The organism is Luteibacter sp. UNCMF331Sha3.1 (assembly GCF_900109915.1).
In the GTDB taxonomy this organism is placed as follows: Bacteria; Pseudomonadota; Gammaproteobacteria; order Xanthomonadales; family Rhodanobacteraceae; genus Luteibacter.
Map to the genome: position 1 here is coordinate 57,538 of NZ_FOBU01000003.1, position 55,323 is coordinate 112,860.

General features: G+C 67.7%; 56 protein-coding genes and 3 tRNA genes (2 of these 59 cut by a window edge). 41 read left to right on the forward strand and 18 right to left on the reverse strand.

Going from position 1 to position 55,323, the window contains the following annotated elements; genetic code table 11:
* The 3 genes in view from BMX32_RS15865 to BMX32_RS18810 are tightly spaced (at most 27 nt apart) and all read left to right on the forward strand, a layout consistent with a single transcriptional unit that may run on beyond the window.
* Positions 1-661: the 3' portion of an Nramp family divalent metal transporter gene (locus BMX32_RS15865; RefSeq protein WP_089980538.1), read on the forward strand. The gene continues 659 nt to the left of window position 1, outside the view; 661 of the gene's 1,320 nt are visible here — the last part of the coding sequence; the start codon falls outside the window, past its left edge; it ends in the stop codon at positions 659-661.
* 24 nt (positions 662-685) lie between these two features.
* Entirely contained in the window at positions 686-937 is a 252-nt protein-coding gene (locus BMX32_RS18805; protein ID WP_139206763.1) for a hypothetical protein, read from the forward strand.
* 27 nt (positions 938-964) lie between these two features.
* Positions 965-1,558, forward strand: a complete 594-nt coding sequence (locus BMX32_RS18810; protein ID WP_089980543.1) for a DNA-binding protein — start codon at positions 965-967, stop codon at positions 1,556-1,558.
* A 51-nt stretch (positions 1,559-1,609) separates the two neighbouring features.
* On the opposite strand, the gene BMX32_RS18735 is transcribed toward BMX32_RS18810, so the two are convergent.
* Complete coding sequence (locus tag BMX32_RS18735) at positions 1,610-1,771, reverse strand: hypothetical protein (protein ID WP_170843706.1); 162 nt, start codon at positions 1,769-1,771, stop codon at positions 1,610-1,612.
* Between the two features lie 517 nt (positions 1,772-2,288).
* Here BMX32_RS18735 and BMX32_RS15880 point away from each other — a divergent pair.
* The 4 genes from BMX32_RS15880 to BMX32_RS15895 all read left to right on the forward strand — a co-directional run bounded on the left by BMX32_RS15880 (position 2,289) and on the right by BMX32_RS15895 (position 5,134).
* Complete coding sequence (locus BMX32_RS15880) at positions 2,289-3,401, forward strand: S-(hydroxymethyl)glutathione dehydrogenase/class III alcohol dehydrogenase (protein ID WP_089980545.1); 1,113 nt, start codon at positions 2,289-2,291, stop codon at positions 3,399-3,401.
* A gap of 8 nt (positions 3,402-3,409) precedes the next feature.
* Positions 3,410-3,826 carry a ketosteroid isomerase-related protein gene (locus tag BMX32_RS15885; RefSeq protein WP_089980548.1) on the forward strand — a complete coding sequence of 139 codons (417 nt, stop codon included), beginning with the start codon at positions 3,410-3,412 and terminating at the stop codon, positions 3,824-3,826.
* Between the two features lie 65 nt (positions 3,827-3,891).
* Positions 3,892-4,878: an MBL fold metallo-hydrolase gene (locus tag BMX32_RS15890; protein WP_089980551.1), complete on the forward strand. Its 987-nt coding sequence runs from the start codon at positions 3,892-3,894 to the stop codon at positions 4,876-4,878.
* Between the two features lie 31 nt (positions 4,879-4,909).
* Positions 4,910-5,134, forward strand: coding sequence for an RNA-binding S4 domain-containing protein (locus BMX32_RS15895; protein ID WP_089980553.1), 225 nt, complete (start codon positions 4,910-4,912; stop codon positions 5,132-5,134).
* Positions 5,135-5,146: 12 nt separating this feature from the next.
* On the opposite strand, the gene BMX32_RS15900 is transcribed toward BMX32_RS15895, so the two are convergent.
* The 6 genes from BMX32_RS15900 to lexA all read right to left on the reverse strand — a co-directional run bounded on the left by BMX32_RS15900 (position 5,147) and on the right by lexA (position 12,213).
* A complete protein-coding gene (locus BMX32_RS15900; RefSeq protein ID WP_139206764.1) occupies positions 5,147-5,428 on the reverse strand; it encodes a hypothetical protein in 282 nt (93 codons plus the stop codon).
* A gap of 371 nt (positions 5,429-5,799) precedes the next feature.
* A complete protein-coding gene (locus BMX32_RS15905; protein ID WP_089980559.1) occupies positions 5,800-6,123 on the reverse strand; it encodes a hypothetical protein in 324 nt (107 codons plus the stop codon).
* A 214-nt stretch (positions 6,124-6,337) separates the two neighbouring features.
* Positions 6,338-9,484 carry an error-prone DNA polymerase gene (locus BMX32_RS15910; protein WP_089980561.1) on the reverse strand — a complete coding sequence of 1,049 codons (3,147 nt, stop codon included), beginning with the start codon at positions 9,482-9,484 and terminating at the stop codon, positions 6,338-6,340.
* On the reverse strand, positions 9,484-10,893 hold the full coding sequence (locus BMX32_RS15915) for a Y-family DNA polymerase (RefSeq protein ID WP_089980564.1): 1,410 nt from the start codon (positions 10,891-10,893) through the stop codon (positions 9,484-9,486). Before BMX32_RS15915 ends, BMX32_RS15910 begins: the two co-directional genes overlap by 1 nt.
* A gap of 73 nt (positions 10,894-10,966) precedes the next feature.
* Positions 10,967-11,596: a translesion DNA synthesis-associated protein ImuA gene (gene imuA, locus BMX32_RS15920; RefSeq protein WP_089980566.1), complete on the reverse strand. Its 630-nt coding sequence runs from the start codon at positions 11,594-11,596 to the stop codon at positions 10,967-10,969.
* 2 nt (positions 11,597-11,598) lie between these two features.
* A complete protein-coding gene (lexA, locus tag BMX32_RS15925; protein ID WP_089980567.1) occupies positions 11,599-12,213 on the reverse strand; it encodes a transcriptional repressor LexA in 615 nt (204 codons plus the stop codon).
* Between the two features lie 108 nt (positions 12,214-12,321).
* Here lexA and BMX32_RS15930 point away from each other — a divergent pair, with 108 nt between their 5' ends.
* Genes BMX32_RS15930 through BMX32_RS15940 form a run of 3 tightly spaced genes read left to right on the forward strand, consistent with a single transcriptional unit; the run spans position 12,322 to position 14,837 of the window.
* Complete coding sequence (locus BMX32_RS15930) at positions 12,322-13,443, forward strand: MFS transporter (RefSeq protein ID WP_089980570.1); 1,122 nt, start codon at positions 12,322-12,324, stop codon at positions 13,441-13,443.
* A gap of 9 nt (positions 13,444-13,452) precedes the next feature.
* Positions 13,453-14,070, forward strand: a complete 618-nt coding sequence (locus tag BMX32_RS15935; RefSeq protein WP_089980573.1) for an HAD family hydrolase — start codon at positions 13,453-13,455, stop codon at positions 14,068-14,070.
* Positions 14,067-14,837 (forward strand): DeoR/GlpR family DNA-binding transcription regulator, encoded by a 771-nt coding sequence (locus BMX32_RS15940; protein WP_089980576.1) that lies wholly within the window; start codon positions 14,067-14,069, stop codon positions 14,835-14,837. Before BMX32_RS15935 ends, BMX32_RS15940 begins: the two co-directional genes overlap by 4 nt.
* Before the next feature lie 58 nt (positions 14,838-14,895).
* On the opposite strand, the gene ppsA is transcribed toward BMX32_RS15940, so the two are convergent.
* A complete protein-coding gene (gene ppsA / locus BMX32_RS15945) occupies positions 14,896-17,268 on the reverse strand; it encodes a phosphoenolpyruvate synthase (RefSeq protein WP_089980579.1) in 2,373 nt (790 codons plus the stop codon).
* 185 nt (positions 17,269-17,453) lie between these two features.
* On the opposite strand from ppsA, the gene BMX32_RS15950 reads away from it, so the two are divergent.
* Both BMX32_RS15950 and BMX32_RS15955 read left to right on the forward strand, forming a co-directional pair.
* Entirely contained in the window at positions 17,454-18,269 is an 816-nt protein-coding gene (locus BMX32_RS15950; RefSeq protein WP_089980915.1) for a posphoenolpyruvate synthetase regulatory kinase/phosphorylase PpsR, read from the forward strand.
* 27 nt (positions 18,270-18,296) lie between these two features.
* Positions 18,297-18,767 (forward strand): DUF1249 domain-containing protein, encoded by a 471-nt coding sequence (locus BMX32_RS15955; RefSeq protein ID WP_089980581.1) that lies wholly within the window; start codon positions 18,297-18,299, stop codon positions 18,765-18,767.
* A 184-nt stretch (positions 18,768-18,951) separates the two neighbouring features.
* Here BMX32_RS15955 and BMX32_RS15960 read toward each other — a convergent pair.
* The 3 genes from BMX32_RS15960 to BMX32_RS15970 all read right to left on the reverse strand — a co-directional run bounded on the left by BMX32_RS15960 (position 18,952) and on the right by BMX32_RS15970 (position 19,262).
* Positions 18,952-19,028 (reverse strand) — tRNA-Asp (locus BMX32_RS15960).
* A 71-nt stretch (positions 19,029-19,099) separates the two neighbouring features.
* Positions 19,100-19,175 (reverse strand) — tRNA-Glu (locus BMX32_RS15965).
* Positions 19,176-19,186: 11 nt separating this feature from the next.
* Positions 19,187-19,262, reverse strand: a tRNA-Ala gene (locus BMX32_RS15970).
* Between the two features lie 204 nt (positions 19,263-19,466).
* Between BMX32_RS15970 and BMX32_RS15975 the strand changes: the two genes are divergently transcribed.
* The 5 genes from BMX32_RS15975 (at position 19,467) to BMX32_RS15995 (ending at position 24,634) form a co-directional block, all read left to right on the forward strand.
* Positions 19,467-21,227 carry a cation:proton antiporter gene (locus BMX32_RS15975; RefSeq protein ID WP_089980584.1) on the forward strand — a complete coding sequence of 587 codons (1,761 nt, stop codon included), beginning with the start codon at positions 19,467-19,469 and terminating at the stop codon, positions 21,225-21,227.
* Between the two features lie 166 nt (positions 21,228-21,393).
* Positions 21,394-22,170: an FKBP-type peptidyl-prolyl cis-trans isomerase gene (locus tag BMX32_RS15980; protein WP_089980587.1), complete on the forward strand. Its 777-nt coding sequence runs from the start codon at positions 21,394-21,396 to the stop codon at positions 22,168-22,170.
* 212 nt (positions 22,171-22,382) lie between these two features.
* Complete coding sequence (locus BMX32_RS15985) at positions 22,383-23,732, forward strand: UDP-glucose dehydrogenase family protein (protein ID WP_089980589.1); 1,350 nt, start codon at positions 22,383-22,385, stop codon at positions 23,730-23,732.
* Between the two features lies 1 nt (position 23,733).
* A complete protein-coding gene (locus tag BMX32_RS15990; RefSeq protein WP_343123863.1) occupies positions 23,734-23,937 on the forward strand; it encodes a SlyX family protein in 204 nt (67 codons plus the stop codon).
* Between the two features lie 25 nt (positions 23,938-23,962).
* Entirely contained in the window at positions 23,963-24,634 is a 672-nt protein-coding gene (locus tag BMX32_RS15995) for a DUF2058 family protein (protein WP_089980593.1), read from the forward strand.
* A 115-nt stretch (positions 24,635-24,749) separates the two neighbouring features.
* Here BMX32_RS15995 and BMX32_RS16000 read toward each other — a convergent pair whose 3' ends face one another.
* Positions 24,750-26,807: a 3-hydroxyacyl-CoA dehydrogenase NAD-binding domain-containing protein gene (locus BMX32_RS16000; RefSeq protein WP_089980918.1), complete on the reverse strand. Its 2,058-nt coding sequence runs from the start codon at positions 26,805-26,807 to the stop codon at positions 24,750-24,752.
* 146 nt (positions 26,808-26,953) lie between these two features.
* On the opposite strand from BMX32_RS16000, the gene BMX32_RS16005 reads away from it, so the two are divergent.
* The 11 genes from BMX32_RS16005 (at position 26,954) to recO (ending at position 38,620) form a co-directional block, all read left to right on the forward strand.
* Entirely contained in the window at positions 26,954-27,430 is a 477-nt protein-coding gene (locus BMX32_RS16005; RefSeq protein WP_089980596.1) for a hypothetical protein, read from the forward strand.
* The gene (locus BMX32_RS16010) at positions 27,430-29,955 is read left to right on the forward strand and encodes a putative bifunctional diguanylate cyclase/phosphodiesterase (RefSeq protein WP_089980598.1); all 2,526 of its coding nucleotides are present in this window, start codon (positions 27,430-27,432) and stop codon (positions 29,953-29,955) included. Before BMX32_RS16005 ends, BMX32_RS16010 begins: the two co-directional genes overlap by 1 nt.
* 149 nt (positions 29,956-30,104) lie before the next feature.
* Positions 30,105-30,701 carry an RNA polymerase sigma factor RpoE gene (gene rpoE, locus BMX32_RS16015; protein WP_089980600.1) on the forward strand — a complete coding sequence of 199 codons (597 nt, stop codon included), beginning with the start codon at positions 30,105-30,107 and terminating at the stop codon, positions 30,699-30,701.
* Complete coding sequence (locus tag BMX32_RS16020; protein ID WP_089980602.1) at positions 30,698-31,342, forward strand: sigma-E factor negative regulatory protein; 645 nt, start codon at positions 30,698-30,700, stop codon at positions 31,340-31,342. Before rpoE ends, BMX32_RS16020 begins: the two co-directional genes overlap by 4 nt.
* 115 nt (positions 31,343-31,457) lie before the next feature.
* A complete protein-coding gene (locus BMX32_RS16025) occupies positions 31,458-32,879 on the forward strand; it encodes a Do family serine endopeptidase (protein ID WP_089980605.1) in 1,422 nt (473 codons plus the stop codon).
* Positions 32,880-33,007: 128 nt separating this feature from the next.
* On the forward strand, positions 33,008-34,798 hold the full coding sequence (gene lepA, locus BMX32_RS16030) for a translation elongation factor 4 (protein WP_089980608.1): 1,791 nt from the start codon (positions 33,008-33,010) through the stop codon (positions 34,796-34,798).
* Positions 34,799-34,897: 99 nt separating this feature from the next.
* Positions 34,898-35,800, forward strand: a complete 903-nt coding sequence (gene lepB, locus BMX32_RS16035) for a signal peptidase I (protein WP_089980611.1) — start codon at positions 34,898-34,900, stop codon at positions 35,798-35,800.
* Positions 35,801-35,939: 139 nt separating this feature from the next.
* Complete coding sequence (locus tag BMX32_RS16040) at positions 35,940-36,314, forward strand: DUF4845 domain-containing protein (RefSeq protein WP_089980614.1); 375 nt, start codon at positions 35,940-35,942, stop codon at positions 36,312-36,314.
* Between the two features lie 9 nt (positions 36,315-36,323).
* Positions 36,324-36,977 (forward strand): ribonuclease III, encoded by a 654-nt coding sequence (gene rnc, locus BMX32_RS16045; RefSeq protein ID WP_089980619.1) that lies wholly within the window; start codon positions 36,324-36,326, stop codon positions 36,975-36,977.
* Complete coding sequence (gene era / locus BMX32_RS16050) at positions 36,974-37,906, forward strand: GTPase Era (protein ID WP_089980622.1); 933 nt, start codon at positions 36,974-36,976, stop codon at positions 37,904-37,906. The genes rnc and era overlap by 4 nt, the downstream gene beginning before the upstream one ends.
* A gap of 21 nt (positions 37,907-37,927) precedes the next feature.
* Positions 37,928-38,620 carry a DNA repair protein RecO gene (recO, locus tag BMX32_RS16055; RefSeq protein ID WP_089980625.1) on the forward strand — a complete coding sequence of 231 codons (693 nt, stop codon included), beginning with the start codon at positions 37,928-37,930 and terminating at the stop codon, positions 38,618-38,620.
* Positions 38,621-38,624: 4 nt separating this feature from the next.
* On the opposite strand, the gene BMX32_RS16060 is transcribed toward recO, so the two are convergent.
* A complete protein-coding gene (locus BMX32_RS16060; RefSeq protein ID WP_244511580.1) occupies positions 38,625-39,362 on the reverse strand; it encodes a response regulator in 738 nt (245 codons plus the stop codon).
* Between the two features lie 45 nt (positions 39,363-39,407).
* Here BMX32_RS16060 and BMX32_RS16065 point away from each other — a divergent pair, with 45 nt between their 5' ends.
* The 13 genes from BMX32_RS16065 (at position 39,408) to BMX32_RS16120 (ending at position 49,713) form a co-directional block, all read left to right on the forward strand.
* Complete coding sequence (locus BMX32_RS16065) at positions 39,408-41,435, forward strand: hypothetical protein (RefSeq protein WP_089980635.1); 2,028 nt, start codon at positions 39,408-39,410, stop codon at positions 41,433-41,435.
* Positions 41,436-41,455: 20 nt separating this feature from the next.
* Positions 41,456-42,046 carry a YdbL family probable chaperone protein gene (locus BMX32_RS16070; protein WP_343123864.1) on the forward strand — a complete coding sequence of 197 codons (591 nt, stop codon included), beginning with the start codon at positions 41,456-41,458 and terminating at the stop codon, positions 42,044-42,046.
* Between the two features lie 89 nt (positions 42,047-42,135).
* On the forward strand, positions 42,136-43,437 hold the full coding sequence (gene rlmD / locus BMX32_RS16075) for a 23S rRNA (uracil(1939)-C(5))-methyltransferase RlmD (RefSeq protein ID WP_089980637.1): 1,302 nt from the start codon (positions 42,136-42,138) through the stop codon (positions 43,435-43,437).
* A gap of 13 nt (positions 43,438-43,450) precedes the next feature.
* The gene (locus BMX32_RS16080; protein ID WP_089980639.1) at positions 43,451-43,975 is read left to right on the forward strand and encodes a CYTH domain-containing protein; all 525 of its coding nucleotides are present in this window, start codon (positions 43,451-43,453) and stop codon (positions 43,973-43,975) included.
* Complete coding sequence (gene nagZ / locus BMX32_RS16085) at positions 43,969-44,970, forward strand: beta-N-acetylhexosaminidase (protein WP_089980641.1); 1,002 nt, start codon at positions 43,969-43,971, stop codon at positions 44,968-44,970. The genes BMX32_RS16080 and nagZ overlap by 7 nt, the downstream gene beginning before the upstream one ends.
* Positions 44,971-44,976: 6 nt before the next feature.
* On the forward strand, positions 44,977-45,522 hold the full coding sequence (locus BMX32_RS16090) for a hypoxanthine-guanine phosphoribosyltransferase (RefSeq protein WP_089980643.1): 546 nt from the start codon (positions 44,977-44,979) through the stop codon (positions 45,520-45,522).
* 4 nt (positions 45,523-45,526) lie between these two features.
* Positions 45,527-46,273 (forward strand): S-methyl-5'-thioinosine phosphorylase, encoded by a 747-nt coding sequence (locus tag BMX32_RS16095; protein WP_089980645.1) that lies wholly within the window; start codon positions 45,527-45,529, stop codon positions 46,271-46,273.
* Positions 46,274-46,411: 138 nt separating this feature from the next.
* A complete protein-coding gene (locus BMX32_RS16100) occupies positions 46,412-46,618 on the forward strand; it encodes a cold-shock protein (protein ID WP_089980647.1) in 207 nt (68 codons plus the stop codon).
* Positions 46,619-46,809: 191 nt separating this feature from the next.
* Positions 46,810-47,226, forward strand: coding sequence for a type IV pilus modification PilV family protein (locus tag BMX32_RS16105; protein ID WP_089980649.1), 417 nt, complete (start codon positions 46,810-46,812; stop codon positions 47,224-47,226).
* A complete protein-coding gene (locus tag BMX32_RS16110) occupies positions 47,226-47,753 on the forward strand; it encodes a hypothetical protein (RefSeq protein WP_089980652.1) in 528 nt (175 codons plus the stop codon). The genes BMX32_RS16105 and BMX32_RS16110 overlap by 1 nt, the downstream gene beginning before the upstream one ends.
* A complete protein-coding gene (locus BMX32_RS18965) occupies positions 47,743-48,120 on the forward strand; it encodes a hypothetical protein (RefSeq protein WP_244511581.1) in 378 nt (125 codons plus the stop codon). Before BMX32_RS16110 ends, BMX32_RS18965 begins: the two co-directional genes overlap by 11 nt.
* Entirely contained in the window at positions 48,014-48,991 is a 978-nt protein-coding gene (locus tag BMX32_RS16115; protein ID WP_244511582.1) for a N(4)-(beta-N-acetylglucosaminyl)-L-asparaginase, read from the forward strand. The genes BMX32_RS18965 and BMX32_RS16115 overlap by 107 nt, the downstream gene beginning before the upstream one ends.
* A 2-nt stretch (positions 48,992-48,993) precedes the next feature.
* Positions 48,994-49,713 (forward strand): copper homeostasis protein CutC, encoded by a 720-nt coding sequence (locus BMX32_RS16120; RefSeq protein WP_089980656.1) that lies wholly within the window; start codon positions 48,994-48,996, stop codon positions 49,711-49,713.
* A 16-nt stretch (positions 49,714-49,729) separates the two neighbouring features.
* Here the strand turns inward: BMX32_RS16120 and BMX32_RS16125 are convergent, their stop codons facing one another.
* The 5 genes in view from BMX32_RS16125 to BMX32_RS16145 are tightly spaced (at most 40 nt apart) and all read right to left on the reverse strand, a layout consistent with a single transcriptional unit that may run on beyond the window.
* Complete coding sequence (locus BMX32_RS16125; protein ID WP_089980660.1) at positions 49,730-50,587, reverse strand: energy transducer TonB; 858 nt, start codon at positions 50,585-50,587, stop codon at positions 49,730-49,732.
* A 40-nt stretch (positions 50,588-50,627) separates the two neighbouring features.
* Positions 50,628-51,272: a ligase-associated DNA damage response endonuclease PdeM gene (pdeM, locus tag BMX32_RS16130; protein ID WP_170843707.1), complete on the reverse strand. Its 645-nt coding sequence runs from the start codon at positions 51,270-51,272 to the stop codon at positions 50,628-50,630.
* Positions 51,269-53,710 (reverse strand): ligase-associated DNA damage response DEXH box helicase, encoded by a 2,442-nt coding sequence (locus BMX32_RS16135; protein WP_089980666.1) that lies wholly within the window; start codon positions 53,708-53,710, stop codon positions 51,269-51,271. Before BMX32_RS16135 ends, pdeM begins: the two co-directional genes overlap by 4 nt.
* Positions 53,667-55,262, reverse strand: a complete 1,596-nt coding sequence (locus BMX32_RS16140) for an ATP-dependent DNA ligase (protein ID WP_089980668.1) — start codon at positions 55,260-55,262, stop codon at positions 53,667-53,669. Before BMX32_RS16140 ends, BMX32_RS16135 begins: the two co-directional genes overlap by 44 nt.
* Positions 55,262-55,323, reverse strand: partial view of a ligase-associated DNA damage response exonuclease gene (locus tag BMX32_RS16145; protein ID WP_089980671.1) — the final stretch only. It continues 961 nt past the right edge of the window; 62 of the gene's 1,023 nt are visible here — the last part of the coding sequence; the start codon falls outside the window, past its right edge — the gene reads right to left on this strand; the stop codon is at positions 55,262-55,264. The genes BMX32_RS16140 and BMX32_RS16145 overlap by 1 nt, the downstream gene beginning before the upstream one ends.

Consider the following 55,323-nt stretch of genomic DNA (forward strand, 5'->3'; position numbering starts at 1 on the left):
CCTTGGCGCCACGATCATGCCGCACAACCTGTACCTCCATTCCTCCGTGGTGCAGACGCGCGCGGTGAGCGGTACCGAGGGCAAGCGGGAGGCGATCCGGCTGACGCGCCTGGACACGATCGGTTCGCTGAGCCTCGCGCTGCTCATCAACGCCGCCATTCTCGTCGTCGCCGCGGCCGCGTTCCACGGCACGGGGCGGACGGATGTCGCCGACATCGGCGATGCCTACGAACTGCTGGCGCCGATCGCAGGCACGACCCTCGCCGCCATCGCGTTCGCCATCGGTCTGTTCGCGTCGGGACAGAGTTCGACGTTCACCGGCACCATCGCCGGCCAGGTGATCATGGATGGCTTCCTGCACTTCAAGCTTCCCTGCTGGCAGCGCCGCCTGATCACGCGGGGGCTGGCGGTCGTACCGGCGTTCATCGGCGTGACCGCCATGGGCGACCGGGCCATCGGCGAACTGCTCGTGGCCAGTCAGGTCGTACTGAGCATCCAGCTGCCGTTCGCGATGTATCCGCTCATCCGCTTCACCGACGACCGCGAGCTGATGGGCGGGTTCGCGAATACGCGGCTCGTGTCGTGCGTCGCCTGGCTGCTCTTCGCCACGATCTCGCTGGCGAACGTCTGGCTGGTGGCGCAGGTGTTCGGTCTGGCGTGACGCCCGGCAGACATCGACGTCACGTTGCACCGAGCAGTCTCTTTCGCCGACGACACCGAGGCGCCGGACGCGATGCAGACCCACCACGAGCCTGAAACGCCCGGCCGAGCGCCGGTCATTCCCGAAGAATCGCCGTCGCGCGCGCGACCGGAAATGCCCGCCGTCGATCCGTCGAAGAGCACGCCGCAGGAACGACCTGCGCACCCCGATACGCCCGAAGACGACGGCACGCCGCCAACGGACGCGCCGGAAGCGCTCGCGATCCGGATCCCCTGAATCCACAGTGCGAAGGAGACCCGAGCCATGCCCGAGAAAATGACCACTGCCAGGGCACGGAAGGACAAGCGCGAAGGGAAATCGGCATCCACGCAGGCCGGTGAGTACGTGCATGAGGAAATCGAGCACGTTCGCGAAGGGAAGCACGGCGCACGGTCGGCGAAGCAGGCCATCGCCATCGGCCTTTCGAAGGCCCGGCGCGCCGGCGTGAATGCGAAGCCGTCGAAGACGGCGAGCAAGGCGACGAAAAAAAAGGCGGCCAGGGATTCGACGGCGTCGCGCATGCGCTCGTCGGGAACCGCGGCGAAGAAGGCGGCGACGACGAAACGGGCGTCCGGCTCGTCGGCCCGCAAGACCACGGCGAGGAAGGCTACCGCGAAAAGGGCGACGGCGAAGACCTCCGCTGCCCGGTCACGCGCGAGCACGGCGGCGCTGAAGCGCGAAGGGCACGCGGCCGCATCGACGCGCTCGCTGTCGGCGCAGGGGCACAAAAGTGCATCGAAGCGTACGGCGGCCAGCCGATCCGCGGCCGCGAAGAAAGCGGTCCGTACCAAGGGCGCCGCAGGCAGGAAAACGGCCGCGAAGAAGGCGGCCCGCACCCGGGCGCGGAAAGCGTCCTGACAACAGAAGGCCCGCCGTGAGGCGGGCCTTCGTCGTGGGGAACGTGTTGTATCAGACGGCGTCGTTGCTCAGGCGCGTGGCGACTTCGCCGAGCCAGTCATAGCCGTCCATCTCGCCGCCGAACAGGTCGAAGCCGCTGTTGGCTTCCATGACACGGTTGCCCGTGGCGTATTCGAAGGTCGTGATGCCGAATTCGTTGCGCAGTTCGTTCATGGTCGTGTCTCCCAGTCGTTGATGACCGGATGTTTCGATTCTCTGGCGCCGACGCCGCCGGTCTATGGCGTGGCGTGGACATTACGCTTGCGGGACCTTCCCTAGAAGGTGTGCCGGGCGCTCGGTCCGTTTCGTTTGGTGAACAATCGGTTCGTTAGGCTTTCGTCACGCGGGTTAAGGCCCGAATTCCTGAACTAACGAGTTTCCTATGTCCCTTCAGTATGGGCGGCCCGGGGCTTTACAAGGGCTTCCAAGCATCGAGTTCTTGGACAGGCTTGTGAGGAAAAGGTTCAAAGGCATGTCCGATCGAGGTGATTCGTGCCCTCTATCGCACCCTTACCCCGAGCTTTCGTTCGCCGTCCGGCGGGTATCCGTTAACCCTAGTTTAACTCCATCCGGCGCGCAAAGGCAATGCGCGCCCGTATGGGCCCTACGCGCGACCGTCCGCGGTCGTTAGAATCGACGGTCTTCCTCCGGCCAACGACCGGTCCCCGACGCCTCTTTCAAAGGAAACACCATGAAGTCTCGTGCCGCCGTAGCGTGGGAAGCCGGCAAGCCGCTTTCGATCGAGGAGATCGACGTCCAGGGCCCGAAGGCCGGGGAAGTGCTGGTGCGCATCGTGGCGACCGGCGTGTGCCACACCGATCTGTTCACGCTCTCGGGCGCGGATCCGGAGGGCGCGTTCCCGGTGATCCTCGGTCACGAAGGCGGCGGCATCGTCGAAGAGGTGGGCGAGGGCGTCACGTCCCTGAAGCCGGGCGACCACGTCATTCCCCTCTACACGCCGGAATGCGGCGAGTGCTCGTTCTGCCGTTCCGGCAAGACGAACCTCTGCCAGAAGATTCGCGTGACCCAGGGCAAGGGGCTGATGCCGGACGGCACGTCCCGCTTCTCGATGGGCGGCAAGCCGCTGCTGCATTACATGGGCACCAGCACGTTCAGCGAGTACACGGTGCTGCCGGAGATCTCGCTGGCGAAGATCAACAAGGACGCGCCGCTGGACAAGGTCTGCCTGCTCGGCTGCGGCATCACCACGGGCATCGGCGCGGTGCTCAATACCGCCAAGGTCGAGCCGGGCGCCACCGTCGCCGTCTTCGGCATGGGCGGCATCGGCCTGTCGGTGGTGCAGGGGGCGGTCATGGCGAAGGCCAGCCGGATCATCGTGGTCGATACGAACCCGTCCAAGTTCGAGATGGCGAAGATGCTGGGCGCCACGGATTTCGTGAATCCGCGCGACTACCCCGATACGCCGATCCAGCAGGTGATCGTGGACCTGACGGACGGTGGCGTGGACTATTCGTTCGAGTGCATCGGCAATGTCGACGTGATGCGCGCGGCGCTCGAGTGCTGCCACAAGGGCTGGGGCGAGTCGATCATCATCGGCGTCGCCGGCGCGGGGCAGGAGATCCGCACGCGTCCGTTCCAGCTGGTGACCGGGCGTGTCTGGCGCGGCTCGGCCTTCGGCGGCGTGAAGGGCCGTAGCGAGCTGCCGGGCTACGTGGAGCGTTACATGGGTGGCGAGATCAAGATCGATCCCATGATCACGTATACGATGGGCCTCGAAGACATCAACCGCGCCTTCGACCTCATGCACGAAGGCAAGGCCATTCGCTCCGTCATCCTCTACTGAGTGCATCGATGAACGACACCGTCGACCTGATCCATCGCTACTACGACGCTTTCAACCGCGGGGACTGGGCCGGCATGCTCGCCCTGCTGGACGAGCACGTGGTCCACGACATCAACCAGGGAGGCAGGGAGGTCGGCCGCGAGCGCTTCGCGGCGTTCCTGGCGCGGATGAACGTGAGCTACGGCGAGCAGCTGAAGAACATCGTCGTGATGACGAACGCGGCGGGCACGCGCGCGGCGGCGGAATACGTCGTCCACGGCGAATACAAGGCCACCGACGAGGGCCTGCCGTTCGCCCAGGGACAGACGTACGTGCTACCCGGCGGCGCGTTCTTCGACGTGGTCGACGGGCGGATCACGCGCATCACCAACTACTACAACCTCGAGGACTGGCTGTCGCAGGTGCGGCGCGTCGAGGTCGACTGACGCCTTGAACGGCGCGACGACGGGCCGCAGGTCATCCTGCGACCCGTCTCCCGCGAAGGCATCGCATGGCCTGGACCAATCCTTACTACGATCCCGCGAGCGCGCATCACACGCCGCACGGATTCCGTAACCCCGAACCCGATACGCGCGGCGCAGGCGATCTCCAGCGCTGGCGTCGGGAACGCAAGGAAGCCGGGCTTCCGCGTCCGCCCCGCGACGGCTACGAAGCGTTCTCGCACCGCTGGTGGCAGCGGGCTGCCTTCGATGGCGTCGACGACGCGGCCTGGTGGCTGGGGCACGCCAGCATGCTCGTGCGACGCGGCGGTATCGCCGTACTCACCGATCCCGTGCTCGGACGTCGCGCCTCGCCGCTTTCGTTCGCCGGGCCACGGCGTCGTACCGCGGCGCCGGTCGACGTCGCAGGCCTGCCGCCCATCGATGTCGTGGCGATCTCCCACAACCACTACGATCATCTGGACACCGCGACGGTGAAGTCCATCGCGCGCCGGTTCCCCGAGGCGGTGTTCGTCGTGCCGCTCGGGCTGAAGCCATGGTTCGCGCGGCACGGCATCGACAACGTCCGCGAGCTCGACTGGTGGGGCGAGACGTCGATCGGGGGCGCCACCTTCACCTTCGTGCCCGCGAGACACTGGAGCGCCCGCACGCTCTGGAACCGCAACCGCTCGCTCTGGGGCGGCTGGGTGATGGAGAAGGACGGCTTCCGGTTCTGGTTCGCTGGCGACACGGGGTATTCGGAACGACTGGCCGAGATCGGCGAGCGCGTCGGCACCATCCATCTGGCGGCGTTGCCCATCGGTGCGTACTCGCCGCGCTGGTTCATGCGGGGTCAGCACGTGGATCCCGACGAAGCGGTGCGCCTGCATCGCGAGGTCGGCTGCGAACGATCGGTCGCGATCCACTGGGGCGCGTTCGAACTGGCGGACGACGCGCTGGACGAACCACCCCGGCTGCTGGGCGAAGCGCTCGCCGCGGCTGGCCTCACGGCGGACGACTTCATGTTGCTCAACATCGGGGGGCGAATTGCGCTCTAATGGCGCCCCATCCCCTGCGGTTCCTCTCGCCATGTCGTTCCATGAATTCCGCCTCGAGGGCGACTACGTCGAACTCAACCTGCTGCTCAAGCTCACCGGCATCGCGTCCAGCGGCGGCGAAGGCAAACATATGGTGGCCGACGGCCTCGTCACCGTCGACGGCGTGCAGGAGCTGCGCAAGACGTTCAAGGTCCGCGCCGGTCAGGTCGTCAGGATCGGCGACGAGGAAATCAGCGTGTTGCCCGAGGTCGACTGAGTTCCCGCGCACCTATTCGTGCAAGGCGGGTCGCTTCATGGCCGCTTCGTCGATCGCGACCGGTGTTACGGGCACGTCCTTGAACGAATCGCTGCTGTTCATCGACGCATCCGCGGGGTCCTGACTGGCGCCGTCCGCGCCGGTGCGCTTCAGCGAATCGCTGCCGATCTCCGACATCACGACGTTCCGTGACACGGGCGAGACGGCGAGCTTCTGCGGCGGGACTTCCTGGGCGGCCACGGCGGTGGTCGCGGCGGCGGTGAGCAGGGTGACGAAGACGGTTCGGCGAAGCATGACCTTGCCTCCGGCGCGAATGTCGCGCGGTTGTGCGAGACGGGTCCGTCGACCCGTGGCTTTCGCAGTGTCGGCCGATGTGGGCGGAAAGACTTGCAGGTTCTGGTGGCGCGCGTTCTGCGCCGGCTCGGCTTGCGCCATCGCGTTGGGTCTCGCGGTACCGCCGGTGTCGTCGCTCCGTCTGCATCGTCGACTTGGAAAGGATGCCGCTGCGCAGCGGTGTCTGATGGCTGGCGCCTCTGTGGGAGCGGCCTTGGCCGCGATGGGTGCTTGCCGCGAGCACCCATCGCGGCCAAGGCCGCTCCCACAGTGGGGCGAGCAAAAAAAACCGGCCGCTTTCGCGGCCGGCTCTTTCGTTCATGCGCGGGACGTTACATGCCCGATGTGGAGGACTTCGCCGGCTCCGACATCGAATCGCCCTTCTTCATGTGCTTCTTGTGGGTCGACTTCATCGAACCGTCGCCCGACTTCATCGAGTCGCTGCTGTTCATGCCCGAATGAGCCTTGTCCTGGCTGGCGCCGTCGGCACCGGTCTGCTTCATCGAGTCGGCGCCCTTCATGGAGTCGCTGGTCGAATGCGTCGGCGTCGCCGCGGTGGACGAGGACATGGGCTCCGTCTTCTGCTGGGCGAGGGCTGCACCGCTGACGGCCATACAACCGGCCAGCATCGCGACGATCAGTTTCGTGTTGCGCATGACGAATCTCCTGGAACTTGTGGCGCCTTGGGGAGTAACCCCGATGCTCGGCGCAATGGCATCGGTCACCGGTAAGCCGGTTGGTGGGCAGACGCTATCGCTTTTCGATGACGTGTGCTCTTGCAAAGCAGCAAATTCGGGGGCAATCGTTCAGGCGGAAATTAGTCGGGGTTCAGTGACGGGCCGGGGCGCGAAGCGTGATGGCAGGTATCACCTAGTGGAAATCGCGGGACACGGAACCGAGGGCGGGTAACAGGTCGCTGAAATCGTGCAGCCGGGTGGCCACGAGGTGGCGCACGCCGTCGATCGATTGCCACTGGCCATCGACCGCGAGCAGTACCGCGTCGAGCAGCGCATGGCGGCAGGCCTCGGCCACCTTCGGGCGCACGATGACGTTGATCTGACCGGTTTCGTCTTCGAGCGTGACGAAGGTGATGCCGCTGGCGGTCTGCGGGCGCTGCCGCACGGTGACGAGGCCCGCGTGACGAAGCCACGCGCCATGGCGTTCGTGCTCGAGATCGGCGGCTCGCCGTGCCCGCCGCGACCGCAGGTTCTTGCGGATCAGGCTCAGGGGATGCGCGGTCAGCGACAGTCCGTGTGTCGCGTAGTCGGCGAACACGTTCTCGGCCAGCGTGGGCGGCCGCAACGTGGGGCGCTCTTCGGCGACCGCGTCGAGCAGGGGCAGGCCTTTCTCGATGCCCGAGCTCTCCCAGCGTGCACGATGGCGGTGGCCGCTGAGCGCGCGCAGCGCGCCGGCATCGGCGAGGCGTTCGCGCTCGAACCGGTTCATGCCGGCCCGGCGCGAGAGGTCGGCGAGATCGCGTAGCGGGGACGCCTTGCGCGCGGCGACGATGCGCGCGCCGAGATCCGCCGAAAGTCCGCTCACGAGGCGAAGGCCCAGACGCAACGCCTGGCCGCCGTGGGTCCGGGGATCGGGTTCGAGCGTACAGTCCCAGTCGCTGGTGGTGACGTCGGGGGGGCGCACCGCCACGCCGTGCCGGCGCAGGTCGGCGACCAGTTGCGCGGGCGCGTAGAAACCCATCGGCTGGCTGTTGAGCAGCGCGCAGGTGAAGATGGCCGGGTGGTGGCATTTCATGAACGACGACGCATACGCGATCAGCGCGAAGCCCGCCGCGTGCGATTCGGGAAAACCGTAACTGCCGAAGCCCTTGATCTGGTCGATGATCTGCTGCGTGAACTCGGGGGAGTAACCGTTCTTCGCCATGTTCGCGCGGATGCGCGGTTCGAATTTCTCGAGGCCGCCGCGACGCTTCCACGCCGCCATGGAACGGCGGAGATCGTCCGATTCGCCGGCGGAAAAATTCGCCACCACCTGCAACAGGGCCATCACCTGTTCCTGGAAGATCGGCACGCCGAGCGTACGTTCCAGCACCGGTCGCACGTTGTGCTCGTAGACGACGTCTTCCGGCGGCATGCGTCGCCGTTCGAGATACGGATGCACCATGCCGCCCTGGATGGGGCCGGGGCGGACGATCGCGACCTGGATGACGAGGTCGTAATACCGCTTCGGCAACAGCCGCGGCAGCATCGACATCTGCGCGCGCGATTCGATCTGGAAGACGCCCGTGGTGTCCGCCCGCTGGATCATCGCGTAGGTGGCGGCGTCGTCGTGGGGAATGTCCGCGAGACGGCGGTAGTCCGGGCCGCCCTGCAGGCGCAGCATGTCGATGGCCTTGCGCATGCAGGTGAGCATGCCCAGCGCGAGGCAGTCGACCTTGAGCAGCTTCATCGTCTCGAGGTCGTCCTTGTCCCACTGGATGATCGTGCGATCCGCCATGGCGGCGTTCTCGACCGGTACCAGGTGATGCAGTGGCGTATCCGAAATGACGAAGCCACCCACGTGCTGCGACAGGTGGCGTGGCATGCCGGCGAGCTGCTCGACCAGCAGCATGAGCAGGCGAACGACGCGGCTCTCGGTATCGAAGCCGCGCTCGCGCAGCCGTTCCACGATGGAGACGTCGCCGTGCGCGTGCGAATACGCACGGCTGAGCTGATCGAGCTGGTCTTCCGACAATCCGAGCGCGCGGCCCACGTCGCGCGCCGCGCTCTTGTGCCGGTAGCTGATCACGGTGGCGGCGAGCGCGGCGCGGTCGCGACCGTATTTGTTGAACACGTACTGCAGCACTTCCTCGCGTCGCTCGTGTTCGAAGTCGACGTCGATGTCGGGTGGCTCGTCGCGTTCGATGGAAATGAAACGTTCGAACAGCGTGGTGATCTGGTCGGGATCGACCTCGGTGATGCCCAGGCAGAAGCAGACGACGGAATTGGCGGCCGAGCCGCGGCCCTGGCAGAGGATCGCCTTCGAGCGCGCGAAATGGACGATGTCCTGCACGGTGAGGAAGAAGGCTTCGTACTCTTTCAGCGCGATCAGCGCGAGTTCCTTCTCGATGCGATCCACGACCGCCAGCGGCGTACCGCCGGGCCAGCGCAGCGCGGCGCCTTCGTAGGTCAGGCGGCGCAGATGCGCGGCCGGATCGAGGCCGTCGGGCACGAGTTCGCGCGGGTAGACGTAGTCGATCCGGCGGATGTCGAATCCCGTGCAGCGCGCGGCGACGACCAGCGTTTCGTCGACGATGTCGCGTGGATGGATGCGCGCGATCGTTTCGCGCGGCCGCAGGTGCCGCTCGCCGTTGGGGAACAGGGCGTGCCCCGCCTCGGCGACCGGGGTGTTCAGGCGGATCGCCGTCAATACGTCCTGCAACGCGCGACGATGCCGCACGTGCATGTGGACATCGCCCGCCGCGACGCAGGGCAGGCCGTGGCGGGCGCCGAGGTCGCGCAGCATGGCGAGGTCGGCCTCGTCGTGCTGTCCGCGATGGAGTTCCACGGCCAGCCATGCGCGTCCGGCGAAGTGCGTGGCGATCCACGCCGCGCGGTCCTCGTGCGTGGCGGTTGTCGTGGCGGTGGGGGCGCCGGGGGCCCAGAGCACGCAAAGACCGGGCGCGAGCGTTTCCAGATCGCCGCGATGCAGTTCGTAGCGCCCCTTGGGCGCGCGCCGCCGGCCGAGCGTGATCAGGCGGCAGAGTTCGGTGTATCCCGCCTGATCTTCCACCAGCAGCACGACGACGGTGCCATCCGACAGGCGCAGCTCGCTGCCGACGATCATCGGGATGCCGGTATCGAGCGAGGCTTCGAGGCCGCGCACGATGCCGGAAAGCGAGCATTCGTCGGTGATGGCGAGCGCGCTGTAACCGGCCACCTTCGCGCGCTCGAACAGCTCGCGCGCACTGGAGGCACCGCGCTGGAAACTGAAGTCGCTGAGCACGTGCAGCTCGGCGTAGGCGGGAACATCGGCGTCCCCGTCGTTGGCCGGGACGAGTCGGGAGACATCGAGGCGCATCAGGCGAACCAGCCGTGCAGCATCCAGCCGTCGAGGGTGCCTGGAGGAAGATAGGCCCAGGCCTGCTGGCCCTGCGCGGTGCGCACGATGTAGTAGTCGCGACGCGCGTCCGCACCATCCCACCAGCCGCTTTCGATGCGTTCGGGGCCCGCCAGTACCGCCGCCGGCTCGGGGCGCATCGGTACCGGGCGCGGCAACAGCCACAACGGCCGGCGCCGGCGCGGCGGCGACACGACGTTACCCGGCGTGCCGTATCGCGACGCGCGTTCGGGGCGATGGTCGGCCACCAGCGCGATCTGGCGAAGTGCCGCGTCGCCGAGACGCGCCCGTAGTCGCTCGTCGAGCGTGGGCCAGTCGAGCCCGTCGCCGCGGATCGGTTCGAAGAGGTCGCGCAGCGGCGGCCGGAACGTCGGCAGCTCGGCGGCGTCGATCTCGATCGACCGCGCGGGAGCCGGCAGCGTGGTGCGCTCCAGGCGCGTGCGCGCGAGTTCGAACAATCGCTCGGCATCGCGTTGGGGTGCCGCCATGGCCACGACGACACGCGTGGTCTCGCCACGCGCATGTTCGAGGGTGAGGGTGAAGCGCTGCACGCCGCCATCGCGAGCGGCGAGCAGGTTCGCCAGCGAGCGCGTGAGGCGGCGCAGGGGAAAGAGCAAGGGCTGGCTGCCATCCAGTTCCGCGTCGAACTCGATCTTCTGCAGGAAATTCGCGGGCGGCTGCCACGCGGGTAACGCGTCGGCCGCGTCGCCGCGCAGGCGATCGAGCCAGTTCACGCCATCGCGGCCGATGCGCCGGGTGAGTTCGGGGCGGGGCAGGCGAAAGATCTCGCCGAGGCGGCGAAAGCCCATCGCCTGCAGCGCGGTGACCGTGGCCGAGGGCAGGCCGCTCTGCGCCAGGGGCAGATCGCCGAGCATGCGCCGCACGCCTTCGCGCTCGGGTATCACCATGCCATCGGCGCTGGCCGCGAAGACCCAGGCGGCCGCGGCGAACGGCGTCGCCGCCATCGTATGCGCATGGCCCTGTTCGCCGAGGCCTTCGCGCAGGCGCTCTGCCAGCACGGGCCAGCCGTCGAACAGGCGGAGGCTGGCGCCGACTTCCATGAGGATCGCGTTGGGCGGCACCAGCGTCACGTGCCCACTGAACTGGTAACACCACGCGGCCAGTTCGGTCAGCAGCCGGTTCTCGGCCGCGGGATCGCGGGGGCGTACCTCGAGCGCGGGACATAGCGCCCGCGCGGCCGCGAGGTTCTGTCCGCGGCGCACGCCGTGCGCGGCGGCATCGGCGTTGACTGCGGCGATCAGGCGTTGGCGCGCCTTGTGATCGAGCAGGGCGGAGGGGCCTGCCTCCGGTGTCGCGGCGAAGGCGGCGGAGAACGCCAGGCCGGGAAAACGGAGACAGGCCCAAAGCATGGCTGCGCAGGAATGGCGACGACGAAGCGTCCGTCATGACGGCGTGGGACACGCATCGTCACGACGGCCTCCATCAGGCCCGCATACGCAGCAGCGGAGCGGTGGTGGTCAGCAGGCCACGCGACTTGAGCACCTCGACATAGGTGGCTTCGTCGCTGTTGCTGACCTTCAGGCGGAGCGCCGCGGGGCTGTTCTGCGCGGCGTCTCCGGCGGGACGGAAGAGCATGGCGCAGGCGTCGCCGCTTTCGGCCGCGAGCTGCAACCGGCGCAGGCTGCGGTAATCGATGTCGGGCAACCAGCCCACCACGGCACCGCAGCAGCCGGAGCGCAGGCACTGTTCCATGCTCCATGCGGCTTCGGTGCTGCCGGCATGGATTTCGTGCAGGAAACGCAGGTCGACGCCGGCCGCGGCGAGCGCGGGCGCGTAGGGCAGGTAAGGCGGTGCGACGAAGATGACGCGGCGGTGTTCCTGCGTGAGCGCGGCCAGCGCGGGCATCACCAGGTCGAGCTCGCCCAGGCCGTCGTGCTCGAACAGGATTTCGCTCAGCGCACCCTGCGGCCAGCCTCCGCCGGGAAGCTTCGCATCCAGCGAGGTCCATCCCGTGGACAGCGCGCGCACGCGCGGCTGCCGGTCGGCGGAACGACGCCAGATACCGGGATGGTCGAGCACCTGGGCAAGGTTCGGGGAGGCGATGGCGTTCATGGTCAGGTCCTGCGGATGATGCCGACGTAGCGCCCTTCGATGGCGAACGCGTGGCGACGGGGGTCGACTTCGATCGGCGCGAAGTCGGGGTTCTCGGGCAGCAACAGAAGACGGTCGCGATCGTGCTTCAACCGTTTCACGGTGACTTCGTCGTCGAGGCGCGCGACGACGATCTGGCCGTCGTTCGCCGTGGCGGTCTTGTGCACGGCGAGAAGGTCGCCGTCGAGAATGCCGGCGTCGCGCATGCTCATGCCCACCACGCGCAGGAGGTAGTCGGCGCGCGGACGAAACAGCGCGGGATCGACTTCGAGCTGCGACTCGATGTTTTCCTCGGCCAGGATGGGCGAGCCGGCGGCGACGCGACCCACCAGGGGAAGGTCGTTCGCGGCGGCGCGCTGGAGACCGGGAGGCAGGCGCAGGCCGCGATGCTGGGGCGAACGCTCCAGCAGGCCCTTGCGCACCAGGGATTCGATACAGGCCTGCGCCGAGCTGTGGCTGGAGAAGCCCATGGCGTCGGCGATTTCGCGTAGCGTAGGCGGCAGGCCTTGCGATTGCAGGTATTCCTGCAGGAAAGCCAGGGTCTTCTGCTGACGCTCTGTAAGGGATGGTGTCGACATGTGTACATTTGTACAGGTGTCGGCGCGGCCGTGCAAGAGGTCGCGAGCATTGCACGTTGTTGCACGTTTACGTACATTGGTGCGCATTCTTTCGCATCTGGACGACGCATGCGGCCCGCCCGAGCCACCCGACTCATCTTCCTTCTTTCCGGCATCGGCATGGCCAGCTGGGCCCCGATGGTTCCCTACGCGAAGCAGCGGCTCGGCCTGGACGATGCGACGCTCGGCCTCGTGCTGCTGTGCATGGGGTGCGGCGCGGTGGCGGCGATGCCGCTGGCGGGTTTCTTCACCCATCGCTTCGGCAATCGCGACGTCATCGGCATCAGCGGACTGATGGTCTGTCTGGCACTGCCGCTGCTGACGATCGCCCCGGACGTGTACTGGCTCGCCGCCGCGCTGTTGTTCTTCGGCGCGTCCCTCGGTGTCGTCGACGTCGCCATGAACGCGCATGCCGTGGACGTCGAGAAGCATGCGGGCAAGCCCATGATGTCGGGCTTCCACGGCCTCTTCAGCGTGGGCGGCCTCGTCGGCTCCGCCGGCATGGCCGCGCTGCTGAAGGCCGGCGCGCCGCTCACGGGCAGCGCGCTCGCCGTGTCGGTCGCGCTGCTGGCGATCGTGCTGACGCAATGGAAGCATTTCATCGTGCGCCTCGACGAGGACGGGCACGTGCGCGGCGGTGGTTTCCGCATGCCGTCGGCGACGATCTTCCTGCTCGGTTTCCTCTGTCTCGTCGTCTTCCTCGCGGAAGGGGCGATGCTCGACTGGAGCGCGGTGTTCCTGCGTTTCTCGCGCGGCTTCGACGCGTCGTCCGCGGGCCTCGGCTATGCCGCGTTCTCCGTGGCCATGGCGTGCGGCCGCCTGCTGGGCGACCGCATCACGGCGCACGTGGGGCCCGTCACGATCGTCCGCGGCGGCGCGTTCGTCGCGGCGCTGGGTTTCTTCATCGCCACGCTCGTGCCGTGGGGGCCGGCGGCACTGTTCGGTTTCGTGCTCGTCGGCCTCGGTGCGTCCAACATCGTGCCCGTGCTGTTCAGCGCGGCCGGGCGGCAGTCGGGCACGTCGGCGGGTATCGGTATCGCCACGGTGACCTCGCTCGGTTACGCGGGCATGCTCGCCGGGCCGGCCGCGATCGGTTTCGCCGCGCACCTGAGCAGCCTGCCGACCGCGTTGTGCGGCGTGGCCGTGCTGCTCGTGATCGTCTCGTTCTGCGCCTCCATCGTCCGCCGCTGAGGAATTCCCATGCATACCAGACGCGATGTCGTGATCTTCGATTTCGGCGGTGTCCTGATCGACTGGAACCCGCGTTACCTCTACCGCAAGCTCTTCGGCGACGACGAGGCGGCCATGGAAGCCTTTCTCGCCGAGGTCACCACGCCGGAGTGGAACCTGCAGCAGGATGCGGGCCGCTCGTGGGACGAAGCCGTGCGCGTGCTCACGGCCGAACATCCGACGAAGGCGGACCTGATCGCCGCCTACCAGCATCGTTGGGAGGAGACGCTCGGCGGTCCGATCGACGACAGCCTGCACATCCTCCGGGACCTGAAAAAGGCGGGCCATCCGTTGTACGGCCTGACCAACTGGTCGCAGGAAACCTTTCCGTTCGCGCAGGAGCGCTTCGATTTCCTCGCACTGTTCGACGGCATCGTCGTATCGGGCGCGGAAGGCATGATCAAACCCGACCCCCGGCTCTACCAGACGTTGCTCGAACGCTACGACATCGACCCGGCGCGCGCGATCTTCATCGACGACAACAAGGTCAACGTCGAGGCCGCCAATGCGCTCGGCATCCACGGCATCCATTTCCACGACGCGGCGCAGTTGCGCGCCGAGCTCGTCCGGCTCGGTTTCCTGCCGTGAACGCCACGCCCGACACCACGCTGCCGCGCGAGCGTCAGCAGCTGATCCTCGACCGGCTGCACCGCGACGGCAAGGTCGTGGCGGCCGATCTCGCGCAGGAATTCCGCGTGTCGGAGGACTCCATCCGGCGCGATCTGCGCGATCTCGCCTCGCAGGGCCTGTGCCGCCGCGTCTACGGCGGCGCGCTGCTGACCCAGGCGATCGCACCGCTGGACCAGCGTCATCACGAGCGCGCGGAACTCAAGCGCACGCTCGCCCACGTCGCCGCGAGCCTCGTGGGGGAAGGGCAGATCCTGTTCGTGGACGCCGGTTCGAGCAACACGGCCCTGGCGCGGGCCTTGCCGGAGCATCGCGACCTCACCGTGGTGACGAACGCGCCCGACGTCGCGCTGGCGGTGATCGGCCGGCCGGGTTTCGAGGTGATCCTGCTCGGTGGCCGCGTCGACCCACGCATCGGCGGTGCGATCGGTTCGCGCACGGTGCGGCAGGCGCAGGACATCCGCGCCGATCTCTGTTTTCCGGGAGTGTGCGCGATCGACCCCGAGCGCGGGCTATGGACCTACGACGAAGAAGAAACGGTATTCAAGCAGGCCATCATCGAAGCCAGCGGCGAAACGGTGGCCATCGCCACGCCGGACAAGCTGGTGGCCTCGGCGACGCATCACACGGCACCGATCGGGGCGATTTCGCATCTGGTGGTAAGTGCGGGTACGGATCAGCTCGTCGTCGCGCGTTATCGCGCGTCGGGCGTGCTGGTGACCATGTAATCGCCAGCAGGCTGGCTCCCACCGGCCACGGTGGGGGCCAGCCTGCCGACGACAGGCCTCAGCCGGCCTTCTTCTTCGCCAGGCGCAGCCAGGTATCCACGACGGTATCCGGGTTCAGCGACATCGATTCGATGCCCTGGTCCATCAGCCACTCCGCGAGATCCGGATGGTCGGACGGGCCCTGGCCGCAGATGCCCACGTACTTGCCCTTCTCGCGCGCCGTGCGGATCGCCATCGACAGCAGCTTCTTGACCGCCGCGTCGCGTTCGTCGAACAGGTGGGCGACGATGCTCGAGTCGCGATCGAGGCCGAGCGTGAGCTGGGTGAGGTCGTTCGAACCGATCGAGAAGCCGTCGAAGATGTCGAGGAACTCGTCGGCCAGCAGCGCGTTCGACGGCACCTCGCACATCATGATGACCTTCAAGTCGTGCTCGCCCTGCACGAGCCCGTTCCCGCGCAGCACCTCGATCACCTTGCGGCCTTCGTCGAGCGTGCGCACGAACGGGATCATGACCCACACGTTGGTCAGGCCCATCGTCTCGCGCACGTACTTCACCGCCTTGCACTCGAGCGCGAAGGATTCGGCGAAGCCCGGATCGACGTAACGGCTGGCGCCGCGGTAGCCGATCATCGGATTCTCTTCGTGCGGCTCGTAGCGCGAGCCGCCCAGCAGCCCGGCGTATTCGTTCGACTTGAAGTCGGACAGGCGCACGATCACCGGCTTCGGATACACCGACGCGGCGATCGTGGCGATGCCTTCGGCGAGGCGGTCGACGTAGAACGAGACAGGGTCCTTGTAGCCGGCGATGCGGGCATCGATGCGCGCCTTCGTCTCGGGATCCTGCTTCGCGTATTCGAGCAGCGCCTTCGGATGCACGCCGATGTGGCTGGCGATGATCATCTCGAGACGGGCCAGGCCGATGCCTTCGTTCGGCAGCATGCCGAAATCGAACGCGCGCTCGGGGTTGGCGACGTTCATCATGATCTTCAGCGGCGCTTCGGGCATGGCGCCCAGATCGGCCGTGATGCGATCGAACTTCAGGGTGCCTTCGTAGATCGTGCCGGTGTCGCCTTCGGCGCACGACACGGTGACGTCCGTGCCGTCCGGGATCGTGTCGAGCGCGTTACCGCAACCGACCACGGCGGGCACGCCCAGCTCGCGCGCGATGATCGCCGCGTGGCAGGTGCGGCCGCCGCGATTGGTGACGATCGCGGCGGCGCGCTTCATCACCGGCTCCCAGTCCGGATCCGTCATGTCGGCCACGAGCACGTCGCCGGGCTGCACCTTGTTCATGTCGGCGAGCGAGCGGATCACGCGCGCCTTGCCGGCGCCGATCTTCTGGCCGATGGCGCGGCCTTCGGTGAGCACCTTGCCCTTTTCCGACAGCTGGAAACGCTCGAGGGTGGTGGCGTGCGCGCGCGATTTCACGGTTTCCGGGCGCGCCTGCACGATGTACAGCTTGCCGGTGTTGCCGTCCTTCGCCCATTCGACGTCCATCGGACGGCCGTAATGCTTCTCGATGACCAGCGCCTGGCGCGACAGTTCTTCGACGTCGGCATCTGTGACGCAGAAACGGTGACGATCCTGCTGCGGCGTTTCCTCGATGCGGACGCGCTCGCCGGGCTGGTCGGAATAGACCATGCGCTGCTGCTTCGCGCCGAGGCTGCGGCGGAGCACCGACGGCTTGCCGTCGCGCAGGGTGGGCTTGAACACGTAGAACTCGTCCGGGTTCACGGCGCCCTGCACGACCATCTCGCCGAGGCCGTACGACCCGGTGACGAACACGACGTCGCGGAAACCGGACTCGGTATCGAGCGTGAAGAGCACGCCCGAGGCGCCGACGTCCGACCGGACCATCAGCTGCACGCCGGCGGAAAGAAACACGTCCTCGTGCTTGAAACCCTGGTGGACGCGATAGGCGATGGCGCGATCGTTGTAGAGGGAGGCGAACACCTCCTTGACCTTGTGCAGCACGTCGTCGATGCCGACCACGTTGAGGAACGTTTCCTGCTGGCCCGCGAACGAGGCGTCGGGAAGATCTTCCGCGGTCGCGGACGAACGCACGGCCACGGCGATGTCGGTCGCGCCGGCGTCGGCGCACAGCTTGACGTAGGCGTCGCGGATGGCCTGCTCGAGATCGGCGGGCAGGGCGGTATCGACGATCCAGCCGCGAATTTCCTTGCCGCCGCGAACCAGCTCGTCGACATCGTCGACGTCGAGCGTGGAGAGACGCTCGGCGATGCGCGTCGCGAGGCCGCTCTTTTCGAGGTAGGTCTGGAAGGCGTCGGCCGTGGTGGCGAAGCCACCGGGGACGGAAACGCCCAGTTTCGCCAGGTTGCCGATCATCTCGCCGAGGGAGGCGTTCTTGCCGCCCACCTTGCCGAGATCGGTCATGCGTAGCGCGTCGAGCCAGAGAACCAGGTCGCTCAAAGGAAAATCCTCACATCGGTTGGGCGGCGGGCCGCGCTGGGAAAAACCGGCGCATTGTCGTAGTGGTATTGCCGGGAAACAAGCGGCGATGCACAAGAACGACGCGTCATTCTGGGAGGTGGATGGTTATGGCGGCGTATTGGTCTTAAGGTGTGGCCATGGACTCCATGCAGGGAAACCGTTTCATGCGGCGCACCGTCTTCTTCATTTCCGATTCCACCGGTATCACGGCCGAAACGATCGGCAACAGCATGCTCGCCCAGTTCGAAGGGGTGCAGTTCGACACCCACCGGCTGCCCTTCATCGACAACGAGGCCAAGGCCGAGGCCGCGTCGCTGCGGATCAAGACCAAGTACGCCCAGGACGGCCATCGCCCCATCGTGGTCAATACCATGACCTCGCGAACCCTGTGCGACATCGTCGCGGGCAGCGGGGCGCTGATGCTGGACGTGTTCGCTCCGTTCATCGAGCCGCTGGAGGCCGAGCTCGGGGCCAAGCAGTCGGGCGCCGTGAACCGATCGCACGGGCTGGTGGACTTCGAGCGCTACGAGGCCCGCATCGAGGCGACCAACTACGCGCTGGCCCACGACGACGGCCTGGACGTCGATTACAACCAGTCGGACGTCGTGCTGGTGGGCGTGTCGCGGTCGGGCAAGACCCCGACCTGCCTGTACATGGCCTTGCATTATGGTGTCTGCGCCGCCAATTACCCGCTCACGGACGACGACCTCGACAAGCTGGAACTGCCGATGCGCCTGCGCCCTTACCGCAGCCGGCTCTTCGGGCTCACCATCGACCCCAACCGTCTGGCGCAGATCCGCGAGCAGCGCCGCCCCGGCAGCCGCTACGCGACGCTCAAGCAGTGCCGCTGGGAACTCGAACAGGCCGACCGGTTGATGCGCCGGGAGAACATTCCGGTCCTGAACACGACACATACGTCGATCGAGGAAATATCGAGCAAGATCTTCGAATACCTCGGTATCGAACGCCATATGTACTGACCACCCGGAAGGAGCGACGCGCTACCCATGACCGCCGTGATCGAACGCCCCATCGCCCTCATCCCAGGACGCTTCGAGTTCCTGATGGGTCTGTATGCCGAGAACTACCATCGGCTGGCGCGTCTGTTCGCTCCCCAGCGGCTGGCGGCGGGGCGCTATGTTTCCGACGTGGACGACGGGCTGAAGGTGCGCCTAGACGTGCAGGAAAAACACCCCTACACGCTGGAGCTCGAGCTCACCTACGACTTCGTGGACGAAGCCACCGGCCAGCCCTCGCCATCGGCGCAGCTGCGCATGTACACCGATGCGCACGTGGCCGAGGCCATGCATTGCCATCCGGGCCGCAAGCTCTCGCAGGTGCTCGGCCCGTTCCCTCCGGCGCGCACCGTGCTCCAGCACCGGCTGCGGATGAACGGGTTCCTCAGCCGCTGGCTGGAATACCTGGCGGAGCAGGGGCACTCGATCGGGACGCTGGAGCGGGTGGGTGACATCGCGTAGCGGCCATCTGCCACGACCCTGTGGGAGCTGGCTTGCCGGCGAACCCGCGGCAGCGGGCACTGTGCCTCTGTCACACCCCTGCGAGCACCCTTCGCGCGCGAGCGCGCTCCCACCCGAAGGTCGAAGCATCGGCGAATTCCGGGCAAAAAAAATCCGCCAGCTGGCGGATTCTTCTTTGAAGTAATGGCGGAGCGGACGGGACTCGAACCCGCGACCTCCGGCGTGACAGGCCAGCATTCTAACCGACTGAACTACCGCTCCACACTACGTTCAACTTCCAACTACTACCAACTTCCTTTTTCTTCCTTGACACTCTCCGGCGAGCCGGAAAGTGGCGTCCCCACGGGGATTCGAACCCCGGTCGCCACCGTGAAAGGGTGATGTCCTAGGCCTCTAGACGATGGGGACGTACTAGAAGTTGGTGGAGCCAGCCGGGATCGAACCGGCGACCTCCTGCATGCCATGCAGGCGCTCTCCCAGCTGAGCTATGGCCCCCTGCTGGAAGCCGCAAAGATTACGTCCGACCCGCGATTCCGTCAAGCATTCATTACACTTTTTTTGAATTTATTTTTCTCGAATCGAGAATGACGAGTCGCAGCACGGACTTGCGCGTTCGACATCGCGCCTGTCTCTCGCCTGTCGCGTGTGCGCATCGTCTCCAGCGGGTTAACCTGTCCGTCCATACCTACAGGGACAGGCATGCACGGCATCGTTTTCATCCAGGATCTGGCGACGGTGATGCTCGTCGCCGGCCTCACCACGGTGCTGTTCCAGCGCCTCAGGCAACCGGTCGTGCTCGGTTACATCATCGCCGGCGTGCTGATCGGGCCGCATACGCTGCCGGTCATCTTCATCCACGACGAAGAAACGATCCGCACGCTGTCCGAGCTCGGCATGATCCTGCTGCTGTTCGCGCTCGGCCTCGAGTTCAGCCTGAAGAAGCTGCGCGCCGTCGGCGGGGCGGCGCTGGTCGCCGCGTTCGCGGAAATCGTGCTGATGGTGTGGATCGGTTACGAGATCGGCCGGTTCTTCGGATGGACGGCGATGGACTCGCTGTTCCTCGGCGCGATGCTCTCCATCTCGTCGACCACCATCATCATGAAGGCGCTCGAGGATCTGGGTCTCAAACGCGAGCGCTTCGCGCAACTGATGTTCGGCATCCTCATCGTCGAGGATCTGCTGGCGATCGTGCTTATGGCATTGCTGACCGGTATCGCGAGCACGGGCGGCCTCGAAGCCGGCGAGGCGTTCGCCGCCGTCGGCCGGCTGGGCCTCTTCATGGCGGTTTCGCTGGTGGTGGGCCTGCTGCTCGTGCCACGCGTGGTCGACTACATCGCGCGCGTCAGCCGCAACGACGTGCTGCTGGTCGCGGTGCTCGGCATCTGCTTCGGCTTTTGCCTGCTGGTGACCGAGCTGGGCTACAGCGTGGCGCTGGGCGCCTTCATGATCGGCGCGATCGTGGCCGAGTCGGAGAGCGTCGCCCGCATCGAACGCATCGTCATGCCCGTGCGCGACATGTTCAGCGCCGTGTTCTTCGTCGCCATCGGCATGCTGATCGACCCCGACCTGCTCGTGGAGTACGCGCTGCCGATCACCGTGGTGACCATCGCCGTGGTGCTGGGCAAGGTGATCACGTGCAGTTTCGGCAGTTTCGTCGCCGGCAACGACGGACGCACCTCGCTGCGCGTGGGCATGGGCCTCGCGCAGATCGGCGAATTCTCGTTCGTCATCGCGTCGCTGGGCCTAACGCTCAAGGTGACCAGCGGCTTCCTCTATCCCGTGGCGGTCGCCGTGTCGGCGATCACCACGTTCCTCACCCCTTACCTCATCCGTTCGTCGGATCCGCTCGCGAGCTTCCTGGGCAGGGCGCTGCCGGCCCGCGTCACCGGCGTGTTCGGCGCCTATACGGAATGGATGGGCAACCTGGGGCTGCAAGGGCAGGGCGCGATCGTCATGAAGATGATCCGCCGGCTGGTCTGGCACGTGGTGATCAACACGGCGCTGGTGGTGGCGGTGTTCATCGGCATGGCGTTCGCCTATCGCCGGGGCTTCCTGCACCTGGATGTCTTCAGCGACGACCCGATGATCCGCCGGACGCTCGCGTGGTCCCTGGCGGCCCTGCTTTCGCTGCCCATGGTGGTCGCGACCTATCGCAAGGCCGGCGCCCTCGGCATGCTGCTCGCCGAACTCTCGATCCCCGACCGCTTCGGCGAACGGACGTGGCGCATCCGGGCCGTGCTGGGACGCATCATTCCCGTCATGTCCATGCTGGTGCTGGGGCTGCTGGTGGCCGCCCTCGCCTCGACCATCCTGCCGCCGCGGGAGGTCGCCCTGGTGCTGGTCCTGATCGGCATCGGGCTGACCTGGCTGCTCTGGCGGGTGCTGGTGCAGGTTCACGCCCGCCTCCAGGCCGCCATCCGGGACACCCTCGAGAAGCCGGGTCAGGACCGTCACGAGTGACGGCGATCCCGGAATCCGGAAAGGTTGCTGAACTTTTCGTGTGAAACCCTGTCTCTCGCCACGTCATTGCAAGCAGGGCGGGAACCACCGCACAATGGCGTTTCTGCCTCCACAAGGAGGTGTACACGGCGGCGTCGCCGAATCTTTCCAAGAGAGGGAGTATCGAATGAAGCACTTTTTGCGTCCCACGATGACGGCCGTCGCCCTGGCGGTTGCGCTGGGTACGGCTGCGGGCGCATCCGCCCAGGCCGCCAAGCCGGCTGCCGCAGCGGCACCGGTCGACAAGCAGAAGGCCAGCTATGTCGTGGGTTGGGACCTCGCCAGCTCGCTTCCGCCGCTCGTGGCGAAGGAAGTCGACGCGGCCACGGTCGCCAAGGCTCTCCAGGCCGCCCTGTCGGGCCAGAAGCCGACCATGTCGGAAGCCGAAGCCAAGTCCGTCCGTGAGGCCTTCGTGGGCCAGCTGAAGGTCAAGGCCGAAGCCGAGTACAACAAGGTCGCGGCTCAGAACAAGTCGGAAGGCGACGCCTTCCTGGCGAAGAACAAGTCCGCCGCCGGCGTGAAGGTCACGGCGTCCGGCCTGCAGTACCAGGTCGTCCAGGCCGGTACCGGCCAGCGTCCGGGTCCGAACGACACCGTCACCATCAACTACACCGGCACGTTCGTGAACGGCGAGAAGTTCGACTCCTCGGCCGACCACCAGCCGGCCGGTCCGGCCCAGATCCCGCTCGCCGCGGTCATCCCGGGCTTCCGCGAAGGCCTGCAGCTGATGCAGACCGGTGGCAAGTACAAGCTCTTCATCCCGTCGAACATCGCTTACGGCGCCAAGCCGGAAAACGGCTTCCCGCCGAACGCGACGATCATCTTCGACGTCGAGCTGCTGAAGACCGGTCCGACGCCTGCTGGCCAGGGTCCGGGCGCAGGCGCTCCGCAGGGCGGCAAGTAAGCCCCAGCGGTTCGCATGACGAGAAAGGGCGCGGAGCGATCCGCGCCCTTTTTTCGTTCCGGGAGCGCGGCATCCCACAGCGTCTCGGGTGACTGGTGGAAGCCAGCCTGCTGGCGATGGGAGCTCGCCGCGGTCGAGCCGGTTCCTGTCGCCCGATCGCTTCCCCGATTACAATGGCCCGTTGTGCACGACAGCGGCCATGCGGGAGCGTCATGAAAGTCACGATCTTTGGAACCGGCTACGTCGGCCTCGTCACGGGAGCCTGTCTCGCGGAGATGGGTAACCACGTGGTCTGCGTGGACGTGGACGCCGGCAAGGTCGAGCGGCTGAAGAAGGGCGAGATTCCGATCTACGAGCCCGGCCTCGAACCGATGGTGATCCGCAACCACGGCGAAGGTCGCCTCGATTTCACGACCGACGCCGAGCCGGCGGTGGCGCACGGCGACGTCGTGTTCATCGCCGTCGGCACGCCGCCCGACGAAGACGGCAGCGCCGACCTCCAGTACGTGCTGGCCGTGGCGAAGACCATTGGCGACCACATCGACCGGTACACCGTGGTCGTGAACAAGTCGACGGTGCCGGTGGGCACGGCCGACCGCGTCCGTGCCGCCGTGGCGGCGCGCCTCGAAGCGCGTGGTGTCGACGTGCCGTTCGACGTCGTCTCCAATCCCGAATTCCTCAAGGAGGGCGACGCGGTCGAAGACTGCATGCGCCCGGACCGCATCATCGTGGGTGCGTCGAGTGCGAAGGCCGTTGGCGTGCTGCGCAAACTCTACGCGCCGTTCAACCGCAATCACGATCGCATGGTGCTGATGGATGTGCGCTCCGCGGAGCTGACGAAGTACGCGGCCAACGCGATGCTCGCGACGAAGATCAGCTTCATGAACGAGATCGCGAACATCGCCGAGCACGTGGGCGCGGATGTCGAGCTCGTCCGGCAGGGCATCGGCGCGGATCCTCGCATCGGTTATCACTTCATCTACCCCGGCGCCGGCTACGGCGGATCGTGCTTCCCCAAGGACGTGCAGGCGCTCGCGCGCACCGCGCATTCGGTGGGTTACGAAGCGCGCCTGCTCGATGCCGTGGAGGCCGTCAACGACGCGCAGAAGTCGCGCCTGTTCGAGCTGGTCTCGAAGCATTTCGGCGGCAAGCTGAAGGGTCGCACCATCGCCGTCTGGGGACTGGCCTTCAAGGCGAATACCGACGACATGCGCGAAGCGTCGAGCCGGCGTCTCATGGAGCAACTCTGGGAGGCCGGCGCCAGTGTGCGCGCGTTCGATCCCGAAGCCGCCCACGAAACCCATCGCATCTACGGCGATCGCGACGACCTCCGCCTCGTCGAACGTCCCTACGAGGCGCTGGAAGGGGCCGACGCGCTCGTCATCGTCACGGAGTGGAAGGCTTTCCGCAGCCCGGACTTCGCGCGCGTGAAGGCGTTGCTCGGCACGCCGGTGATCTTCGACGGTCGCAACATCTACGATCCGGCCCTCGTCGAGGAAGCCGGTATCGCGTATTACGGCATCGGTCGCGGCCGCAGCCTCGCGGGCAGCGACCATGGATGACATGGAAGAACGCATCACCGAACTCGAGGTGCGCCTCGCGTTCGTGGACGATACCGTCAACGGTCTTTCGTCGGCGGACGCGGAAATCGCGCGTCGGCTGGACCTGCTGGAACGAGCCCTGCGCGATCTGCGCTCGGACCTCGTGAACATGCGCGCGGGGATCGGCGGCGACGCCGCCAGCGAACCCCCGCCGCCGCACTACTGAAGCAATCGAACGAGTCTTACCGATCATGGCAGAGTCCCTGCGCGACCAGTTGTTGAAGAGCGGCCTCGTGAAAGACGTTCGCGAGGAGAAAAGGAATCCGTCGCCTCCGCGGCAGGGGCAGAACGGCTCCGCGAGCGGTCAGCCCTATGCGGGCAACCGGCCGAAGCAGGGCGGCAAGCCGCAGGGCGGTCGTCCCGGGCAAGGCGGCCGACCGGACCGGGGCGGCCGTCCTCCGCAGCACGGGAGCAAGCCGGGCAAGTCCGCACAGGGCTCGCAGCCGCGCAAGGACGGCGAGATCGACCTGGCCAAGGCCTATGCGATCCGGGCGCAGACCGACGCCTCCGAACGCCGCAAGGCCGAAGCCGAAGCGGCCGAGGCGGCGCGCCTGCGTAAGGAGCGCAAGCGAAAGGTCGAAGAGCTTCTGAAGGGCAAGGCCCTCAATCTCGCCGAAGCCGATCAGGTCAGGCACTTTCCATATGGCGACAAGATTCGCCGGGTGCATGTCGACACGGCACAGCTCGCCGCGCTCAACGCGGGCGAACTCGGGGTCGTGCAGCAGGGCGGACGCTATCTCGTCGTCGATAAGTCGGTGATCGACGCGCTGCGCGACATCGCGCCGGAGTTCATCGCGCTGATGGTCGACCCGAATGCGACGAGCGAATCGGACGATGGCGTGCCCGACGATCTGATGTGGTGAAAGCCGTCACGGCGTAACGACGCATGTGGGAGCGGCCTTGGCCGCGATGGGTGCTCGTGGCAAGGGCAAGCACCCATCGCGGCCGAGGCCGCTCCCACACGACCAGCCGAGCGGGTTACGCCGCTGGCGCGGAGAGTTCCGGGTTATCCCAGCCTTCCTTCTTCGCGAAGCGCGCGCCGTGCTTCTGCTCCAGCTTCGCCAGTCGCTCGCGCACGGCGGCGACGCCTTCGGTGCGGACGTACTGGATCGGGCCGCCGCGGAACGGCGCGAAGCCCGTGCCGAAGATCACGCCGGCGTCGAGCAGGTCGGCATCGTCCACCACGTTTTCGGCGAGGCAGGCGATCGCTTCATTCACCATGGGAAGGATCATGCGGTCCTGGATATCGGACGGCGCGACGTAATCAGGGTCGACTTCCGGCTTGTCCGGCTTGCCTTCCTTCCAGACGTAGAGGCCTTCGCCGTCCTTCTTGCCACGCTTGTTCGCGGCGATCTTCTCGTCGAGACCATGCGGTACTTCCAGACCGAGGAACGGCGCGAGTTCCTTGCCGACGGAGGCGCAGACATCGAGGCCGACGGTATCGGCGAGTTCGATCGGGCCCATCGGCATGCCGAACTTCTTCGCTTCGCGGTCGAGCACAGGCCCCGGCACGCCTTCGTTGTAGAGGCGCATCGCCTCCATCAGGTACGGCATGAGGATACGGTTGACGAGGAAGCCCGGCGTGCCCTTGACGGGAACGGGAAGCTTGCCGATCGCCTTGCAGAAGGCCAGCGCGCGCTTCTCGATCGCCGGATCGAGGGCGTCGTGACGCACCACCTCCACCAGCGGCATCTGCGCCACCGGATTGAAGAAGTGCAGGCCGAGGAACCGCTGCGGCGCCTTCAGCCCGTGACGCAGCTCGTCGAGCGGAATGGACGACGTGTTGCTGGCCAGGATCTCGTCGGCCTGGAACTGCGGCTCGATGGCGGCATACAGCGCGTGTTTCGCTTCCGGGTTCTCGTAGATGGCCTCGATGGCGAGGTCGGCATCGGCCACGCCCTTGCCCTCGACGTCGGCGCGCAGGCGCGCGACCGCCGCATCGACTTTCGCCGGCGCCTTGAGCTTCTTCTCGAACAGTGTGCGTGCCCGCTTGATCGCCGGCTCGACGAAGCGCGCCTCGCGATCCTGCAACGTGACCTGGAAGCCCTTCAGCGCGGACCATGCCGCGATGTCTCCACCCATGGTTCCCGCGCCGACGACGTGCACGTGCGAGATGCCGTGGTCCGTGCCGCCGCCGAGCCCCTTAAGGCGCTCCTGGAGGAAGAAGATGCGGATGAGGTTGCGTGCCGTCGGCGTCGTGGCGAGCTTCGCGACCGACTTCGCCTCGAGCCGGAGCCGCTGCTGGATCGACGGACCGCCGCGGGCCCAGGTATCGATGAGCGCGAAGGGCGCCGGGTAGTGTTCCCTGCGCACCTTCGCGGCGGTCTGCTTGCGCACCATGGGCGCGAGGATCGCGCGGGCGAGCAGCGTGTTCGTGGCCCAGCCCTTGGCGCGCTGCGCGAACGGGCGCGCGGACGGGCGGCGTGCGAGTGCCCGCGCCTCGGCGAGCAGTTCGTCCGGACGCGCGAGGCGGTCGACGAGGCCCACCGCCCTGGCGCGGCGCGCGTTGAACGGCTTGCCGGTGAGCATCGCGGGCAGCGCGTCCGGCGCGCCGATCAGGCGCGGCAGGCGGGCGCTGCCGCCCCAGCCCGGGTGGATGCCGAGCATGACTTCGGGGAGAGCGATCTTCGTCGCGTCGTCGTCCGCCGCGATGCGCAGGCGGCAGGCGAGGGCGAGTTCCGTGCCGCCGCCCATGCAGGCGCCGTGGATGGCGGCCACGGTGGGGAAGGGAAGCCGCGCCAGGTTCTCGAAGACGCGCTGGCCATTCTCGATGTTCTCGAGCACCGTGCCGGTCTGCGCGTATTCCACGAATTCCCGTATGTCGGCGCCGACCGCGAAACCCATCGGCTTGGCGGAATGGATGACGACGCCCTTGGGGCCTTCGATGGCGAGCCGTTCGACGAGCGTGTCCAGTTCGTCGAGCACCTCGCGGGACAGCGCGTTGGCGCTGGCGCCCTCGCGGTCCAGGGTCAGGACGACGATGCCGTCGTCGCCTTCGCTGGTCTTCCAGTGCTTGAATCGGAGTCCTTCGAACATGGCTGGTCGTACGGTGGCGAATGAGCGCATCACCATACCGTTCCGCAGGGACGATTGCGATACCCGCCCGTACGGCGTCCGCGATGGCTGGCGTACGCCCCCGTATTGGGCGGATACTGCGCGCCAGCCAAGTTGCCCGACAGCCGATGGACCACAGCGTAGGAAACGATGTCTTCGACCGCATCCTGTCGGCGTCCGGGCCGCTGGTGGCACTGAAGACCAATGAGCCGGCGTTGCTCATCGAGCAGTTCCGACTCGTCGCCCGTCGGACGGGGCAGGCGGCCTATCTCTGGCGGCACGCCGAGGGCCTCGTGAGCCTTCGCGATGCACAGATGAAAGTGCCGGGCTGCCAGCGCCTCGGCGACGCCCTCCGCTACATCCTGCAGAGCCTGCACTTCGGCGTATATCTCATCGACATGCCGCCCGGCGTGCCGAGTGCCACCGACGGTGCGCTTTTACGGCAACTTTCGCGGACGCAGACCGGCCACGTCCGGCGCGTCGTGCTGCTCGGAGCGGGCCCGACGCTGCTCGCGACGTTCGAGAGCGACGTCAGCGTGGTGGACGCCGACTGGCAGGCGCGCAGCACGGCGCCGCGCCTGCGCGACGGGCGCTGGATCGTCTGATGGGCGCCGTGAACGCTCCCGAAGGCGTGCTCATCTTCACCGGCCGTCGCGACGTGCGCCGGTCGATATTCGACGCCCTCGACATCGACGGCGACCTTGTGCTGCTCAGCGCACGCGACGCGAATCAGCTGGAGGTGCTGCTTGCCGACGCACCGCCGTTGCACGTCGCGGTGGTCGGTGCCGACGGCAGCGCCGACATGGCGCAAGGGCTGCGCATCCTGCGCGCCTCGCCTGCCTATGCGGGGCTGCCGATCGTGCACGTGGTGGCCGACGAGCCCGGCGTCGCGCCGGACGGCGCCGCGACATGGCTGCGCGAGGGCGCCATCGCCACCGAGCTCGCGCAGCGGGTCCGGGCCGCGATTCGCGCGCCCGCGGCATCGCCGGCCCCGAAGGGCCCGGACTGGCGTTTCGCCTTCGACGCCGGTGCGGCCTGGGTGGTCGCGTCCACGCCGGATGGCTGCATCGTCGAGAGCGGGCAGGCGATGGAGCGACTCTGCAAGGGCGACGGCCCCGTGCAGGGGCGACTCCTCTCCGAACTTTTCGTGCTCGCCGACGGCGCCGAATGGCCGGTGCCCGATGGCGAGGGGGTGCCGTGCACCTTACGCCTGCGCGATGGCACGGACATCGTCGGCGAGGTCGACGTGCGGCACCTGGTGGACGCGGGGAATCATCGTATCGCCGTCGGTTTTCGTGACTTACGAGCGATGGACACGGCGGCGCGCGCGCTCGCGCTGCTCGCCGTGCTCGACGCCTGCCCGAGCGACGACGAAGGCATGGCGGAGGCCGCGGCGATGCTTGCCGACGCCCTCGACCTCGATATCGTCGCCGTGTGGTCCGCTTTCCCGGAGAGCGAGACCGGGCCGGAAGTGCTCGCCCGCATCTGGAACGGGACGGGGACCGTGGCGTGGCCCGAGGCGGCGGACCTTCCGTTGCTGAAGATATGCCTCGGCGGCGAAGCGCTGTCCCACCTGGGCGACGAGAGCGGGCTGCCGATGGGCGATCCGCTCGTCGACGTGCTCGGGCTGACCTCGTACGCCTGGCTGCCGTTGCTCGACGAGCGTCGTTGCGTGCTCGGCGCGCTGTTCACGGGGCGCCGCCGCCGATCGGGCGACGCCGCGGTACTGGCTCCGGCATTGCGCGCCGCGGCGGCACGCTTCGCGTCGGCCCTCGAGTTGCGCCGCACGCGCGAGCAGGGGCGCGAGCGCGGGCTGATCGATCAGCTGACCGGCCTGCCCAACCGTCTTCTGTTCAACGACCGCCTGGACACCACGATCCGTGAGGCCGAGCGCACCGGCGAGTGTTTCGCCACGCTGCTCGTCGACCTCGATCGCTTCAAGAGCATCAACGATACGCTCGGCCATTCGGTGGGCGATCAGGTGTTGATGGCGGTCGCCCGGCGACTGCGGGCGAGCGTGCGCGCCTCCGACACCGTCGCGCGTTACGCGGGCGACGAGTTCACGATGACGCTGCGCCACATCATCAAGCGCGACGACGTGCTACGCATCGCCGAGAAGGTGGTACAGGCCATGGAGATCCCGCTGTCGCTCGACGACGGCTCCGAACTGCAGGTCACCGTGTCGGTCGGCATCTCGTTCTTCCCGGACGACGCCGTCGAAGGCGAACTGCTGTTGCGTCACGCCGACGAGGCCATGTACGGGGCCAAGAGCCTCGGCCGCAACAATTATCAGGTGTACGCGGCGAACGTCGACACGGCGCAACAGCAGCAGGCCGAACTCAAGGCGCGCCTGCGCCACGCGGTGCGCAACGACGAGCTGAGGGTGTATTACCAGCCGCAGGTCGAGGCGATGAGCGAAGACATCGTCGGCATGGAAGCGCTGGTGCGCTGGGAACACCCCGAACTGGGCATGATCAGTCCCGCGTTCTTCATACCGCTGGCCGAAGCCAGCGGGCTCATCGTGCCGATCGGCGAATGGGTGCTGCGCACCGCCTGCGCGCAGGCGAAGATCTGGCAGGACCGCTACGGCCTCGGCCTGCGGCTCGGCGTCAACCTGTCCGCCGTGCAGCTGATGCAGCCGAACCTCGCGGCCGTGGTCGCGAGCGCGTTGCGCGATACGGCGCTCGAGGCGTCGCAGCTGGAACTCGAGGTGACGGAAAGCATCAGCGTGAAGACCGTGCCGCACCTGGTCGAGACGCTGGACGCCCTGCACGCGATGGGCTGCCGGATAGCCATCGACGACTTCGGCACGGGCGCCGCCTCGCTCGACTACCTCCGCCGCCTTCCGGCCGACCGGATCAAGATCGACCAGAGCTTCGTCCGCAATATCGGTGTCGATCCCGACGACGAGGCGATCGTCCGCGCCACCATCGACATGGCCCATCGCCTGAAGCGCGGCGTCGTGGCCGAGGGCGTCGAGATCGAACAGCACCTGCACTTCCTGCGCGCCAACGGATGCGACGAGCTGCAGGGTTACCTGTTCTGCCGCCCGCTGCCCACCCCGGCCTTCGACAAGCTGCTCGCCGAGCGCGAACGTGTCGTCAGCGAAGGGCAGGCCGTGCCCGCCTGAGGGCGAGTCTCGCCCGCCCTTGAGGTCGGGCGGCGTGCCCCGCATAGTTTCAGGGCCGGGACATCGGCCGGCGCAATGAACTTGCGCCGTCAACGCTTGTCTCAGCTGCGCCCGCGACTGGCCCCGACAGAGTTAAGGAGACGGCCCGGATGGGCGAAAACGAACTGGATCAAGCACTTGTAGAGCGTGTGCAGCAAGGGGACCGCCGCGCGTTCGATCTGCTTGTCCGCAAGTACCAGCACAAGGTCATCGCGCTGATCTCCCGCTACGTCCACGACCGGACGGAGTGCGAGGACATCGCCCAGGAGGCCTTCGTGCGCGCCTGGCGCGCGCTGGCATCGTTCCGGGGCGAAAGCGCGTTCTACACCTGGCTCTACAAGATCGCCGTGAACACGGCCAAGAATCACCTCGTCGCGATGGGCCGACGCCCGCCCACGGGCGATATCGACGTGGAAGATGCCGTTTATGTGCCGGGCGCGACCCGAATGCACGAGAGCGCCACCCCCGAACGCGAAATGATGCGGGAACAGGTGGAACAAACCGTCTATTCCACTGTCCAAGCACTGCCTGAAGAACTTCGGGTCGCGATCACCCTGCGCGAGGTGGAAGGCAAGAGCTACGAGGATATTGCCGCCATCATGGACTGCCCCATCGGTACCGTCCGTTCGCGTATTTTCAGGGCTCGCGAAGCCATCGACCAGAAACTGCGGCCGCTGTTGTCCGACCGCGAGGACTACACCCCATGAGCGAAGCCAATCGGGAAATTCTCTCCGCCGGCATGGACGGCGAGCTGTCGCGGGAGGAAATCCGTTTCCTGCTGCGTCGTCTCGAGGCCGATCCGGTGCTCGCCGACACGTGGGCACGGTTCCACGTCGCGCGCGACGGGCTTCGTCACGAGCCCTCGTTGCTCGCATCCGACGACTTTGCCAGCCGCGTCATGGCCGCTATCGAGGCCGAACCCTCGGCGAGCGTCGCGCCCCGTCGTCGCTGGCTGCACTGGTCGGCGGGCGGTGCCATCGCCGCGAGTGTCGCGGTCGCGGCGCTCATGCTTTCGCAGCCTGCCGGCACCGGCTCCACGCCGGATGTCGCCAAGCAGACGGTGGTGGCGGGCGATACCGACCTGGCGTCCGCACCGGCGCAGGCCTCGGCTCCGGTCGCGCCGCAGTGGCTGATGGGCGGTAACGTCGCGTCGCAGTTCACGCAGAAGGCCGCGTTCGACAGCTCCGGCGATGCCGGCGCGGCGGCCTACCTGCCGCGTTCCACGCCTTACCAGATCCATCGTGCCCGGGCGGCTGCCGCCGCGCCGGAAGGCAATGGCTACATGCTGATGATCCGTCCCGACGGTAGTCGCTATGTGCAGCCGGTTGTCGCGCCGCAGGCGCGCTGAATCATCGCGCCGGCCGTCCGGCCGGCGCATTTCCGAATCATGAACCGCCGTGCGGTAGGCACCGCACGGGCAACTGTGTCCAGAAAGAAGTGTCCAGATAAGAAGGAGTGAATCGATGGGTCTCTGGCATGCACGCGCACTCGTTGGTGGTGCGCTCGTCGTCGCAACCGCAGTCGCGCAGGCGCAGGCGCTCCCGGACTTCACCGGCATCGTCGAGAAGAACGCGCCGGCCGTCGTCCACGTCGAAGCGAAGACGACGGGCGCCGCGAAGAAAGCGCGCGGCGGCCCCGGTGGCCAGCAGGACGACCAGGAAGAACTGCTGCGACGCTTCTTCGGCATGCCCGGTGCACCCATGCAGCCGCGCGAGTCGACCTCGCTCGGCTCGGGCTTCATCATCTCCCCCGACGGCTACGTCCTCACCAACGACCACGTCGTCGACGACGCCGACGAGGTGAAGATCCGTCTGCAGGACCGCCGTACGTTCACGGCGAAGGTCGTCGGCAAGGATCCCCAGTACGACATCGCGCTGCTGAAGATCGACGGTTCCGCGCTTCCCGCGGTGACCATCGGCGACTCGCGGACGGTCAAGCGCGGCCAGTGGGCGCTGGCCATCGGTTCGCCCTTCGGCCTCGACGCCACGGTGACGCATGGCATCGTCAGCGCGGTAGGGCGCAACCTCGGCAGCGGCGACCAGCCCTATACCTCCTTCATCCAGACGGACGTGCCGATCAACCGCGGCAACTCCGGCGGTCCGCTCTTCAACCTGCAGGGCCAGGTCATCGGCGTGAACTCGCAGATCTACTCGACCTCCGGTGGCTATCAGGGCCTGTCGTTCTCGATCCCGATCGACGTCGCCATGAACGTGGTGCAGCAGATCAAGGAAAAGGGCTTCGTGTCGCGCGGCATGCTGGGCGTCACCGTGCAGCCCGTCGACCAGTTCGTGAAGAATCTCGACCTGCCCGACGCGAACGGCGCGCTGGTCGCCCAGGTCACGCCCGGCAGCGGCGCCGACAAGGCGGGCCTGAAGCAGGGCGACGTGATCCTGGCATTCAACGGCACACCCATCACGCAGTCGGCGGATCTGCCTCCGCTGGTCGGCATCACCCGGCCGGGGTCGGTCGCGAAGGTCGACATCCTCCGCGACCATAAGAAGCAGACGGTCGACGTCAAGGTCGGCGAGTTGCCGCGCGACAAGAACGCACTCGCGACGGCGGCCGGCGCCGGCGACGACGCGGGCGGCGGTTCGGCGGCGGCGTTGGGCCTTGCCGTGCAGGACATCGACGCGCAGGCGCGCACCGAGCTCGGTCTGAAGGCCGGCGAGGGCGTCGTGGTCAGCCGGATCACCGGTGGCGGGGCGGCGAGCGCTGGCCTGCAGGCGGGCGACGTGATCCTCATGGTCAACCAGAAGCGCGTCGGCAGCGCCGGGGCATTCCGCGACGCGGTCAAGGGCATCAAACCGGGCGACACCGCGATGCTGCTGGTCCGGCGAGAGGACTCCACCCGATTCGTCGGCGTGACGGTGCCGGGCGACCGCTGATGGGAAGGGTCCCCCGCCGCTCGGCGGCGGTGGGCCTTCCATGCGATAATGCTGGATTCGCGCCGGCCGATATGGCCGGCGCGCGTCGTTCGCGCCGCGAGCGATGGTGAACGTGACCACGGCGCTCCATGGAACTCATCCGCAACTTCTCCATCATTGCCCACATCGACCACGGCAAGTCGACCCTGGCCGACCGCATCATCCAGCTGTGCGGCGGCCTGACCGAGCGCGAAATGGAAGCGCAGGTCCTCGACAACAACCCGATCGAGCGCGAACGCGGCATCACCATCAAGGCGCAGTCCGTCTCGCTGCCGTACACGGCGCGCGACGGCAAGACCTACCAGCTCAATTTCATCGACACCCCGGGCCACGTCGACTTCTCGTATGAAGTCAGCCGCTCGTTGTCCGCCTGCGAAGGCGCGCTGCTGGTGGTGGACGCCGCGCAGGGCGTCGAGGCGCAATCGGTGGCCAACTGCTACACGGCGATCGAGCAGGGTCTCGAGGTCATCCCGGTGCTCAACAAGATCGACCTGCCCACGGCCGATATCGAGAAGGCCAAGGCCGAGATCGAGGCCGTGATCGGCGTGGACGCCAGCGACGCGATCGCGGTCAGCGCGAAGACGGGCCAGAACGTGGTCGAGGTGCTGGAAGCGATCATCCACCGCATCCCGCCGCCGAAGCCCGGCAACACCGACAAGCTGCAGGCGCTGATCATCGATTCGTGGTTCGACAACTATCTCGGCGTGGTGTCGCTCGTGCGCGTCATGCAGGGCGAGATCCGTCCCGGCGACAAGATCATGGTCATGTCGACGGGGCGCAACCACCTGGTCGACGACGTCGGCGTGTTCACGCCCAAGCGCAAGAAGCTCGAAAAGCTCTCGGCGGGTGAGGTCGGCTGGATCAATGCGTCCATCAAGGACGTCCACGGCGCGCCGGTCGGTGACACGCTGACCCACGCCGGCAAGCCGGCGTCCGAGCCGCTGCCCGGTTTCCAGACGATGCAGCCGCGCGTGTTCGCGGGCCTGTTCCCGGTGTCGGCCGACGATTATCCGGCGCTGCGCGAGGCGCTCGACAAGCTGCGCCTCAACGACGCCGCGATGTTCTTCGAACCGGAAAGCTCCGAAGCCATGGGCTTCGGCTTCCGCTGCGGCTTCCTCGGCATGCTGCACATGGAAATCGTGCAGGAGCGCCTGGAGCGCGAATACGATCTCGACCTGATCACCACGGCACCGACGGTGGTTTACGAGGTGGTGAAGACCGACGGGTCCATCATCCAGATGGACAACCCGGCCAAGCTGCCGCCGCCGCAGCAGATCGCGGAGATCCGCGAGCCCGTCATCGTCGCGACGATCCTCACGCCGGCCGACTACGTCGGCAACGTGATCAAGCTGTGCGAAGAGAAGCGCGGCGTGCAGCGTTCGATCCAGTACCTCGCCACCCAGGTGCAGGTCACCTACGAACTGCCGCTCGCCGAAGTGGTCCTCGACTTCTTCGATCGACTGAAGTCGGTGTCGCGTGGCTATGCGTCGATGGATTACCACCTCGACCGCTTCGACGCGGGCCCGTTCGTGCGCGTCGACGTGCTGATCAACGGCGATCGCGTCGACGCATTGAGCCTCATCGTGCACCGTTCGCATGCGGACCGCCGCGGGCGCGAGCTGGTCGAACGCATGAAGGACCTGATCCCCCGCCAGCAGTTCGACGTGGCGATTCAGGCCGCGGTCGGCGCTGCGATCATCGCGCGCTCGACCGTCAAGGCGCTGCGCAAGAACGTGCTCGCCAAGTGCTATGGCGGCGACGTCTCGCGCAAGAAGAAGCTGCTCGAGAAACAGAAGGAAGGCAAGAAGCGCATGAAGCAGGTCGGCAGCGTGGAAATCCCGCAGGAGGCCTTCCTCGCCGTGCTGAAGGTCGACAAGTAAGGGCGCCACGTCCTGGCGGCATGACGTTTCACCCATGGATTCCCGGCGCCGGATGCGCCGGAATGGGCCTCAGGGCCTCTCACTACTGATGGAGTTGGTATGGCGGCATTCGATTTTTCGGCGATCCTTCTCGGCCTGACCGTCCTGTTCGGCGTGATCTGGCTGTTCGATCGCCTGTTCCTGGCCAGGGCCCGTCGCGCCCGGTCGGAAGCGGCCGGCGTGGAAGAAGCCGAGTCATGGCCCGTCGACTGGGCGCGTTCGCTCTTCCCGGTGATCCTGGTGGTGCTGATCCTGCGTTCGTTCGTCGCGGAGCCGTTCCGGATCCCCTCGGGCTCGATGATGCCGACCCTCGATGTCGGCGACTTCATCCTCGTGAACAAGTTCGCCTATGGCCTGCGCATGCCGGCCTTCAACAACAAGCTGCTCGCCAACGGCGAGCCGCGTCGCGGCGACGTCGTGGTGTTCCGCTTTCCCGGGTACCTCTGCAAGGACGATACCGGCACCCTCGGACGCAGCGGCGACATGACCTGCCAGGATCCGCGCGCGCCGGTGCCCAACGAGAACTGGATCAAGCGTGTGATCGGCCTGCCGGGCGACCGCATCGAAACCCGTGGCAGCGAGCTGTACATCAACGGCGAGCGCGTCCAGGCCGACGAGATCGGCCCGTTCAAGGGCAGCATGAGCCGTCCGGAAGACCGCCTGCTGATGACCTTCGGCTCCAGGCTCTACACGGAGCACCTGGGCAGCATCAACCACACGATCGCCCTGACGCCGGCCTACAACATGCCGCAGGACATCCCGAACGCCGTGGTCCCGTCGGAAGTCCCCAAGGGCTGCTACATCGTCATGGGCGACAACCGGATGAACAGCACTGACAGCCGCTGGTGGGGCTGCATGCCGGAGCAGAACCTGGTCGGCAAGGCGTTCTTCGTCTGGCTCGCCTGGCGCGGCCCGGGCAACGGCTGGCTCGACTTCTCGAAGATGGGCAAGGTCATCCATTGACCGATTGGAGGCGCCGGTCACGCCCCCGGGCGTTGCGGATGCCTCCGGACAAGGTAATCTCCGCTGCGGGGCGCACAGGGCGCCCCGCACGCATTCAACGTCTTGAACAGGGGAGCCGCCACGGCGGCGGGACACGATCATGAAATCCAGGCAATCGGGCATTACCCTCATCGGCTTCATCATCGTGCTGCTGGTGCTCGGCTTCTTCGCCTTCATGGGCATGAAGCTCGTGCCGTCCTACATCGAATACTTCGGCGTGAAGAAGGCCATGTCGCAGATCGCGACCGCCGGCGGCGCGCAGGACCTCGACAGCATCCGTCGCGACCTCATCTTCAAGATGGGCTTCCAGTACGTGGACGACGCCACGATCCAGCCGAAGGACATCACGATCGACCGCAAGAACAACGGCGGCATGCTCAACGTGGTCTACGACAAGCGGATCCACTTCCTCTACAACATCGACTTCCTCCTGCACTTCGAAAATGCCGTGCAGTTGAGGAATGCGCCCGTGTAACGAGTTACCGTGCAGTTTCCCCACTCATTCCGTAACCCGGACCTTGCCCACCTCGCGCTGACCCACCGCAGCGCCGGCAAGCCGAACAACGAACGCCTCGAATTCCTTGGCGACGCCCTGCTGGGCGTCCTCGTCGCGGAGTTGCTGTTCGAGGCGCATCCGAACGCCAGCGAAGGCGAGCTGTCCCGCCTGCGGGCGCAACTGGTCAACGGGCAGGCGCTGGCGGTCATCGCGCGCGAGCTCGAGCTGGGCGACAAGCTGAGGCTGGGTCCGGGCGAGCTGAAGAGCGGCGGGTTCCGCCGCGAGTCGATCCTCGCGGACGCCTTCGAAGCCTTGATCGCCGCGGTCTACCTCGACGACGGCTACGACGCCTGCCGCCAGGTCGTGCGCAGGCTGTTCACGCCCCGCGTGGCAGAAATCAAACGCTCCAGCAAGGACGCCAAGACGCGCCTGCAGGAGTGGTTGCAGGGCAGGGGGCTGGCCCTGCCCGTATACGAACTCATCGACAGCTACGGCGAAGACCATGCCAAAATCTTCGACGTGAGCTGCGCCATCGAGGAGCCGGAACCCATACGCGTCGATGGACGCGGTGGAAGCCGCCGCTCGGCCGAGCAGGACGCCGCGGAAGCGGTACTTCGCCGCCTGCTGGAAGACAAGAAATGAATGACATCGATACCCCAGAAAACGACACCCTCGTCGACGACGACTTCCGCTGCGGCTACGTGGCCCTGACCGGCCGTCCCAACGTCGGAAAGTCCACGCTGCTCAACGCCCTCATCGGTGTGCGGCTCAGCATCGTCAGCCATCGTCCGCAGACGACGCGCCACCGCATCCTGGGCATTTCCAGCAAGCCGGAAGGCCAGATCCTCTACGTCGACACGCCCGGCCTGCATCGCGGCGGCAAGCGCGCGATGAACCGCAGCCTCAACCGCGCCGCCCGCGCGGCGATCACCGAGGTGGACCTCGCGGTCCAGGTGATCGAGGCCGGCCGCTGGACCGAGGAAGACATGGCCATGTACACGGCCCTGGCCGAGCAGAAGGACATGCCGAAGCTGCTGGCGATCAACAAGGTCGACCTGCAGAAGGACAAGGCCGCCATGCTGCCGTTCGTCGCCGATCTGATGCAGAAGCATCCGTTCGACGACGTGTACTACGTCAGCGCGCTGAAGTCGAAGGGCCTCGCCGGCCTCGAGAAGGGCATCCTCAAGCGTCTGCCGGAACAGCCGGCCATCTACGGCGACGACGAGATCACCGATCGTAGCGAGCGTTTCCTCGCGGCCGAAATGGTGCGCGAACAGCTGATGCTGCGCCTCGACCAGGAGCTCCCGTACGCCACCACCGTCGAGATCGAGCGCTTCGAGGATCGCCCCGACGGCATCGCCGAAGTGCACGCGGTGATCTGGGTCGAGCGCGACGGGCAGAAGGCGATCGTCATCGGCAACGGCGGCGTGCAGCTCAAGGCGATCGGAACGTCGGCGCGCAAGCAGATGGAAAACCTCTTCGAACGCAAGGTCTTCCTCAAGCTTTGGGTCAAGGTGCGCGAGGGCTGGGCCGACGACGAGAACCTGCTCAAGCGCTTCGGCTACGAATAAGCGCACCCGGCGCCGGTCACCATGCGCGTCGAACAGCAGCCCGGCTTCGTCCTGCATGCGCGGCCCTATCGGGAAACCTCGCTGCTCGTGGAATGCCTCACGCGCGACCATGGCCGGATCGGCGTGGTCGCCCGTGGCGTGCGCAACGAACGCGCACGCCTGCAGCGGGCGCAGCTCGAACCGTTCCAGCGTCTCGAGCTCGACCTTCTGCTGAAGGGCGAGCTGGCGACGCTGCGTGGCGCCGAGCCGTCCGGCGCCGTAATGCGGCTGACCGGCGACGCCGGCCTCGCCGGTCTCTACCTCAACGAACTGGTCGTGCGCCTGACGGGCCGACAGGACCCGAATCCCGACCTGTTCGCGCATTACGAGCGCACGTTGCGGCGCATGGCGGGAGGCGAGCCGCTCGCGTGGACGTTGCGGCGTTTCGAACGCGACATGCTGGACGCGCTCGGTTACGCGTTGCAGCTCGACATCGACGCGAACTCCGGGGAACCGCTCGACCCCTCGATACGGTATGTCTACGATCCCGAATCGGGTGCCTCGCCGGGCCGTCCGGGCGATCCCCACGGCCTGCGCGGTGCCGATCTGCTCGCGCTCGCGGAGGACCGGTCGCCCGACGTCGCCGGCCTCTCCTCGTTGCGCCGGATGATGCGGCAGGTCATCGCGTTCCATCTGGGTGGCGGCGAACTGCGCGCCTGGCGCGTCCTGCGCTGAGCCCTCAGACGCCTGCGTCCAGCGCCGCGAGCGTGCTCAGCAGTTCGCCACGAAAACGGGCCAGCGCTTCCGGCGCGACCGTACGCACGCTCTCGACATGGGTCTGCAAGGCCCTCGCCTGCATGCCGAGGCGGGCGGCGCCGCAGAATCCGCAACCGGAACGGAGCCGATGCATCCTCTCGATGGTCTCGTCGGGGTCACTCGCCAGCGTATCCAGGTCGGCCAGCAGTTCGGCGAGTTCGGCACGAAGGAGACTGCGCAGCGCGCGCATGGTCGCGGTGTCGCCGGTGGCGGCGAGGGCCGCGTCGTCGTCCAGCACGTGGAGGCGCGGATCGACGCCGAGCATCGCCGCCAGCGTGTCGACCAGAGCCGCGATCCGGCAGGGTTTCTCCACGATGCCGGCGAAACCGGCGTCGATCAGCGACGCGCGAAGCCCCGTCGGCATCTCGGCGCTCGTCGCCAGCGCGGTCGCCGCCCGCGATGCGGCGGTATCGTCGTCGCGTAACGTCGTCAGCACGTCCACCGCGCCGCCGCGCGGCATGCGGCAATCGAGCAGTAACGCATCGAAGCGGATGGCCCGGGCGGACGCGAGCGCCTCGGCGCCGTCCTGCGCGACCGTGACGAGATAACCCTGGGTACCCAATGCGCCGGCGAGGAACTGCCGGGTCGACGCATCGTCGTCGGCCACGAGGATATGCGGGCGCGCGATGGCGCCGGACGGCGCTGTAACGTCGTGTGACATGTAACGTTCCGTGTCGTTCATCTGAGTTTGGCAGAATGGCGGAGCATGGTTCAGGTATCAACCCGCACGTTCACCCTCCTGTTCGCCGCCTGGGCCGCTCTGGTCTGGGCCGGCGTCGCGTCGGCCGGATTGTCCGTGGACGCCGACACGATGCAGCTGCCCGGGCTCGAACTGCGCGGCATGCAGGCCGGCATCGATCCGGCGCCGGGCGGCAAGGGCGTCGCCGTGAAGCTCTCCGCCGACCGCGCCGACATCCCCGCGCTGGGATGGCGCAAGGTGGGGCTGGCACTCGCGGGCGATCTCGATCGCGACGAACTCGGTCGTTACGTGTTCGCGGGCACCGTTCGCCTGCGCGGCGCACCCGGCGGCGCGATGGGCAACGCGAACGTGCGCATGGTCGCCGACGACGCCGCGAATACGCTCGAGGTCTCGATCACCCAGGACAAGTCGCTCGCGCAGGTGGCGCTGCCGATCGACCAGCCCACGCACGCGCAGATCACGCTCAAGGGACTGCCCGCCGGGTGGCTGCAGGGTCTGCTCTCGACGGTCTGGTCCGGCAGGACGACCACGGGGCGCATCGATGCCGACCTGGCGCTCGACGTGCTCGATGGCGGCGTGCAGGCCGCAGGACAGTTCTCCCTTGACGGGGTCGGCTTCGACGCGCCCGGTGGGCGCATGGCCGGACACGCGGTGTCGGGCTCGGGCCGGCTGGGCCTCGACAGCCGGACCGACGGAACGTCCATCGATCTCGACGCCTCGTTGCGTGGCGGCGACATGGTGCTGGGTCCGCTCGCGGTCGATCTGCCCTCGCACGCGGTGCAGCTGACGCTGGCCGCGCGCGCGCAGAAAGGGGACGTCGCGATCCGTCGCCTCCGCGTCACGGACCCCGACGCCCTGCAGCTGGAAGGCGAGCTGGCGTTCGCGGCGAACGGCGACCTGTCGAGCCTCAGGCTGGATCGCTTCAACGTGCGCCTGCCGGCGGCGTACGGTCGCTATGGCAAGGGACTGGGTCGACTCGCCGGCGTCGACACGCTCGCCGCCAGCGGCGAGGTGACGGGACAGCTCACCATGGACCGGGGCTCCCTGACGGCATTCAACGTCCAGACCAACGGGCTCGATCTCGCGTTCTCCGATGGTCGTCTGGGTATCGACGGCCTGCGCGGCTCGCTCGACTGGAGCGCGACCGGCGACCGGCCGGCGACGCGTCTCGGCTGGCGCGCGCTGCGCGTCTACACCATTCCCAACGGCGCCGCGGAAGGCACGTGGCGCAGCAGCGGCGGCGCGCTCCGGCTCGAAAAAGCGCTCGCCATCCCCGTGCTGGACGGTCAGCTACGCGTGCTCGGCCTGTCGCTGCGGCCCGCGGCGGGTACCGGCGAGCGCCTGCAGACGTCCCTCGCGCTGACGCAGATCGACATGGCCGCCTTCTGTCGCGCGATGGGCTGGCCCGCTTTCCAGGGCAAGCTAGGCGGCGCCGTGCCCTCGCTGCGCTACGTGGACGACCGCGTGGAGCTAGGTGGTGGGTTGTCCATCAACGCGTTCGACGGCTTCGTGGACGTGACGGGCATGACGCTCTCGCACCCGTTCGGTGATGCGCCGGTCCTCACGGGCGACATCGCCCTGCGCCAGCTCGATCTCGCCTTGCTGACCTCGGTGTTCGATTTCGGCAGCATCACCGGGCGACTCCACGGCGGCATCGACGACCTGAAGCTGGTGGGCTGGAAGCCCGCCGCGTTCCGCGCGAACCTCGTCGCCGACGAGGGAGGACGGATCAGCCAGAAGGCGGTGAACAACCTGACCTCGGTCGGTGGCGGGGGTATCGCCGGCGGCCTGCAGGGGGCCGTCATGAAGCTCTTCAAGACGTTCGGCTACAAGCGCATCGGCCTCTCGTGCACGCTCAAGGGCGACGTCTGCAGCATGGGCGGACTGGGGCCGGCGAAGGATGGCTACACTATCGTCGAAGGTAGCGGCCTGCCGCGTCTGACCGTGGTCGGTCACCAGCGCGAAGTCGACTGGCCGACGCTGGTGCGACGCCTCGAAGCCGCGACGCAGGGCGACGGGCCCGTCGTCCGCTGACACTCGAAACGGAGCAAGGAATGATGCGTAAACCATTGATCGTCTTCGGCCTGTTCGTGCTTGTTGCACTCGTCGGCTGCGTCACCATCAACGTCTATTTTCCCGAGGCCGCCGCGCAGAAGGCCGCCGATCAGTTCATCGGTACCGTGCTCGAAGACAGTGGCGCCGCGAAGCCAGCGTCGAAGGACGACAAGGTCCCGCCGCCGGCAGGCAAGCAGCCGTCCGCCTCGCTGCTCGATCTGGTCATCCCCGCGGCCCACGCGGCGGAGGCCCCCGATCTGCAGATCCGGACGCCCGAGACCGACGCGATCCGGCAGCGCATGACGTCGCGTTTCGGCGGCCAGCTGAAGACTCTGTTCAACGCCGGCGCCGTGGGCTTCACCGCCGATGGGCTGGTGGCCGTCCGGGACGCCGCCGCAGCACCGGGCGCGGATGGTGTGGTGTCCGAGGAAAACGCGGATCGCAACGCGCTCTACCAGGCCATCGCGAAGGCGAACGGCCACCCGGACTGGGAGCCCCAGATCCGCAAGACGTTCGCCGATGGCTGGATCCAGAAGGCGCCGCCGGGCTGGTATTATCGCGATGCCTCCGGCGCCTGGAAGCGCAAGTAGCATCCCGCCAGGAACGCATGCCGCCGGCGCGGCGCGTCCTCCCAGCCAGCCCGGGCCCTTGGCGGTCCGGGTTTTACGTTTTTGAGCGCATGACCGAATTCGAAGCCACCATCACCGACCTCAGCCACGATGGCCGGGGCGTCGCCCGTATCGACAACAAGGCCACGTTCGTTTCCGGCGCGCTGCCGGGCGAGCGCGTACTGCTGAAGTACCGCAAGCGGCACCGTAACTACGACGACGCGGAGATCGTCAGCGTCATCGAGGCCTCGCCCGACCGCGTCGAGCCGCGCTGCCGTCATTTCGGCCAGTGCAGCGGCTGCTCGCTGCAGCACATGGCACCCGCCGCGCAGATCGCGGCGAAGCAGCACGTGCTGGCCGAGAACTTCGAGCGCCTGGGCAAGGTGTCGCCGGAGAACTGGCTGCCGCCGCTGGTCGACCAGCCGTGGGCGTATCGTCGCAAAGGGCGGTTCTCGGTGCGCTACGTCGCGAAGAAGGAGCGTGTGCTGGTCGGCTTCCGCGAGGAATCCAATCCGCGCTTCGTCGCCGACATCGATACCTGCGAGGTGATCCATCCGGCCCTCGGGCCGAAGGTGGGCCTGCTCGCGACGCTCGTCGGCGGCATGGACGCGGCGCGCGACATCCCGCAGATCGAGTTCGCCGCGGGCGACGACACCGTGGCGCTGGTGTTCCGGCACCTGGCGCCGCTGTCGGAGCGCGATCGCGACGCGCTGGTCGCGTTCGGCAAGGCACATGGCTTCGCGATGTACCTGCAACCGGGCAACCACAGCAGCGTGCATCCCATCTGGCCGGAGTCGCCGCGTCTCGCGTTCGGCGTGCCGGCGGAGAATGTCGAGCTCGAGTTCCTGCCGCTCGATTTCGTGCAGGTCAACGCGGGCATGAACCAGCGGATGCTCGCCCGCACACTCGGGCTGCTCGATCCGAAACCGACCGACCGCGTGCTCGACCTGTTCTGCGGTCTTGGTAATTTCACGCTGCCGATCGCACGCCACGTCGCCGAGGTGGTGGGCGTTGAAGGCGAGCACGGCCTCGTCGAGCGCGCCGCGGCCAACGCGGCGCGCAACGGGCTGGGCAACGCGTCGTTCCGCGTCGCCAACCTGTTCGACGACCAGCGCAACGAGCCGTGGGCCACCCAGGCCTGGGACAAGATCCTGCTCGATCCGCCGCGCGCGGGTGCCGACAAGGTGCTGGAGTATCTTCCGCGCAAGGGCACCGACCGCATCGTCTACGTATCGTGCCACCCGGGCTCGCTCGCTCGCGACGCGGGCATCCTCGTCGAGAAGCATGGGTTCCGCCTCGTATCCGCGGGCGTGATGGACATGTTTCCGCACACCGCGCACGTCGAATCCATCGCGCTGTTCGAGCGCCGCTGACGGAGAGGCATCCATGGGCGTCGAAATCGAACGCAAGTTCCTCCTCGCCGGCGACGGCTGGCGCGCGCTCGTGGCACGCAGCGAGCCGATGGCCCAGGGGTACCTCGTCGGAGCCGCGGCCATCGCGGCCGGGCATGCGAAGTCCTCGGTGCGCGTGCGTATCTCGGGCGACCGGGCGTGGCTCAACATCAAGTCGGCCACGCTCGGCATCGAGCGCCACGAATTCGAGTACGCGATCCCCACCGACGACGCGCGCCACCTGCTGCACGAACTCGCCGACGGTCGCGTCGAGAAGGTTCGCCACCATGTCATGCTCGATGGCGCACACTTCGAGATCGACGAATTCGCCGGCGACAACGCCGGGCTGATCGTGGCGGAGATCGAGCTGCCGTCGGTCGGCGCGCCGTTCCCGCGACCGGAGTGGCTGGGCATCGAGGTCAGCGACCGCATCCGGTACTACAACGTCAACCTGATCGAGCGGCCCTATGCGCGCTGGTCGATCGCCGAACGCGAAGGCAGAGAGGCGCCCGCATGCTGATCATCGGACTCGCCGGTACGGAGCTGGCACCGCACGAACACGGCCAGCTTCTGGCACCGGGCGTCGTGGGCGCCATCCTCTTCGCGCGCAACTTCGCTTCGCGGGAACAGGTGACCGCGCTCATCGCGTCGATCCGCGACGTCGCGGGGGACGATTTCCTCGTGTGCGTCGACCAGGAAGGCGGACGCGTCCAGCGTTTCCGCGACGGCTTCACGGCGTTGCCGCCCCTCGCCGCCATCGGTGCTTACTACGACAGGGATCCGGTGGAAGCCGTGAACCGCGCCGAGGAGCACGCGTGGATCATGGCCAGCGAAATGCGCGCCATCGGTGTCGATTTCAGCTTCGCGCCCGTGGCCGACGTGGGCCACGGCAACCGCGCCATCGGCAACCGTGCGTTCCACGCCGATCCGGAGATCGCCGCGGAACTCGTCCAGGCCTACGTTCGCGGCATGCACCTCGGCGGCATGGCCGCCGTGCTCAAACACTTCCCCGGTCACGGGTTCGTCCGCGAGGACACCCACGAGGCGGCCGCGGTCGACTCGCGCAGCAAGGCCGAGATCTTCGACGGCGACCTCAAGCCCTTCATCGCGGGCATCGAGGCGCACGCCGAAGCCGTCATGGCCGCGCACGTCACGTACACCGCCATCGACGACCAGCCGGCCGGCTACTCGCACGTGTGGATCGAGGAGATCCTTCGCGGCGAACTCGGGTTCCGGGGCTGCGTCTTCGGTGACGACATCAGCATGGCCGCCGCGGGCAGCGCCGGCGGCATCGCGGCACGCGCCGCGGCCAACCTCGACGCAGGCTGCGATCTCGTGCTCGCCTGTTTTCCCGACGTGGTTCCAGAGGCGATCGCCGCGGTCAAGGGCCGCCGTCCGTCGCCGGTCGAACGCATCGCACCACTGCGCGGCGCGATCGGCTCGACCTGGGAAGGCCTCGTCGACAATCCCCAGCGCGAGCGATTCATCGCGCGCGTGACCGCACTGGAGTCCTGATCCTTCATGACCGCCGCTTCGCTCGACACCGCATTGCAGAACGCCGACCTCCTGTTCACCCGCGAACAGATCGACGCCGGGATCGCCCGCATGGGCCGCGACATCGACGCGGCGCTCGCCGGCGAACGTCCCGTGTTCCTCACCGTCATGCACGGTGCGCTGATCTTCGCGGGCCAGCTCGCGCTGCAGATCCGCACGGATCTTGAATTCGATTACGTGCACGCCACGCGTTATCGCGGCCAGACCAGCGGCAGCGACCTGCACTGGCTGCGCCGTCCCGAAGTGCCGCTGCACGACCGCACCGTGGTGCTGGTGGACGACATCCTCGACGAGGGTCACACGTTGAAGGCCGTGCGCGACGCCTGCCTCGACATGGGCGCGCGACGGGTGCTGCTCGCCGTGATGTGCACCAAGCTGCACGGTCGCCGCGCGCACGGCATCGAAGCCGATTTCAGCGGCGTCGACCTGCCGGACCGCTACGTCTTCGGCTACGGCATGGACTACCACGAGCAGGCCCGTAACCTGCCGGCCATCTACGCGCTCAAGGACTGATCTCATGAGCATCGACCTCGCCGTCATCGGCGGCAGCGGCCTCTACGCGTTCGAGGGCCTCGAGAACACCGAGCGTCGTACCGTCGACACGCCCTTCGGTCCGGCGTCGGGCGACATCGTCGCCGGCACCTTCCGCGGTAAGCGCCTGGCTTTCCTGGCGCGCCATGGCGAGAGCCACACGGTGCCGCCGCACCGGGTGAACTACCGGGCCAACCTCTGGGCACTTCACTCGCTGGGCGCGCGCCGCGTCGTGGCGGTCAACGCCGTGGGCGGTATCCGCGACGACATGGGTCCGCGCGCGCTGGTCGTGCCCGACCAGATCATCGACTACACCCACGGTCGCTACACGAGTTTCAACGACGTGGAAGGGGCCGAGGTCCGGCACATCGATTTCAGTGAGCCGTACACCGCGAGCCTGCGCCACGCCATCGTGGCCGCGGCCCGTGCGGAAGGCCTGCCGGTGATCGACGGCGGCGTCCACGGAGTGACCCAGGGTCCCCGCCTGGAGACACGTGCCGAAATCGCGCGCATGACGCGCGACGGATGCGATCTGGTCGGCATGACCGGCATGCCCGAGGCGGCGCTGGCCCGCGAGCTGGATCTGGAGTTCGCATGCCTCGCGCTCGTGGCGAACTTCGCCGCCGGCGCGGGCGACGACGAGGAAATCAGCATCGAAGAGATCTTCGCCCACCTCGCCGCGGCCACGGCGAACGTTCCGCCGATCCTCGGACGCCTCCTGTCGATGGGGTGACCCGGGAAAGAGTCGCAGTTGCGCTTTGGGCTCAAACATGTCGATACTTCCGTCGCGCCGCGGGGGCAGGCCAAGGGGATCCATGGGGAACGCCTCGCCATCCGGTGCGCTTCCAGTCCATGTCCAGAGGTTTCCGCAATGCGTTTCGGTACGGTCAAGTGGTTCAACGATGCCAAGGGTTTCGGTTTCATCGCGCCCGAGGACGGTGGGGAGGACGTGTTCGTCCACTTTTCTGCGATCAATTCGAAGGGGTTCCGTAGTCTTCAGGAAGGCCAGCGCGTGCAGTTCGAAGTGACCCAGGGCCCGAAGGGTGCCCAGGCGTCGGGCGTCGAAGTCGCCGCGTAATCGCCGCCGTCGAGGCGTCGGTAAAAGCCCCGCGCGCAAGCGCGGGGCTTTTTTTGTCGCCGAAGAGACGTCGACGATCACGGCCGGTCCCAAGGAACGGGTGACCGCCTGGCTGTGCGGCGGGTCATTCCTACACCGCGTCGCGCGTCGGTCCGGTGGCTGGCGCGTCCCGGGATGCGCACAGTTTCCGGATGCGCCGGACCCGCGGTTCTTCCCTCGTCGAATGCCTTGTCGCCATCGCGGTCTTCGCCGTGGGCTCGGCGGCGAACGCGACCTGGATGATGCAGTCCATGGCGACGCACGCGCGTGCGTCGCGGCTGGTGGCGGCGGTGTCGATCGCGGGGTCGCTGGAAGCGCGACTCCGGCTAAATCGCGACGCCGCGCTCGCCGGTCGGTACGGCGACGCGGCACGGGCGCGCTCCGTCGATTGCGCCGCCGGGTGCGACGCCGCCGCCATCGCGGCACTCGACCTGCACGCGTTCCAGCAGGCGCTCGCGACGTACATCGGTCCGGCGGCATCGGGTGCCGTGCGTTGCGGTGAACGGGCCTGCGCGATCAGGATCGCCTGGCGAGGACAGGCGATCGTCGACCGGCGATTTCGTCCGTGATGCGTCGGGCACACATCGGGGCCACGCTGATCGAATGCCTCGTCGGCCTCGGCGTCGCGGCCATCGTCGCGACCGTCGCGATGGTGTCGCTGTCGATGGCGGGCATCGCGTCGATGCGGCACGCGACGCGAATGCGGTCGGGCGACGCGGCGTGGCTCGCGCTCGCCGCCATCGCACGCGACCTGGCCGACGCGAGTCGCTGGGAAGGCTGCGATGGAACCATCGCCTGCACCGCGGCGACGTCGCATCGCGGTCCAGCCGCTCTCGTCGTCACCATCGGCGGCACGCAGGTGTCGTGGTTCTCGGAAGGCGGTTCCCTCGTTCGCTGCGACGCTACCTGCGAAACCTACCTTACCGGTGTCGCGCGCGCGTCGTTCCTCGCGGATGTCCCGCGGCGCGACGGCAACGTGCGACGCACGTGGCTCGCGGCGGCGCACGACAATCGGGCGCTGGCGATCGAGGTGCGGTTGACCATGACGAACGGTCGCTCGTTCGCGCGCGTCGTCGGGCGGCCCCGTGCGCGCTGAGCGCGGCGCGATCCTCGTGGTGGTGCTGGCGGTGCTGGCGATGCTGTCGATCCTCGGCGCGGCGATGTCGGTCGCGGCCCGTGCGCGGATGCTGGCGGCGAAGAGTTATCTGTGCGTTTCGATCGCGGGACGCGACGCGACGGGTGGCGAGCCGGCGGATGGGCATGCGACCATCGACGGTGGCGCGACAGGCGCGTCGTCGACTCAGGGTTTCCATGGATCGCAGACGGTTTCTCCAGGGGGCGACGATCGCTTCCGGCATGGCATTGACGACGCAGGGTTTCGCGAAGGCCGTTCCGGCTGCACCCGCCGCGGGCGGCATGGTGCCGCGCGTCGTGTCGACCTGGGACTTCGGCGTCGCCGCTAACCAGGCGGCGTGGAAAGTGCTCTCCGCCGGCGGCCGCTCGCTCGACGCGGTGGAGCAGGGCGTCCGGGTGCCCGAGGCGGACCTGCGCAACCACAGTGTCGGCAAGGGTGGCTATCCCGATCGCGACGGCAAGGTGACGCTCGACGCGAGCATCATGGACGAACATGGCAATTGCGGCGCCGTCGCGGCGATGGAGCACATCGCGCACCCGATCTCCGTGGCGCGCCGCGTCATGGAGCGCACGCCCCATGTACTGCTCGTGGGCGATGGCGCCCTGCAGTTCGCGCTCGAACAGGGCTTTCCGCGCGAGGAACTGCTGACGCCGGATGCAGACAAGGCGTGGCACGAGTGGCTGAAGACGGCGAAATACAAGCCGGTGGCCAATAGCGAGGTGAAAACCTACAACGCCGGTCCCGGCGGCACGCCCGGCGACGCGACCAACCACGACACGATCGGCATGCTGGCCATCGACGCGAAGGGCAACCTCTCCGGCGCCTGCACCACGAGCGGCATGGCGTGGAAGCTGCACGGGCGCGTGGGCGACAGTCCGATCATCGGCGCGGGGCTTTACGTCGACAACGAGGTGGGCGGCGCGACGTCGACCGGCGTGGGCGAGGAAGTGATCCGGAACGTGGGCAGCTTCCTCGTGGTCGAACTGATGCGTCAGGGCCGCTCGCCGGAGGACGCCTGCCGCGAAGCCGTCGAACGCATCATTCGTCGCAAGCCCGATGCCAGGGATCTACAGGTGGGATTCCTCGCGATGGACACGAAGGGCAACGTCGGCGCGTGGGCGATCCAGAAGGGGTTCTCGTACGCGGTCTGCGACGCGGCGAAGCAGGACACGCTGATTCCCGGCAAGAGCAGCTACTGACCATGGCGCTGCTCGAGGTCGCGGCCAATTCGGTGGCGTCCGCCTTCGCCGCGCAGGAAGGCGGGGCAGGGCGCGTGGAGCTCTGCGCGAGCCTCGACGAAGGCGGCGTCACGCCGTCGCACGGCACGATCGTGCTGGCGCGCGAAGGCCTGGATATTCCGCTCTACGTGCTGATCCGCCCGCGATCGGGCGACTTCGTCTACGAGAATGCCGAGATCGAGGCGATGCTGGACGACATCGCGCACTGCCGCGCACTCGGCTGCGACGGTGTCGTGGTCGGCGCGCTGACGCCGGAGGGCGACGTCGATGCCGACGCCTGCGCGGCCTTCGTCCGCGCCGCCGGCGACATGGGCGTCACGTTCCACCGCGCCTTCGATCTGGTGCCGGATCGCGGCGACGCGCTCGAAACCGTGATCGACCTCGGCTTCGAGCGCGTGCTCACGTCGGGCGGCATGGCGAGCGCGGTGGCGGGGGCTCCGGCGCTCGCGAAACTCGTGGCGCAGGCCGGCGGCCGCATCGTGGTGATGCCCGGCGCGGGCATCGATCCAGATAACGTGCGGGCCCTGCGCGAGGCGACGCGCGCCCGCGAGTTCCACGCCTCGGCGAAGCGCCGGCTACCGTCGGCCATGCGTCGCGTCCCGCGCGACACGCTCGGCATGGGCGCCGGCGAAACCCGCACCGACGTGGACACGGTGCGGGCGATCGTCGCCGCGCTGGCGTGACGGCGCGCCCGGAGACTCAGGTCCGGTCGATCGGCGTCGTGAGCGTCAGACCGCTGTTGACCAGGAACAGCTGACCGTCGGGGACGGCATCGGTGCCGCCACCCTGTTGCCGTCCCTCGTCCGCCCAAGGCACGTGTTCCTTCGGGCCCGGCACGTAGGCATGCCACTCGCCGTAGGTCTCGTACTGCGCACCGTTACGGTTGAGCGCGTAAACGACCGGTACGCGGACCACGTAGTACGGATCGTTCGCGTGGGGTCCCTTCGTCGGCGGATGGAACGTCCAGGTCTTCGCCGCCTGCACCGACGGTTTCGCCAGCACGTTGCGCCATACGCGGAGTTCGCTGTCGGAACCGACCACGCCCATGTTCACCTGTTCGGCGATGGCATCGACCACCTTGCCGTCGTGATCGATACGGAGCATCAGGTAGACCGTGCCTTCGACCCGGGCGGCCGCCGCGTTGGACGGATACGACGGTGGATGGCGATCCGCGTATGTGATCTCTTCGCCACCCTTGCCGTCGTCGCCGAAGCTCCCGCCGGCAATGTGCGCCGTGAAGTCCGCCTTCGACGGATCGTCGCGCCGGGCGACCACGCGCAGACTCATGCGTGCCTTCGCGCTGACCGGCTGCCCATCGCGGACGACAGGCTCGAAGCGCCAGCCGGAGGCGGCCCGCCGCACGAGTTCGACGATTTCGGGCGGCACCTTGTCCTGCCTGTCGAGCTCGTAACCACTGACGCTACCGTCCGGCGCGACGGTAACGGAGCCGGTCAACAGCATGCTCGCTTCCACGCGGCGTCGCACCGCACCGGGTCCTTCCGCCAGCGACGCCGTCGCCGCGACCAGGGCCATCACTCCAACGATCAGACGCTTCATGCATGTGCTCCATGTCGGGAGACTGGATTATGCGCGCGTATCAACGCAGGGGCACCAGACCGGCCGGCGTGGCGACCACGATCCGGCGGCCCGGCTCGGGCTTCACGTCGTGCAAGCCGGTAAGCGTGCCGAAGGCGGGAAGCGTGCCGACGTCGCGATCGAAGACGAACGCGGGAAGGCGGTGCTTTCGCCAGCCGTCACGGACCGTCGCGCCGGGATGGACGTGGCCCGCCAGCGTGTAGCCGGCGTCGTGGCGTTCCGGGTGGTGGGCCAGCACGAACGGCGCGACACGCAGGCGCTGCGGTCGCACCGCGATGCCGAGCGACGCGACGTCGAAGTGCCGATCGTGATTGCCGGCGATGAGCTGGATATCGATCGCCGGATGTCGTGCGCGCCACGCGCGAACGCGCGCGACCCAGGCGCTGCGCTCCGTCGCGTCGCCGTGCACGAGGTCGCCGAGCACCATGAGCGTATCGGGAGAGAACGTGGCGATGAGGCCGTCGAGCCGCTCGATGTCGTCCTCCGTGTCGCCGCTGGGTACCGCGATGCCGGCCCGGCGGAACACGGCGCCCTTGCCGAAGTGGACATCGGCGACCATGAGCATGCGTCGCGCGGGCCAGAACAGGGCCCGCTGCGCGTGCAGGGTCACGCGTTCGCCGGCGATCGCCATGTCGTGCGTCATCATTCGTCCGCCCCCGCTTCGAGCGAGGCGAGCATGCGCTCCACGCGGCTCTTCCAGTCGTCCATGGCGATGCCGCCGCGCAGGCGTTCGACCCATAGCGGGAACGCGAGGGGACTCAGGCGCTTCGTCTCGTGCCAGAGCACGCGGGAGCGCGCGACGCGAAGCAGGCAGGCGCGCAGGCGCGAATAGTCGAGCTGCTGGTCGAGGACTTCGCGTTCGGCCTGCCACAGCAAGGGGTGGTCCGGATCGTGTCGCCGCAGCACGTCGAAGAGCAGACCGCTGGAGGCCTGCAACTGCCGAAGCGTCTTGCCCTGCGCGGGATATCCGTTGAAGACGAGGCCGGCGACGCGCGCGATCTCGCGGAACTGTCGCCGGGCGAGTTCCGACAGGTTCACGCTGGCACGGATGTCCGCGCGCAGTCCCCAGGGATGCAACAGTCGTCGCATCGTCTCCGCGTCGAGCACGGGCATGCGGGCGGCCGTGATGGTAAGGCCGTAATCGTTCACCGCGTAGCCGTAGTCGCCGGGTTGCAGTCGTGCGAGACGGTAGGCGAGCACCGCCGCCAGACCCTCGTGCGCGAGCCGTCCGGCAAAGGGGAACACGAAGAGGTAATCCCCTTCGCGCGTTCGCGTGCGCTCGCAGAGCGTGTCGCCCGGCTCGGGGATCGACGAGTGATTTTCCTGCACGGCGAGCAGTGGACGCAACGCGCGCATCTCCGCCGAGCCCGTGCCGCCACCCGCGAGCGTATCGCGCAATTCGTCCGACAGTTCGCCGGACAGGGGCATGCGGCCTCCCATCCAGCGCGGGACCCCGCCGCGCCGGTTCGGTGCCGCGCGCACGTAGGCCGTCATGTCGCGAACGCGCACGAGTTCGAGGTGCCTGCCGGCGAAGAGGAAGCGGTCACCGGGTCTCAGTCGCGACACGAAGCTCTCTTCGACGGTGCCGAGGCGGGCGCCCTTCATGTAGCGCACGGCCAGCGTGCCGTCGGACGTGATGGTGCCGATCGACAGCCGGTGCATGCGCGCGATGCGTCCGCTATCGACATGGTAACGATCCCCGGTCCGCACCAGCTTCTGGTACTCCGGGTAACTGGCGAGCGCCGATCCGCCCGTCTGCAGATAGAAGAGCACCGCGTCGAATCGCTCGCGCGGCAGCTGGGCATAAGCGAGCGACGAGGTGATCTCGCGGTACGCGTCGTCGGCGTCGAACCCGCCGCCGAGCGCCATCGTGAGCAGGTGCTGCGCCAGGACGTCGAGGCAGCCGCGCATCGGGCGCCTGGGCTCGAGATGACCGGTCTCCAGCGCATGGCGCGCCGCCGCGATCTCCGCGAGTTCGAGCAGGTGCGTCGGCACGCAGAGAATACGCGACGGCATGCCCGGCTGATGACCGCTACGGCCCGCCCGCTGCAGCAGTCGCGCGACGCTCTTCGGGCTGCCGATCTGCACGACGCGCTCGACGCTGGAAAAATCGACGCCCAGGTCGAGGCTCGACGTCGCGACGACGCAGCGCAGCGCGCCGACGCGCAGACCTTCTTCGGTGGCGAAGCGGAGTTTGGGATCGATGGAGCCGTGGTGCAGGGCGAGCGTCGGTGGCGACTCGGGCCAGACGGACGACAGCGCCTCGTGCCATAACTCCGCCTGCGAGCGGGTGTTGGCGAAGACCAGACTGCTGCGCGCGCCGAGTACCGCGTCGAGCACGCGCGGCAGCTGTGAAAGACCGAGGTGCCCGGCCCAGGGAAAGCGTTCGCCCGCCTCCGGCAGCGCGGTTTCGATCAGCGTCTTCTTCGCGGCGCCGCCGCCGATCAGCACGCCGTCGCCGGCCAGCGCGTGCAGGGCTTCGTCGAGGTTGCCCAGCGTCGCGGAAAGTCCCCACGTGCGCAGCTCGGGCAGCCAGTGACGCAAGCGCGCGAGCCCGAGCTGGAGCAGCGTGCCGCGCTTGTTGCCGATGAGCTCGTGCCATTCGTCCACGACGATCCCGCGCAAGCGCGCGAAGCGCTCGCGGCCATCCGGGTAGCTGAGCAGCAGGGCAAGGCTCTCCGGTGTCGTGACCAGCAACTCGCACGCGCCGCGACGAAGTTTCGCGCGCTCGGCGCTGCCACTGTCGCCCGTCCGGCGCAGCACGCGCCACGGTAGCTCCATCGCGTCGACGGCGGCGGAGAGATGTTGCGCCGTGTCCGTGGCGAGCGAACGAAGCGGCGTGATCCAGAGCAGCTGGAGACCCGTCTGCGGGCGCAGCGCGGCATCGATGAGCGGACCGCCGACGGCGGCCAGCGTCTTGCCGGTGCCGGTGGGTGCGTGGATCAGACCGTTCTGGCCGTCGCGCCACGCGCGCCACGCGGCACGCTGGAACGGCGCCGGGCGGCGTCCCTGCGTCGCGAACCACGCCACGAGGCGTGCTTCAGCCCGTCGCCAGGCGGCGGAGGTCGTCGAGCTTGTCGGCATCGCGGATCGCGAGGTCGGTTCGCCAGCGCAGGATGCGCGGAAAGCGCACGGCGACGCCGGCCTTGTGTCGTCCCGAGGCCTGGATGGCTTCGAAGGCGAGTTCGAAAACGTGCGTGGCTTCGACCGACCTCACGGGGCCGAACCGGTCGATCGTATGCGCCCGGATCCAGCGGTCGAGGCGTCCGATCTCGGCATCGTCGAGGCCGGAGTACGCCTTCGCGACGGGTACGAGCGCGTCGCCGTCCCACACGCCGAACGTGTAGTCGGTGAACAGGCCCGAGCGCCGGCCATGACCGGGCTGCGCGTACAGAAGCACCGCGTCGATCGTGTACGGATCGACCTTCCACTTCCACCAGTCGCCGCGCTTGCGTCCCACCCGGTACGGCGAGTCGAGTCGCTTCAGCATCAGGCCTTCGGTGCGCCGTTCACGCGATTCGGTACGCACCGTCGTGAGCGCGGACCACTCGCTGGCATCGACGGCGGGCGACAGCATGAGCGTCGGGCCGCGGCCTTCGATCAGCGCGGCGAGGGACGCGCGTCGCTCGGACAACGGCCGCTCGCGCAGGTCGATGCCATCGAGTTCGAGCAGGTCGTAGGCCATCAGCCGCACGGGGGTGTCGGCGAGCAGCTTCGCTCCGGGCTTCAGCTTGCCGATGCGTTTCTGCAGCGCCGCGAAGGGCAACGGGTGCGCCTCGTCGGGCGTCCAGGCGAGAATTTCGCCATCGAGAACGCAACCGGGGGCGAGGTCGGCGCCGGCGAGCTCGATCTCGGGAAAGCGGCCGTCGAGCCGTTCCTCGCCACGCGACCAGATGAGCACATGGTCTTCGCGACGCATGACCTGCGCGCGTATGCCGTCCCACTTCCACTCGGCGAGCCAGTCGGCCGTCGGGCCGAGCGCCGTGACGTCCTGCTCGAGCGGCGAGGCGAGGAAGAACGGATAGGGCCGCTCCCCTGCATGCTCGTCCGGACGTTCGGGGCCCGCCAGCGCGGCGAACGCCTCGGCGCCGGGCTTCCAGGTGCCGCTGAGTCGATGCGCGATGAGGTCGGTCGGCAACTGCGCCCACTGCGCGAGCGCCTGCACCACGAGCCGGTGCGAGACGCCGACGCGCAGGGATCCGGTCAGCAGCTTGTTGACGAGGAAGACCTGCTCGCGCGGCAGGCCGCGCCACCATTCGCGCAGCACCTCGATCCGTTCGGCGGATTCCATCCGGCCAAGTGATGGGAGGCGGGCCTCCATCCACACGTGCAGCGCGGTGTCCTCGCGGCTTTCGTCGTCGCGCGGAAGCATCAGGGCGATGGTTTCCGCCAGATCGCCGACGTGCTGGTAACAGTCGTCGATGAGCCAGTCGGCATACCGGGTTTCGGCCGCCAGCGCGCTGCGCAGCTCGGTCGACGTCGCGGTGCGTTTCAGCTTGCCGCCGCCGAGTACATAAACGGCCCACGCCGCGTCCTGCGCCGGGGCGTCCGCGAAGTACGCGGCCATGGCGTCGCGTTTCGCCGACGTGGACGACGTGCGGTCGAGCGCTTCGAACAGCGTCGCGAAGCGGCGCATCAGTCGCCTTCCTCGCTGCTGCGAAGGTCGGGCATCGATCCGCCGAGGGAGCGCAACGGGA

Excerpts from the sequence above, each read along its gene's own strand:
- BMX32_RS18810 (WP_089980543.1), top strand. The coding sequence starts at position 965 with ATGCCCGAGAAAATGACCACTGCCAGGGCACGGAAGGACAAGCGCGAA.
- BMX32_RS18735 (WP_170843706.1), bottom strand. The coding sequence starts at position 1,771 with ATGAACGAACTGCGCAACGAATTCGGCATCACGACCTTCGAATACGCC.
- BMX32_RS15880 (WP_089980545.1), top strand. The coding sequence starts at position 2,289 with ATGAAGTCTCGTGCCGCCGTAGCGTGGGAAGCCGGCAAGCCGCTTTCG.
- BMX32_RS15885 (WP_089980548.1), top strand. The coding sequence starts at position 3,410 with ATGAACGACACCGTCGACCTGATCCATCGCTACTACGACGCTTTCAAC.
- BMX32_RS15890 (WP_089980551.1), top strand. The coding sequence starts at position 3,892 with ATGGCCTGGACCAATCCTTACTACGATCCCGCGAGCGCGCATCACACG.
- BMX32_RS15895 (WP_089980553.1), top strand. The coding sequence starts at position 4,910 with ATGTCGTTCCATGAATTCCGCCTCGAGGGCGACTACGTCGAACTCAAC.
- BMX32_RS15900 (WP_139206764.1), bottom strand. The coding sequence starts at position 5,428 with ATGCTTCGCCGAACCGTCTTCGTCACCCTGCTCACCGCCGCCGCGACC.
- BMX32_RS15905 (WP_089980559.1), bottom strand. The coding sequence starts at position 6,123 with ATGCGCAACACGAAACTGATCGTCGCGATGCTGGCCGGTTGTATGGCC.
- BMX32_RS15910 (WP_089980561.1), bottom strand. The coding sequence starts at position 9,484 with ATGCGCCTCGATGTCTCCCGACTCGTCCCGGCCAACGACGGGGACGCC.
- BMX32_RS15915 (WP_089980564.1), bottom strand. The coding sequence starts at position 10,893 with ATGCTTTGGGCCTGTCTCCGTTTTCCCGGCCTGGCGTTCTCCGCCGCC.
- imuA (WP_089980566.1), bottom strand. The coding sequence starts at position 11,596 with ATGAACGCCATCGCCTCCCCGAACCTTGCCCAGGTGCTCGACCATCCC.
- lexA (WP_089980567.1), bottom strand. The coding sequence starts at position 12,213 with ATGTCGACACCATCCCTTACAGAGCGTCAGCAGAAGACCCTGGCTTTC.
- BMX32_RS15930 (WP_089980570.1), top strand. The coding sequence starts at position 12,322 with ATGCGGCCCGCCCGAGCCACCCGACTCATCTTCCTTCTTTCCGGCATC.
- BMX32_RS15935 (WP_089980573.1), top strand. The coding sequence starts at position 13,453 with ATGCATACCAGACGCGATGTCGTGATCTTCGATTTCGGCGGTGTCCTG.
- BMX32_RS15950 (WP_089980915.1), top strand. The coding sequence starts at position 17,454 with ATGCGGCGCACCGTCTTCTTCATTTCCGATTCCACCGGTATCACGGCC.
- BMX32_RS15955 (WP_089980581.1), top strand. The coding sequence starts at position 18,297 with ATGACCGCCGTGATCGAACGCCCCATCGCCCTCATCCCAGGACGCTTC.
- BMX32_RS15975 (WP_089980584.1), top strand. The coding sequence starts at position 19,467 with ATGCACGGCATCGTTTTCATCCAGGATCTGGCGACGGTGATGCTCGTC.
- BMX32_RS15980 (WP_089980587.1), top strand. The coding sequence starts at position 21,394 with ATGAAGCACTTTTTGCGTCCCACGATGACGGCCGTCGCCCTGGCGGTT.
- BMX32_RS15985 (WP_089980589.1), top strand. The coding sequence starts at position 22,383 with ATGAAAGTCACGATCTTTGGAACCGGCTACGTCGGCCTCGTCACGGGA.
- BMX32_RS15990 (WP_343123863.1), top strand. The coding sequence starts at position 23,734 with ATGGAAGAACGCATCACCGAACTCGAGGTGCGCCTCGCGTTCGTGGAC.
- BMX32_RS15995 (WP_089980593.1), top strand. The coding sequence starts at position 23,963 with ATGGCAGAGTCCCTGCGCGACCAGTTGTTGAAGAGCGGCCTCGTGAAA.
- BMX32_RS16000 (WP_089980918.1), bottom strand. The coding sequence starts at position 26,807 with ATGTTCGAAGGACTCCGATTCAAGCACTGGAAGACCAGCGAAGGCGAC.
- BMX32_RS16005 (WP_089980596.1), top strand. The coding sequence starts at position 26,954 with ATGGACCACAGCGTAGGAAACGATGTCTTCGACCGCATCCTGTCGGCG.
- BMX32_RS16010 (WP_089980598.1), top strand. The coding sequence starts at position 27,430 with ATGGGCGCCGTGAACGCTCCCGAAGGCGTGCTCATCTTCACCGGCCGT.
- rpoE (WP_089980600.1), top strand. The coding sequence starts at position 30,105 with ATGGGCGAAAACGAACTGGATCAAGCACTTGTAGAGCGTGTGCAGCAA.
- BMX32_RS16020 (WP_089980602.1), top strand. The coding sequence starts at position 30,698 with ATGAGCGAAGCCAATCGGGAAATTCTCTCCGCCGGCATGGACGGCGAG.
- BMX32_RS16025 (WP_089980605.1), top strand. The coding sequence starts at position 31,458 with ATGGGTCTCTGGCATGCACGCGCACTCGTTGGTGGTGCGCTCGTCGTC.
- lepA (WP_089980608.1), top strand. The coding sequence starts at position 33,008 with ATGGAACTCATCCGCAACTTCTCCATCATTGCCCACATCGACCACGGC.
- lepB (WP_089980611.1), top strand. The coding sequence starts at position 34,898 with ATGGCGGCATTCGATTTTTCGGCGATCCTTCTCGGCCTGACCGTCCTG.
- BMX32_RS16040 (WP_089980614.1), top strand. The coding sequence starts at position 35,940 with ATGAAATCCAGGCAATCGGGCATTACCCTCATCGGCTTCATCATCGTG.
- era (WP_089980622.1), top strand. The coding sequence starts at position 36,974 with ATGAATGACATCGATACCCCAGAAAACGACACCCTCGTCGACGACGAC.
- recO (WP_089980625.1), top strand. The coding sequence starts at position 37,928 with ATGCGCGTCGAACAGCAGCCCGGCTTCGTCCTGCATGCGCGGCCCTAT.
- BMX32_RS16060 (WP_244511580.1), bottom strand. The coding sequence starts at position 39,362 with ATGTCACACGACGTTACAGCGCCGTCCGGCGCCATCGCGCGCCCGCAT.
- BMX32_RS16065 (WP_089980635.1), top strand. The coding sequence starts at position 39,408 with ATGGTTCAGGTATCAACCCGCACGTTCACCCTCCTGTTCGCCGCCTGG.
- BMX32_RS16070 (WP_343123864.1), top strand. The coding sequence starts at position 41,456 with ATGATGCGTAAACCATTGATCGTCTTCGGCCTGTTCGTGCTTGTTGCA.
- rlmD (WP_089980637.1), top strand. The coding sequence starts at position 42,136 with ATGACCGAATTCGAAGCCACCATCACCGACCTCAGCCACGATGGCCGG.
- BMX32_RS16080 (WP_089980639.1), top strand. The coding sequence starts at position 43,451 with ATGGGCGTCGAAATCGAACGCAAGTTCCTCCTCGCCGGCGACGGCTGG.
- nagZ (WP_089980641.1), top strand. The coding sequence starts at position 43,969 with ATGCTGATCATCGGACTCGCCGGTACGGAGCTGGCACCGCACGAACAC.
- BMX32_RS16090 (WP_089980643.1), top strand. The coding sequence starts at position 44,977 with ATGACCGCCGCTTCGCTCGACACCGCATTGCAGAACGCCGACCTCCTG.
- BMX32_RS16095 (WP_089980645.1), top strand. The coding sequence starts at position 45,527 with ATGAGCATCGACCTCGCCGTCATCGGCGGCAGCGGCCTCTACGCGTTC.
- BMX32_RS16100 (WP_089980647.1), top strand. The coding sequence starts at position 46,412 with ATGCGTTTCGGTACGGTCAAGTGGTTCAACGATGCCAAGGGTTTCGGT.
- BMX32_RS16105 (WP_089980649.1), top strand. The coding sequence starts at position 46,810 with ATGCGCCGGACCCGCGGTTCTTCCCTCGTCGAATGCCTTGTCGCCATC.
- BMX32_RS16110 (WP_089980652.1), top strand. The coding sequence starts at position 47,226 with ATGCGTCGGGCACACATCGGGGCCACGCTGATCGAATGCCTCGTCGGC.
- BMX32_RS16115 (WP_244511582.1), top strand. The coding sequence starts at position 48,014 with ATGGCATTGACGACGCAGGGTTTCGCGAAGGCCGTTCCGGCTGCACCC.
- BMX32_RS16120 (WP_089980656.1), top strand. The coding sequence starts at position 48,994 with ATGGCGCTGCTCGAGGTCGCGGCCAATTCGGTGGCGTCCGCCTTCGCC.
- BMX32_RS16125 (WP_089980660.1), bottom strand. The coding sequence starts at position 50,587 with ATGAAGCGTCTGATCGTTGGAGTGATGGCCCTGGTCGCGGCGACGGCG.
- pdeM (WP_170843707.1), bottom strand. The coding sequence starts at position 51,272 with ATGATGACGCACGACATGGCGATCGCCGGCGAACGCGTGACCCTGCAC.
- BMX32_RS16135 (WP_089980666.1), bottom strand. The coding sequence starts at position 53,710 with ATGCCGACAAGCTCGACGACCTCCGCCGCCTGGCGACGGGCTGAAGCA.
- BMX32_RS16140 (WP_089980668.1), bottom strand. The coding sequence starts at position 55,262 with ATGCGCCGCTTCGCGACGCTGTTCGAAGCGCTCGACCGCACGTCGTCC.